The 57,671-nt window shown below is 59.9% G+C and carries 47 protein-coding genes and 1 pseudogene (1 of these 48 running past the window's edge); 16 read left to right on the forward strand and 32 right to left on the reverse strand.

The annotated features are described in order from the left end of the window. Positions 1-77 precede the first annotated feature (77 nt). A pseudogene (locus AC07V0_RS15845) lies at positions 78-479 on the reverse strand (DUF899 family protein); the annotation flags it as partial. Positions 480-680: 201 nt separating this feature from the next. Between AC07V0_RS15845 and AC07V0_RS15850 the strand changes: the two are divergent. Further along, on the forward strand, positions 681-1,073 hold the full coding sequence (locus AC07V0_RS15850) for a hypothetical protein (protein WP_018929896.1): 393 nt from the start codon (positions 681-683) through the stop codon (positions 1,071-1,073). 18 nt (positions 1,074-1,091) lie between these two features. On the opposite strand, the gene AC07V0_RS15855 is transcribed toward AC07V0_RS15850, so the two are convergent. From AC07V0_RS15855 to AC07V0_RS15865, 3 genes are all read right to left on the reverse strand, one after another. Then, positions 1,092-1,961: a DUF6279 family lipoprotein gene (locus AC07V0_RS15855; RefSeq protein WP_310398352.1), complete on the reverse strand. Its 870-nt coding sequence runs from the start codon at positions 1,959-1,961 to the stop codon at positions 1,092-1,094. Between the two features lie 77 nt (positions 1,962-2,038). Beyond that, positions 2,039-2,755, reverse strand: coding sequence for a TorF family putative porin (locus AC07V0_RS15860; RefSeq protein WP_086946453.1), 717 nt, complete (start codon positions 2,753-2,755; stop codon positions 2,039-2,041). Positions 2,756-2,964: 209 nt separating this feature from the next. Beyond that, complete coding sequence (locus AC07V0_RS15865) at positions 2,965-3,153, reverse strand: PFL_1563 family small protein (protein ID WP_017337097.1); 189 nt, start codon at positions 3,151-3,153, stop codon at positions 2,965-2,967. 351 nt (positions 3,154-3,504) lie between these two features. Between AC07V0_RS15865 and AC07V0_RS15870 the strand changes: the two genes are divergently transcribed. The 3 genes from AC07V0_RS15870 to AC07V0_RS15880 all read left to right on the forward strand — a co-directional run bounded on the left by AC07V0_RS15870 (position 3,505) and on the right by AC07V0_RS15880 (position 7,219). Then, a complete protein-coding gene (locus tag AC07V0_RS15870; RefSeq protein WP_007942143.1) occupies positions 3,505-4,341 on the forward strand; it encodes a CvfB family protein in 837 nt (278 codons plus the stop codon). Between the two features lie 334 nt (positions 4,342-4,675). Beyond that, a complete protein-coding gene (locus AC07V0_RS15875) occupies positions 4,676-6,121 on the forward strand; it encodes an NCS1 family nucleobase:cation symporter-1 (RefSeq protein WP_086946452.1) in 1,446 nt (481 codons plus the stop codon). Between the two features lie 165 nt (positions 6,122-6,286). Beyond that, positions 6,287-7,219, forward strand: a complete 933-nt coding sequence (locus AC07V0_RS15880) for a DMT family transporter (protein WP_064619614.1) — start codon at positions 6,287-6,289, stop codon at positions 7,217-7,219. Here the strand turns inward: AC07V0_RS15880 and AC07V0_RS15885 are convergent. Continuing rightward, on the reverse strand, positions 7,155-8,345 hold the full coding sequence (locus AC07V0_RS15885) for an MFS transporter (protein WP_086946451.1): 1,191 nt from the start codon (positions 8,343-8,345) through the stop codon (positions 7,155-7,157). The genes AC07V0_RS15880 and AC07V0_RS15885 overlap by 65 nt on opposite strands. A gap of 104 nt (positions 8,346-8,449) precedes the next feature. On the opposite strand from AC07V0_RS15885, the gene ptrR reads away from it, so the two are divergent. Together ptrR and AC07V0_RS15895 are read left to right on the forward strand one after the other, a co-directional pair. Continuing rightward, on the forward strand, positions 8,450-9,343 hold the full coding sequence (gene ptrR, locus AC07V0_RS15890) for a putrescine utilization regulator PtrR (protein WP_086946450.1): 894 nt from the start codon (positions 8,450-8,452) through the stop codon (positions 9,341-9,343). A 140-nt stretch (positions 9,344-9,483) separates the two neighbouring features. After that, positions 9,484-9,612, forward strand: coding sequence for a PA1414 family protein (locus tag AC07V0_RS15895; RefSeq protein ID WP_007914492.1), 129 nt, complete (start codon positions 9,484-9,486; stop codon positions 9,610-9,612). A 186-nt stretch (positions 9,613-9,798) separates the two neighbouring features. Here AC07V0_RS15895 and AC07V0_RS15900 read toward each other — a convergent pair whose 3' ends face one another. The 5 genes from AC07V0_RS15900 to speB all read right to left on the reverse strand — a co-directional run bounded on the left by AC07V0_RS15900 (position 9,799) and on the right by speB (position 14,853). Next, a complete protein-coding gene (locus AC07V0_RS15900; RefSeq protein ID WP_026345692.1) occupies positions 9,799-10,050 on the reverse strand; it encodes a phosphopantetheine-containing protein in 252 nt (83 codons plus the stop codon). 247 nt (positions 10,051-10,297) lie between these two features. Continuing rightward, the gene (locus AC07V0_RS15905) at positions 10,298-11,677 is read right to left on the reverse strand and encodes a sodium:solute symporter family protein (RefSeq protein WP_018929904.1); all 1,380 of its coding nucleotides are present in this window, start codon (positions 11,675-11,677) and stop codon (positions 10,298-10,300) included. Between the two features lie 227 nt (positions 11,678-11,904). Next, positions 11,905-13,416 (reverse strand): purine-cytosine permease family protein, encoded by a 1,512-nt coding sequence (locus tag AC07V0_RS15910; protein ID WP_064619606.1) that lies wholly within the window; start codon positions 13,414-13,416, stop codon positions 11,905-11,907. Between the two features lie 54 nt (positions 13,417-13,470). Next, positions 13,471-13,893 carry a YybH family protein gene (locus AC07V0_RS15915; RefSeq protein ID WP_018929906.1) on the reverse strand — a complete coding sequence of 141 codons (423 nt, stop codon included), beginning with the start codon at positions 13,891-13,893 and terminating at the stop codon, positions 13,471-13,473. A 9-nt stretch (positions 13,894-13,902) separates the two neighbouring features. Then, positions 13,903-14,853 carry an agmatinase gene (speB, locus tag AC07V0_RS15920; protein WP_019648049.1) on the reverse strand — a complete coding sequence of 317 codons (951 nt, stop codon included), beginning with the start codon at positions 14,851-14,853 and terminating at the stop codon, positions 13,903-13,905. Between the two features lie 357 nt (positions 14,854-15,210). Here speB and AC07V0_RS15925 point away from each other — a divergent pair, with 357 nt between their 5' ends. Further along, positions 15,211-16,104: a LysR family transcriptional regulator gene (locus tag AC07V0_RS15925; RefSeq protein WP_007938472.1), complete on the forward strand. Its 894-nt coding sequence runs from the start codon at positions 15,211-15,213 to the stop codon at positions 16,102-16,104. Between the two features lie 4 nt (positions 16,105-16,108). Next, on the forward strand, positions 16,109-16,702 hold the full coding sequence (locus AC07V0_RS15930; protein WP_086946388.1) for a tRNA-uridine aminocarboxypropyltransferase: 594 nt from the start codon (positions 16,109-16,111) through the stop codon (positions 16,700-16,702). Positions 16,703-16,854: 152 nt separating this feature from the next. On the opposite strand, the gene AC07V0_RS15935 is transcribed toward AC07V0_RS15930, so the two are convergent. The 3 genes from AC07V0_RS15935 to AC07V0_RS15945 form a co-directional block, all read right to left on the reverse strand. Continuing rightward, positions 16,855-18,219 (reverse strand): HlyD family type I secretion periplasmic adaptor subunit, encoded by a 1,365-nt coding sequence (locus AC07V0_RS15935; protein WP_086946386.1) that lies wholly within the window; start codon positions 18,217-18,219, stop codon positions 16,855-16,857. Positions 18,220-18,407: 188 nt separating this feature from the next. Continuing rightward, complete coding sequence (locus AC07V0_RS15940; protein WP_018929910.1) at positions 18,408-20,567, reverse strand: type I secretion system permease/ATPase; 2,160 nt, start codon at positions 20,565-20,567, stop codon at positions 18,408-18,410. A gap of 26 nt (positions 20,568-20,593) precedes the next feature. Further along, positions 20,594-21,952 (reverse strand): TolC family outer membrane protein, encoded by a 1,359-nt coding sequence (locus tag AC07V0_RS15945; protein WP_019648053.1) that lies wholly within the window; start codon positions 21,950-21,952, stop codon positions 20,594-20,596. 591 nt (positions 21,953-22,543) lie between these two features. Here AC07V0_RS15945 and AC07V0_RS15950 point away from each other — a divergent pair. Further along, on the forward strand, positions 22,544-29,683 hold the full coding sequence (locus AC07V0_RS15950; RefSeq protein ID WP_192351584.1) for a retention module-containing protein: 7,140 nt from the start codon (positions 22,544-22,546) through the stop codon (positions 29,681-29,683). A gap of 246 nt (positions 29,684-29,929) precedes the next feature. Here AC07V0_RS15950 and AC07V0_RS15955 read toward each other — a convergent pair whose 3' ends face one another. From AC07V0_RS15955 to AC07V0_RS15990, 8 genes are all read right to left on the reverse strand, one after another. Beyond that, on the reverse strand, positions 29,930-30,298 hold the full coding sequence (locus AC07V0_RS15955) for a DUF6124 family protein (RefSeq protein ID WP_086946384.1): 369 nt from the start codon (positions 30,296-30,298) through the stop codon (positions 29,930-29,932). 480 nt (positions 30,299-30,778) lie between these two features. Further along, positions 30,779-32,683, reverse strand: a complete 1,905-nt coding sequence (locus tag AC07V0_RS15960) for a hypothetical protein (protein WP_086946383.1) — start codon at positions 32,681-32,683, stop codon at positions 30,779-30,781. Positions 32,684-33,266: 583 nt separating this feature from the next. Beyond that, a complete protein-coding gene (locus AC07V0_RS15965; protein WP_086946382.1) occupies positions 33,267-33,635 on the reverse strand; it encodes a DUF6124 family protein in 369 nt (122 codons plus the stop codon). A 432-nt stretch (positions 33,636-34,067) separates the two neighbouring features. After that, entirely contained in the window at positions 34,068-37,094 is a 3,027-nt protein-coding gene (locus tag AC07V0_RS15970) for an Ig-like domain-containing protein (RefSeq protein WP_086946381.1), read from the reverse strand. A 139-nt stretch (positions 37,095-37,233) separates the two neighbouring features. Further along, positions 37,234-39,174 carry a cyclic di-GMP receptor LapD gene (gene lapD / locus AC07V0_RS15975; RefSeq protein WP_086946380.1) on the reverse strand — a complete coding sequence of 647 codons (1,941 nt, stop codon included), beginning with the start codon at positions 39,172-39,174 and terminating at the stop codon, positions 37,234-37,236. A 23-nt stretch (positions 39,175-39,197) separates the two neighbouring features. After that, positions 39,198-39,905, reverse strand: a complete 708-nt coding sequence (gene lapG / locus AC07V0_RS15980; protein WP_064619589.1) for a cysteine protease LapG — start codon at positions 39,903-39,905, stop codon at positions 39,198-39,200. Between the two features lie 253 nt (positions 39,906-40,158). Beyond that, positions 40,159-40,554 carry a YbaN family protein gene (locus AC07V0_RS15985; protein WP_018929918.1) on the reverse strand — a complete coding sequence of 132 codons (396 nt, stop codon included), beginning with the start codon at positions 40,552-40,554 and terminating at the stop codon, positions 40,159-40,161. A gap of 10 nt (positions 40,555-40,564) precedes the next feature. Then, a complete protein-coding gene (locus AC07V0_RS15990; RefSeq protein ID WP_007938492.1) occupies positions 40,565-41,152 on the reverse strand; it encodes a UPF0149 family protein in 588 nt (195 codons plus the stop codon). A gap of 284 nt (positions 41,153-41,436) precedes the next feature. Between AC07V0_RS15990 and recQ the strand changes: the two genes are divergently transcribed. From recQ to AC07V0_RS16010, 4 genes are all read left to right on the forward strand, one after another. Continuing rightward, positions 41,437-43,563, forward strand: a complete 2,127-nt coding sequence (recQ, locus tag AC07V0_RS15995) for a DNA helicase RecQ (RefSeq protein WP_086946379.1) — start codon at positions 41,437-41,439, stop codon at positions 43,561-43,563. A 119-nt stretch (positions 43,564-43,682) separates the two neighbouring features. Continuing rightward, positions 43,683-44,117 (forward strand): MarR family transcriptional regulator, encoded by a 435-nt coding sequence (locus AC07V0_RS16000; RefSeq protein ID WP_018929920.1) that lies wholly within the window; start codon positions 43,683-43,685, stop codon positions 44,115-44,117. A 128-nt stretch (positions 44,118-44,245) separates the two neighbouring features. After that, a complete protein-coding gene (locus AC07V0_RS16005) occupies positions 44,246-46,048 on the forward strand; it encodes a motility hub landmark protein FimV (RefSeq protein ID WP_086946378.1) in 1,803 nt (600 codons plus the stop codon). 141 nt (positions 46,049-46,189) lie between these two features. Continuing rightward, positions 46,190-46,477: an Rdx family protein gene (locus AC07V0_RS16010; protein ID WP_007895010.1), complete on the forward strand. Its 288-nt coding sequence runs from the start codon at positions 46,190-46,192 to the stop codon at positions 46,475-46,477. On the opposite strand, the gene AC07V0_RS16015 is transcribed toward AC07V0_RS16010, so the two are convergent. Together AC07V0_RS16015 and AC07V0_RS16020 are read right to left on the reverse strand one after the other, a co-directional pair. Continuing rightward, positions 46,471-47,364, reverse strand: coding sequence for a DMT family transporter (locus AC07V0_RS16015; protein ID WP_064619586.1), 894 nt, complete (start codon positions 47,362-47,364; stop codon positions 46,471-46,473). The two genes, AC07V0_RS16010 and AC07V0_RS16015, sit on opposite strands and share 7 nt — an antisense overlap. Positions 47,365-47,485: 121 nt before the next feature. Beyond that, a complete protein-coding gene (locus AC07V0_RS16020; RefSeq protein ID WP_495019692.1) occupies positions 47,486-48,244 on the reverse strand; it encodes a helix-turn-helix transcriptional regulator in 759 nt (252 codons plus the stop codon). Positions 48,245-48,393: 149 nt separating this feature from the next. On the opposite strand from AC07V0_RS16020, the gene AC07V0_RS16025 reads away from it, so the two are divergent. Next, positions 48,394-49,209 carry a UDP-2,3-diacylglucosamine diphosphatase gene (locus AC07V0_RS16025; protein WP_018929924.1) on the forward strand — a complete coding sequence of 272 codons (816 nt, stop codon included), beginning with the start codon at positions 48,394-48,396 and terminating at the stop codon, positions 49,207-49,209. A 19-nt stretch (positions 49,210-49,228) separates the two neighbouring features. Here the strand turns inward: AC07V0_RS16025 and AC07V0_RS16030 are convergent, their stop codons facing one another. After that, the gene (locus AC07V0_RS16030) at positions 49,229-49,819 is read right to left on the reverse strand and encodes an HD domain-containing protein (RefSeq protein WP_086946377.1); all 591 of its coding nucleotides are present in this window, start codon (positions 49,817-49,819) and stop codon (positions 49,229-49,231) included. Positions 49,820-49,920: 101 nt separating this feature from the next. Continuing rightward, entirely contained in the window at positions 49,921-50,232 is a 312-nt protein-coding gene (locus AC07V0_RS16035; protein WP_086946376.1) for an Mpo1-like protein, read from the reverse strand. Positions 50,233-50,388: 156 nt separating this feature from the next. Here AC07V0_RS16035 and AC07V0_RS16040 point away from each other — a divergent pair, with 156 nt between their 5' ends. Continuing rightward, positions 50,389-51,450 carry an AraC family transcriptional regulator gene (locus AC07V0_RS16040; protein ID WP_207238835.1) on the forward strand — a complete coding sequence of 354 codons (1,062 nt, stop codon included), beginning with the start codon at positions 50,389-50,391 and terminating at the stop codon, positions 51,448-51,450. On the opposite strand, the gene AC07V0_RS16045 is transcribed toward AC07V0_RS16040, so the two are convergent. Then, positions 51,407-52,861 carry a TrkH family potassium uptake protein gene (locus tag AC07V0_RS16045; RefSeq protein ID WP_018929928.1) on the reverse strand — a complete coding sequence of 485 codons (1,455 nt, stop codon included), beginning with the start codon at positions 52,859-52,861 and terminating at the stop codon, positions 51,407-51,409. The two genes, AC07V0_RS16040 and AC07V0_RS16045, sit on opposite strands and share 44 nt — an antisense overlap. 122 nt (positions 52,862-52,983) lie before the next feature. Here AC07V0_RS16045 and AC07V0_RS16050 point away from each other — a divergent pair, with 122 nt between their 5' ends. Continuing rightward, complete coding sequence (locus AC07V0_RS16050) at positions 52,984-53,550, forward strand: NAD(P)H nitroreductase (RefSeq protein WP_086946375.1); 567 nt, start codon at positions 52,984-52,986, stop codon at positions 53,548-53,550. 82 nt (positions 53,551-53,632) lie between these two features. Here AC07V0_RS16050 and AC07V0_RS16055 read toward each other — a convergent pair whose 3' ends face one another. The 6 genes from AC07V0_RS16055 to AC07V0_RS16080 all read right to left on the reverse strand — a co-directional run. After that, positions 53,633-54,973 (reverse strand): sensor histidine kinase, encoded by a 1,341-nt coding sequence (locus tag AC07V0_RS16055; RefSeq protein ID WP_018929930.1) that lies wholly within the window; start codon positions 54,971-54,973, stop codon positions 53,633-53,635. 239 nt (positions 54,974-55,212) lie between these two features. After that, on the reverse strand, positions 55,213-55,662 hold the full coding sequence (locus tag AC07V0_RS16060) for a hypothetical protein (protein ID WP_064619577.1): 450 nt from the start codon (positions 55,660-55,662) through the stop codon (positions 55,213-55,215). A 328-nt stretch (positions 55,663-55,990) separates the two neighbouring features. Further along, positions 55,991-56,668: a response regulator transcription factor gene (locus tag AC07V0_RS16065; protein WP_086946374.1), complete on the reverse strand. Its 678-nt coding sequence runs from the start codon at positions 56,666-56,668 to the stop codon at positions 55,991-55,993. 7 nt (positions 56,669-56,675) lie between these two features. Continuing rightward, positions 56,676-57,089, reverse strand: a complete 414-nt coding sequence (locus AC07V0_RS16070; protein WP_086946373.1) for a translation initiation factor 2 — start codon at positions 57,087-57,089, stop codon at positions 56,676-56,678. A 110-nt stretch (positions 57,090-57,199) separates the two neighbouring features. Next, entirely contained in the window at positions 57,200-57,499 is a 300-nt protein-coding gene (locus tag AC07V0_RS16075) for a YciI family protein (protein ID WP_019579534.1), read from the reverse strand. Between the two features lies 1 nt (position 57,500). Further along, positions 57,501-57,671 carry the end of a septation protein A gene (locus AC07V0_RS16080; protein WP_064619571.1) on the reverse strand. The gene runs 426 nt beyond the window's last position, so 171 of the gene's 597 nt are visible here — the last part of the coding sequence; the start codon falls outside the window, past its right edge — the gene reads right to left on this strand; it ends in the stop codon at positions 57,501-57,503.

Raw genomic sequence — 57,671 nt, forward strand, 5'->3', positions numbered from 1 at the left:
CGTGGAACTGCAAGCCTCGACCCCACAGCTAAACGCGCCGCCCACTTTTGACTAGGTGGGGTTTATGGAGCGCTTACATCGAATTTCCAGCCCATGCGCTGTTTGAACGGTTGGAATTCGGCGAACGGTGCGTGGGAAACCGCGACCACGGCGACGTCGTGGTGGGCCAGGTGTTGGTTGCCGCCGTCGATGTGGTCGGAGAGGAACGAGCAGCCTGGGCAGCCTTCGTCCCAGCCAGCGGCGAACATGAAGTGGTAGACGATCAACTGGCTGCGGCCGCCGAACAGGTCGGTCAGGCTCAGTTCGCCGTTGGAGCCCTGAAAGCGGTAGGGTTTGTCGATTTTTACCCAGGGCAGGGCGCGGCGTTCGGCGCTGAGTTTGTCTCGTTCTTTGGTGAAGGCTTTTTCGTGGGCCAGGTGTTGTTTGCGGGCGGCGAGCCATTCTTCCCGGGACACGACCGGATGAGTCTGAATGTTCATGCTGATTTCTCCTGCTTGCTGTGGCGAAAGTCGATCCGCGCAGAGGGGTAAACCGTCTTACACAGCCTAGTCGTTTGGCCTGCGCTCAAATCGACAGGCCGCCGGTCGGTTGGGGGAAAGAACTCGGCTGAACGGCTGCACTCCCTGTCGGTCACAACCTATGAAGGCCATTTCACTCGTGGGCACTGGAGGTTGATCAGGATGACGACTTATAACTGGGATTTGATCGAGCATTTACTGCACGAAGTGCAGAACAGTGCTGGCCGCAGTTTCACTCCACGGCCTTATGCCGAGCAGTATGCGGCGGCGAAAGCCTCCGCGGGCGAGCCGTTCGAGAATCTGGATCGCCTGAAAACGATGGCCGGTGAGTACGAAAAAATACTGCTGTTGCGGGGGTATATCGAGCCTCGGCCGGAGGATCAGGGTGGCAATGGCGAGAATTACATATTGACACCCCGGGGCTCGAGTTTGTTGAGCCTGATCGACAGCAGCATCCCGGGAAATGAGCATCCGCGCCAGGTGCTGGATGAGCAGGAAGATGCGCTGGATGAATTGACGTTTGATGAAGTGGCGTCGAAGGCTCAGATTGCGTGAAGCTTGCAGCTTTAGAACCTATCCTCGTTGCGCCGCTTTCAGGCATTTCAAATCAGTGAAGTCCTTGCGCATGTCTTCAATCTTATGCAGCAACCGTTGACGCTGAAACGGCGTGCTCTCGGCCATCAAGTCCACCAGCAATGCCCGAGCCTGGGCTTCGGTGTTGGCATAGGCCACACGGTAAGCGGGGGTCCATAAACTCTCGCGATCAACCAGAAGTGTCTCGATTTGCTGTGGGAATTGCGGACTCTGACGTTGCGCGACCGCCGCGCTGAATTGCTGTTGCCAATGGACGCGGTTGGCAATCCATTCTTTGTTCTGATCCCCCAGGGCGCTCGACCAAGCCATCACCCGTTGCTGTTGGGTTGGGCTGAGTGGTCCGAGCCAGGCATTCAGGCGTTTTTCCATGCGCTTGCTTCGCTCTTTGATCTGTTGCTCTAGAGGTGGTTTGAGGTATTCCTCCTGGCGTTTGCGCAGGTCCTTGGCGAAAGCGTCGTTCATTTCCGCGACTTGCTTGTCATCCAGCCCTTGCAACAGTTCGATGGCCGATGGGGTAATTTCCCGGGCGGTTTCGGCGATGGCTTGTTTGGCTTCCTGGGTACGGGCTTGCAGCTCGGCGTCGGTGATCTGGTTTGTCTCGATCATGGTCTGTAAACGATTCAGCCAGTCGAGGTAACCGGGTAATTGTGTGGTGCAGTGCCAGCGCAGGTGTTCCTTGAGCCGCTCGTTCAACCAGTCTTTTTGCTGGCGGTTCATGTCCAGGTAGTCGCTGAGCGTCCAGGGAATGATCACATCGAGGTTGCGGTAAGCCAGGCCCACGCGGGTGCATGCGGCGACGGCGAGGCTGAGCGTGAGGATGACGGTGATCTGTTTCAACCAATGCGACATGGCAAGCCCTTGCGAAGACCTGGTTTTTTATTGGGTTCTTTTATGTGAACGCAGGACGAGCCTGGCAGTTCAGCCGATTAATAGAAGGCGCGTACAGCCTTGAGAGTGACCAGGCCGTCGCATTCGCTATTGTGGCCGGAATAGGCGGAGCAATCGCTGCCGCTCAGGCTTGAGTCACTGTAGATCAAGTCCAGGTCGATACCCATGAACGGCCGGGACAATTTCACCGACCAGTCGGTAAAACTGCCTACATATCCACCGTCAACGGATACCGGCGTATTGAGCTGGTGAGTGGTGTATTTCAGGCTGACCCCGATGCCGAACGGCTGATTGCCACTTAGGTCGGCGAACAGGGTGCTGTTCTGTTTGTCCGGGTCGTTGCTGAAGGCAGCGCCGAAGCGGCTGCCCAGCAGGGTCAGGCCGCCGAACAACTCCTGGCTGTCGAGGGTATCCACTTTGGGATAGCTGTAATGGATCATGCCCACTTCGTAGCCGAGGGAGTGATCGAAGGGCTGTTTAAAGCCCATGTAGGAATCGACTTCAAGGTTGCTCGAAGGACTAAGCCCCATGCTGGGGGACCATTGGCCCACGTAGAAGCCGCTGTCGTGGCTCAGGTCGAGGCCACCGTGGAACGAGCCGGTCGTCGAGGGTTTGACCAGCCCTTGGGCCATGCTGCGGCTGGGGGTGGTGGCGAGTTTGAGATCGAAATCGCCCAATTCGCGCTGGAAGACTTGCGCATGGGCGACGGAACACCACAACAGGCTGGCGAGCAGGAGAAAAAGGGGCTTGAGCATGCGTCACTCCATGAGCTGCGAGGAGCAGGTGGTGAAAACCTGCTGAAACGCTTGATCCAGACACGTGCAAGCATACCGGCGAATGTTCGGCATCGAGGGCCGTTCGTCGATTGTTGAAATATTGATTTGTTTTATGGGGTATTGCTGAAGGGTTCCAGTCCAAGCGCTTCGAAGCTCAAAGCGCTTTGGGACCAGTTAAAGCGGGGGAATTACTTTTTGCCCAGCGTGATCTGCTTGGACGGGCCGAACGTCTGGCCGCTGACGCCTTTGGCAATTTGCTGGATCTCGCCACCGGACTTGAGGAACGCAGCGATCTGATTGTTGATCGATTCGCTGGTTTCAACGGCTGGAGCTGGCTTTGCTTTGCTGTTGGATGCTTTTACACGCATGGCGGCCATTAACCTGTAGAAATTAACTTGGCCAGGCATCGTACAGGAAATACTTGACAATTGCTTGGTAAATATCCTCCCGAAATACACACGGCAGGTGCGCGAATAATCGCAAGTTATTATTTGGAATAGTCCCCTAAGCTGCTGTTTTAACTAAAAACCTCAGTGGGGAAATAGTGCTTTTCGGATGGGCTGGCCACCGTCCAGACCACCCGAACGGCCTGACGAGCGGCCAAACACGCCCGCCAAACCCAGGGAAATTAGGGCCTTGCGTGGATTTTCTCGCGCCACCGGGCCGGCCCGCCGAACGCCGCCCGCAAAACCGGGTAGAATGCCGCCCACGCAATGAGGGTATTGGACATGGCTTTAGTCGGGCGTTACAACAGTTTGCAAGTGGTTAAACACACTAACTTCGGTTTATATCTGGACGGTGGCGCGGATGGCGAAATCCTTCTGCCTAATCGTTATATTCCCAAAGATATTCCCAGCGAAGATGAAGATTGGCTCAACGTTTTTATTTATCTGGACAGCGATGACAAACTTATCGCCACCACCGAAAAGCCGAAAGTTCAGGTCGGTGAATTCGCCAGTTTGAAAGTCGTTGAAGTCAACAGCATCGGCGTGTTCCTGGATTGGGGGTTGCCGAAGGATCTGCTGCTGCCGTATTCCGAAGAAAAGCGCCAGATGACTGCCGGCGAGTATGTCGTGGTGCACGTCTACCTCGACAAACACACCCGGCGCATCACCGCGACGGCACGTCTGGACCGTTATCTGGACAAGACCCCGGCCAACTACACCCCGGGCCAGGAAGTTGATTTGCTGGTAGCCGAAGCGACCGATATGGGCTTCAAGGCAATCATCAACAACAAGCACTGGGGCTTGATCCACAAGAACGAAATCTTCAAGTTCATGCGCGCCGGTAAAGAAGAGAAGGGCTTTATCAAAGAAGTCCGTGCCGACGGCAAGATCAGCTTGAGCCTGCAGCCGGTGGGCGAAGCCGCTGCCACCAGTCTGAACTCGAAGATTCTCGCCAAGTTGCGCGACAACAACGGCACCCTGCCAGTCAGCGACAAGAGCGACCCGACACTGATCAGCAGTATGTTCGGCGTCAGCAAGGGCAACTTCAAAAAGGCCATCGGTGCGTTGTACAAGAACGGCCAGATCGTCATTCACGCTGATCGTATCGAACTCAGCTGACCTGCACCGGCCCCGGTAGGCGCTACCGCAGGTTGTGATCAAAAAAGGATCCAGCCTACGGTAGCCTTCTGCGTAGCAGTCACCCATCTCTTTGTATACATAACGCCCTGCACCGTTTGCAGGCGCGGACGCCCTGTTCATGGGCATTATCACCCCCTCTACGACTTGAAAGCTGTGCTCTGAACAGGGTTGGAAGCCAGATTTGTCACACCTTTAGATCGTATGGCACGCATTCTGCGTAGCAACTCGTATACAAACCATGCCGGCTCCCGTACGCAGTGTGGTTGCTGCATCAATCCCGGGGGCCGCGCCTGTACTTTCGAGGAGCCCCGCGATGACCGAACGATTGCCCAATGGCTACAGCCCGCGCCTGTATAACCAGGACCTGGGGCCACTGCCGCAGACATGGAATTGGTACAACATCTTTGCCTTCTGGATGAGCGACGTGCACAGCGTCGGCGGCTATGTGTTCGCCGCCAGCTTGTTTGCGCTTGGGCTGGCCAGTTGGCAGGTGTTGATTGCCTTGCTCGGCGGGATTTGCATCGTGCAGTTGATCGCCAACCTGGTGGCCAGGCCGAGTCAGCAAGCCGCGGTGCCTTACCCGGTGATCTGCCGACTGGCGTTCGGGGTGTTCGGGGCGAATATTCCTGCGGTTATTCGCGGCCTGATTGCGGTGGCCTGGTACGGGATTCAAACGTACCTGGCGTCCAGTGCACTCATCATCGTCGTGCTGCGGTTTTTTCCTTCGATGGCGACCTACGCCGAACCGCACTTTGCCGGTTTGTCCTACCTCGGCTGGTTCGGTTTCCTCAGCCTGTGGTTCGTCCAGGCGCTGGTGTTCTGGACCGGCATGGAGTCGATCCGCCGCTTCATCGACTGGGCCGGCCCCGTGGTGTACGGCGTGATGTTCCTGCTCGCCGGCTGGATCGTCTGGCAGGCCGGCTGGAGCAATATCAGCTTCACCCTGGCGGAAAAGTCCTTGTCTGGCTGGGAAGCCTTCGGCCAGGTGATCGTGGCAACGGCATTGGTGGTGTCGTACTTTTCCGGTCCGACCCTGAACTTCGGTGATTTCAGTCGCTACTGCCGCAGCATGAATGACGTGCGTCGCGGCAATTTCTGGGGGCTGCCGGTAAACTTTCTGGCGTTCTCGCTGGTGACCGTGGTGATCGTTTCCGGCACCTTGCCGGTGTTCGGTGAAATGCTTCACGACCCTATCGCCACCGTGGCGCGCATCGACAACAGCGTGGCGGTGCTGCTCGGCGCCTTTGCCTTTGTCACCGCGACCATCGGCATCAACATCGTCGCCAACTTCGTGTCCCCGGCGTTCGACTTCGCCAACGTCGCCCCAAGCAAAATCAGTTGGCGTGCGGGTGGCATGATCGCCGCCGTGGCATCAATCTTCATCACCCCGTGGAACCTGTTCAACAACCCCGAAGTGATCCACTACACCCTCGATGTGCTGGCGGCGTTCATCGGCCCGCTGTTCGGGATTCTGTTGGTGGATTACTACCTGATCAAAAAACAGAAGATCGACGTCGATGCGCTGTTCAATGACGGCCCGAGCGGGCGTTATTACTACAGCGGCGGGATCAACTGGACGGCGGTCAAGGCGTTGATTCCTGCCACCCTGATGGGCGTTGCGATCACTTTCATCCCGGTGTTGCAGCCGATGGCCAACTTCGCCTGGTTCACCGGCTGCTTCCTCGGCGGCGTCCTGTACTTCGCACTGGCCAGGCGCGAGCAGGCACAGCAATCGGCGGCGCTGGTCATCGCTGGATGACGTACGTGGCGATTTAAAGGTCTTTTGCAGACACCTTTTTCTGTCCATCTGGTTAATAATCGACAGCATAATTTTTCGCCCCGGCACCCTCTGTTCAGCAGGAAGGCCGGGGCTTTGCTTTTACTGTCGAGTCACTGCCATGGATTGTGTTGTCGAGGTGTTCCGGTGAGCGCCACCCGGCGTAGCGCCGATGGGTTTGCCCTGCAAGTGATGGTCGGGCTGTGCCTGATCTGGGGTGTGCAACAGGTGATGATCAAATGGGCGGCGTCCGACATCGCGCCGGTCATGCAGGCGGCGGGGCGGTCGGGTATTTCCGCGTTGCTTGTAGGATTATTGATCTGCTGGAAGGGCGGTTGGGATCAGGTCGGGACTACCTGGCGCGGCGGCTTGCTGGCCGGCGCGTTGTTTGGCCTGGAGTTCTTCTTCATTGCCGAAGGTCTGCAACTGACTACGGCGGCGCATATGTCGGTATTTCTCTACACCGCGCCGATCTTTACCGCGTTGGGCGTGCATTGGTTGCTGCCGAGTGAGCGTTTAAGACCGGTGCAGTGGCTGGGGATTTTTCTGGCGTTCATTGGCATTGCCATTGCGTTTGCCGGTGGTGTGTCCTGGGACAATCTTGACCACCGCATGTTGATGGGCGATGCCCTGGGTGTGCTGGCCGGCGCGTCGTGGGGCGCGACCACCGTGGTGGTGCGCGCCTCGCGCCTGTCGGAAGCGCCGGTGACCCTGACGCTGTTTTATCAACTGATCGTCGGCTTCGTCGGCCTGCTGCTGATTGCGATCCTCAGTGGTCAGGTCACCCATGTCAGCCTGACCACGGTGGCGGTGGCCAGCGTGCTGTTTCAGGGATTGGTGGTGTCGTTCTTCAGCTACCTGACGTGGTTCTGGCTACTGCGCCGTTACCTGGCGGCGAACCTCGCGGTGTTTTCGTTCATGACGCCGTTGTTCGGCGTCACGTTCGGCGTGGTGCTGCTGGGTGAAGAGCTGAGCCTGAACTTTGTGATCGGCGCGGTACTGGTTTTGCTCGGGATCACTTTTGTGAGCGCAGAGCAGTGGGTGCGCCGTCGTTTGCGCAAAGCACTTGGGCAACCCTGATCGGGCGCAGCAACAAGCCTGCGGCAATGATAAAACCGCCGCCGGCGATCACCAGCGCGGGTTGCAAGCCACCGCTGAAATGGCTGCTCAACGCGGCTAGCAACGGCCCGCTGAGCTGACCCACGGCGAAGCACGCGGTCAGCAGCCCGGCATTGCGCTGGGTGGCGTGGGGCGCCAGTTCCCGGGAGCGCTGCATCACCAGTTGCATGCAGGCCAGGAATGGCCCGCCACACAGGATCACCCCCAGCGCCAGTCCGGCGCCGCTGCCCAACAGGCAAGCAAACACACCGGCGGCCTGTAGCCACAGCGTTGCCATCAGCCAATTTCGAGTAGCGTTCGGGGAGTGCCGACGCAGGCTCACCAACACGACCCCGGTCGCCGCCGCCAGACCAAAGCACGGCCAGAACAGATCGGCTTGCCATTGCCCATGGAACTGCGCGCTGGCCATTTGTGAGAGGAAAGTGGCCGGGATGATGTAGCCCAGACCGTACAACCCATAGATTACCGGTAAGCGTCCGACGCCTTGGGCGGCCGACTTGGTGGCAAGCGGTATCACCGTTGAAGTGGCGGCCGGCTGCGGCAGGAACGGCAGAATCGCCAGCAGCATCACCAGCCCGACAGCGGCATACACCAACCACAAGGTCGCGGACGTTTGCCCCAGCAGGTTCGAGCCCAAGGCCAACAACCCTGTCAGAAAAATCCCCAGACCCGGTCCGGCAAACACCAAGGCGCCGAGTCGCGGACGACCGGCCGCCGCTGCCAGCGGTTGGCTCAACGCGGTAATCATCACCAGCACCCAGGCACTGGCCACGCCCGTGCCGAAACGCAGCGCCAGATGCGCCCAGAACCCGTTGGCCCAGAACGAGGCCAGGGTCAGCAATACACACAACCACAAACCGCCGAGCAGGCGCCTGCGAACCTGATCGGGGCGACGGGCGAACATCGCATCCACCGCGCCGGCGAAGTAACCAAGGTAGTTGGCGGCAGCAATCAGACCAGCGGCAGTCAGGTCGATCTGACCTTCGCTGAGCAAGTGCGGCAGTTGTGGGGTGAGGGCGAAACGCCCGATGCCCATGGCCATCATCAGGGCGACAAAGCTGGCGGTTAAGCGAATCAGCGGGGACATGGTCTGAGTTCCGTTTCGAGGATCAATGACCGTCAGGCTAGGACTGATTGACTTTCTTTAAAAATGAATAATAGTGAGAAACTTGTTCTGATTTGGAGAATGGCGTGGAATTCAGCCAATTGCGGATCTTCCAAGCGGTGGCGGAAGAGGGCTCCATTACGCGAGCCGCCGAACGCCTGCATCGCGTGCCCTCCAACCTGTCGACCCGGCTTAAACAGCTCGAAGAGCAACTGGGTGTCGAATTGTTCGTACGCGAGCGTCAGCGTTTGCAGTTATCACCTGCGGGAAAAGTCCTGCTGGACTACACCACCAAGCTGTTCGCCTTGCATGACGAAGCTCACGCGGCGGTGCAGGGCGGGCAACCGGCCGGGGATTTCGTACTGGGCACCATGTACAGCACCGCCGCGATTCACTTGCCAGAGCTGTTGGCGCGTTATCACCGCCGCTACCCGGCGGTGAACCTGCAAGTGCAGTCGGGCCCCAGCGGTGAACTGCTCGAAGGGTTGCTCACCGGGCGCCTCGATGCGGCGCTGGTGGACGGCCCGCTGGAACTGGCCGGGCTCGACGGCGTGCCGTTGTGCGACGAACGGCTGGTGTTGATCAGCGAGGCCGATCATCCGCCGGTGCGCAGTGCGCTGGATGTCGAAGGGCGTTCGGTGTTCACGTTTCGCCAGGGCTGCTCCTACCGGATGCGCCTGGAAGCCTGGTTTGCCCATGACCATGCGGCTATGGGCCGAGCCATGGAGATCGAGTCTTATCCGGGAATGCTGGCCTGCGTGATTGCCGGCTCTGGCGTGGCGCTGATGTCGGAGTCGATGCTCGCCAGTCTGCCGGGGCGTGAAAGCGTGGCGGTGCACCCGTTGGCCGAGCCGTTTGCCAGCGCGACCACCTGGCTGATGTGGCGCAAAGGCATGGTCGGGGCCAACCTGAATGCATGGATCGAGCAGCAGCAGGCGGTGTATCCGTCGACCATGGTCCAGGCCCAGTCAATTTCTTGAACTAACGTCCAAGGATTTGGATCAATTCAGTAACAGATCATTGCGATCTTGAGCGAGCATTGCGTAGGACTTCGGACTATTATCAGTGCGAAGGGGCTACAGAACTTCGGCCGCTCGGCACGACCCTGAAGGGGGGCATCATGAAAGAGAAAATCCAAAACTGGCTGCATGACCTGGGTGTCGCACTCGGTTTGATTGAACCGCCTCTGCAACCGGTGCCAATTCGCACTGATGACGAACAACGTCGCCGCCAGCAGCGCCGTCGGTAAGTCTGGCAAATCACCTGTGGCGAGGGAGCTTGCTCCCGCTGGGGCGCGCAGCGGCCCCATTCATCGCCACTCAGGTGGGTCAGCTTGAGCGCGAGTGCAGCTTGCGATTGCTGCGCAATCGAGCGGGAGCAAGCTCCCTCGCCACAGAGGTTCGTTCGGCCCATCGGATGTATTTAGCAATCCGTTTCAATACCGCCCAATCTCAATCAAAAACCGGGTCAAGTCATTCGCCGTCCTGGCAGTCTTGAGAATCCGGTCTTCTTCGGCGGTAAACGCCGTCAACCCCAACTGATCCTCCAGGCGGAAGATCAGCTCTTCAATATCCTCTTTGTCCAAGCCCAACTGCATCAGGTTGGTGTTGTCGTCGAAGTCATCCTGGTTTTCCAGCAGGCGGCGGATGCGACGATGCACGGCGGCACGAACGGCGGCTCTTGTCATGAGGTCCTTCTTCGAGAACGTTATGAGGTCCCTGACGCTGAGTACAGCAGGCTTCAGGCGTGTCGGCGCTGCCACTCGTCAATCATCGAGCGCAGATACTCTCCGGAAGGCTACCGAAATGCGTTCGATCTTGAACCACTGATCGCGGCTGACGATCTTCATGGGCAAATTCCTTCAGGCGAAAAAAAACGGGTGTGGCAACCGACGCCACACCCGCCGAAGAAAGCATCAGGTCGTTATAGAAGTCTTAGGCAGCGCTCGCCACTACGGCCGGGCGACGGGACAGAAGGCTGACCACCACGAAACTCACCAGGCCCACGCCGAGGCTGTAGTAGATCGGAGTATTGGCGTCCATACCGTCCTTGATCATGAACAGCAGCGCAGTGGCAAAGCCCAGGCCCATGCTGGCGATGGCGCCGGCGGTGTTTGCGCGTTTCCAGAAGATCGCGCCGATCAGCGGGATCAGCATGCCGCCCACCAACAGGTTGTAAGCCAGGGTCAGCGCGCTGATCACGTCATGTACGACCAGAGCGATGCCGAGTACGACGATGCCGGTCAACAGAGTGAACAGGCGGTTCATGCCCAGGCTCGACTGTTTGCCTCCACGCAGTTTCGGCAGCAGGTCTTCGGTCAGTGTGGTGGCAGCGGCGAGCAGGCCGGCGCTGGCGGTGGACATCATGGCCGCCAGGGCCGCGGCGATCACCAGACCGCGGATACCGTCCGGCAGGGACAGTTTGACGATGGCGGCGAAAGCGTTGTTGACGTTGTCCAGGTCCGGGATCAGCACGTGAGCGGCCATGCCGATCAGGGCGCAGGCCAGGCCGTAAAGGATGCAGTAGAAGCCTGCGAAGGTACCGGCGACCTGAGCCACTTTGGCGCTCTTGACGGTGAACACACGCTGCCAGATGTCTTGGCCGATCAGGATCCCGAAGAAGTAGATCATGAAGTAGGTGATGATGGTGTCCCAGCCAATCGTGGTGAAGCTGAAGGCAGTGGCCGGCAGTTTCAACACCAATTCATCCCAGCCGCCAACGCGGTACAGGCAGATCGGCAACAGGATGAACATCAGGCCCACGGTCTTGATCACGAACTGGACGATGTCGGTCAAGGTCAGGGACCACATGCCGCCGATGGCCGAGTAGATCACCACCACGCCACCGCCGAGCAATACCGAGACCCAGAACGGCAGGCCGAACAGCACTTGCAGCACGGTGCCGATTGCCAGGATCGAAACTACGCCGATCATCAGCGCATACGCCAGCATGATCACCGCGCTCGCGGAGCGGGCCATCGGGTTGTAGCGTTTTTCCAGCACTTGGGTAACGGTGTAGATTTTCAGTTTCAGCAGCGGTTTGGCGAGGAACAGGTTCAGCGCCACGATCCCGCAGCCGAGTGCCGCGCACAGCCAGAAACCGGAGATGCCATGGACGTAGCCCAGGCGCACGGTGCCGACGGTGGACGCGCCGCCCAGAACGGTGGCGGCCATGGTGCCCATGTACATGCTCGGGCCGAGGTTGCGACCGGCGACCAAAAAGTCTTCGTTGGTCTTGGCCTTGCGCATGCCGTAATAGCCGAGCATCAGCATCGCGGCGGCGTAGATGAGTACGACGAATAAATCCAAAGCCATGATGGCGTGTCTCCGATTGTCTTTTTTATGGTGAGGCTGAATAGCAATATGGCCATGAGACCGCTTTTTGTGGCGAGGGAGCTTGCTCCCGCTGGGCTGCGAAGCATCCCCAAATCCTGCAACCAGGTTTCTTCTGGAGAACGCCATTAACCTGTTTTGCGACTGCTGCGCAGTCGAGCGGGAGCAAGCTCCCTCGCCACGGAAGTTCTGTTGACCACCGTGTTGAATCAGGCGGCTTGTCGCATCGCCGGTTTACCGAGCGAATCCGTGCCCTTGCTGCGTGCATCGTTGGGGCCGAACACCGTGGCCGATTCCGGGAACAGGCTCAGCAGCGTCAGGTACACCAGCGAAGCCAGGCCGAGGGTTACCGGCAGGCTGATGTCGATCCCGCCGGCCAGATTGCCGAGCGGCCCGACAAACTGCCCCGGCAGGTTCACGAAGCACAAACCGACCGCGGCACTCGGGATCCAGGCGCCCAGACCACGCCAGTTCCAGCCGTGGGTGAACCAGTAGCGGCCACCTTTTTCGCCACGGGTGAACACTTGCAGGTCATCCGGGCAGTAAAAGCCGCGACGCACCAGCAGGCCGATGATCATGATCACCATCCATGGGGTGGTGCAGGTGATGATCAGCACGGCGAAGGTCGACACGCTCTGCACCAGGTTCGCTGCAAAGCGCCCGATGAAGATGAAGGCAATCGACATCACGCCGATCAGCAGCGTCGCTTTAACCCGCGACAGGACCCGTGGAAACACACTGGACATGTCCAGCCCGGTGCCATACAGCGACGTGGTGCCGGTGGACATGCCGCCAATCACCGCAATCAGGCACACCGGCAGGAAGAACCAGCTCGGCGATACCGCCAGCAGGCCGCCGACGTAGTTGTTGGCCGCGATGTAGTCCGGTGCCTTGATCGCTACGATGGTGGCGGTGGCCAGGCCGAACAGGAACGGGATGAAGGTCGCGATCTGCGAGATCACCACGGCAGCCATGATCCGGCGCTTGGAGGTGTCACGCGGGATGTAGCGCGACCAGTCGCCGAGGAACGCCCCGAAGGAAATCGGGTTACTCATCGCCACCAGCGCAGCGCCGATGAAAGCCGCCCAGAAACCCGGTTGACCGAGGCTGACGCTGCCGGCGTAGTTCACATCGAAAGGACCGGCGAAGGCGAAGACGCCCAGCAGAAACAGCAGGCTGGCGCTCCACACGGCGATCTTGTTGACCCACAGCAGGAAGCGGAAGCCGTAGATGCACACCGTCAGCACCAGGATCGCGAACAGACCGTAGGCCAGGCCCAGGGTCAGGTCGGTTTCCGGCAGGCCGATCAGGCGTTTCGCACCACCGATCAACGCATCACCCGAACTCCATACCGAGAGCGAGAAGAAGGCGATAGCGGTCAACAGCGACAGGAACGAACCGACGATCCGCCCGTGCACGCCGAAGTGCGCACCGGACGACACGGCGTTGTTGGTGCCATTGAGTGGACCGAACAGGCCCATCGGCGCGAGGATCAGCGAGCCCAGCAACACGCCCAGCACAATCGCCCAGACGCCCGCCTGAAAAGACAGGCCGAACAGTACCGGGAAACTGCCGAGCACGGCGGTGGCGAAGGTGTTGGAACCGCCGAAGATCATCCGGAACAAGTCCGTCGGGCCTGCGGTGCGTTCGTTGTCCGGGATCTGCTCGACCCCGTAGGTTTCAATTTGCGTAAGGCTTTGGTCTTTGTTGTTGTTATTCATGATCTGCTCCGATCATAAAGGCGCGCTCATCGTGCGTGAGCGTCACCTGTTTGGCTAAGGGGGTGGCAGCCCTTCCGGCATTGCGGACAAATGTTCGTGGCAGGCCAGCCATAGGCCTTGTTGTTCTTGGCCAGACGCCTGTTTCTTGAAAACAATCGTCTCGCGTTCCTGGCTGAAGTGTTGCTCCCCTTGCATGCGCAGCTCGGTGGCTACGTCATGGATGAAAATCGCCACGTCACCCTGCAGGCTGACGAAGGCGTTGCTCGAGGTGCACGACAGCACCTCGAAGCCGTCCTCGGCACGCCAGCTGTCCCACAACGCCTGGTAGGCATCGCGCGACAGCAGGGGCTGCTCGAGGGTGTAGAACACGAAGCTGGCGTCGATGCTGAATGCGCCGAAGTAGGCTTCGCGATCGTTTCGGGCAAAGGCCGACACCAGTTCGGCGGCGGCATTGAGTACCTGATCACGTTCGTTCATGACCGATCCTCAGCGATGGACCACGCCTGGCAGTACGCAGAGCATTTCGTACAAAAGGTTGGCGCCCAGCAGCGAGGTGTTGCCGGTGGTGTCGTACGCTGGCGAGACTTCTACCAAATCGCAGCCAACCAGGTCGAGGCCTTGGCAGCCGCGCACGATTTCAATCGCCTGAATGGTCGTCAGACCGCCGATTTCCGGGGTGCCGGTGCCAGGTGCCCAGGCCGGATCGATGCCGTCGATATCGAAACTCAGGTACACCGGACCGTCGCCGACTTTCGCGCGAACTTCGGCCATCAGCGGCGCCAGGGATTTGTGCCAGCATTCTTCAGCCTGAACCACACGGAAGCCTTGATTGCGGCTCCAGTTGAAGTCATCAGCGGTGTAGCCCTGAGCCCGCAGGCCAATTTGCACTACACGGTCGCAATCCAGAAGACCTTCTTCTACCGCGCGACGGAAGGTGGTGCCGTGGGCGATTTTCTCGCCGAACATGTGATCGTTCACGTCCGCGTGAGCGTCGATGTGCACCAGGCCGACCTTGCCGTGCTTTTTATGGATGGCACGCAGGATCGGCAGGGTGATGGTGTGGTCGCCGCCCAGCGTCAGGGGGATCACATCGTGTTCGAGGATATTGTCGTAGGCCTCTTCGATGATCCGCACGGCGTCCAGCAGGTTGAAGGTGTTGATCGCCACGTCACCGATGTCGGCAACCGACAGCGAGTCGAACGGCGCAGCGCCGGTGGCCATGTTGTACGGACGGATCATTACCGATTCAGCGCGGATTTCACGCGGCCCGAAACGGGTGCCGGGGCGCAGGGACGTGCCGATGTCCAGCGGGATGCCGATAAAGGCAGCGTCCAGGCCGGCAGCGGATGGCAAATGGGGGAGTCGCAGCATGGTGGCGATGCCGCCGAAGCGCGGCATTTCATTGCCGCCCAGTGGTTGGTGAAGAATCTTGTCCACGGGTAAGGCCTCATCGTCGTTGTTTTATTTATGCAGGTAAGCCGCTCGGGGAGAGACGGGCACCGCTGTGGGCCGATTCTGCGAAATGCAGTGGCCGGGAAGAATCGCTACGGGCAAATACTTAGTTCAGATTTTTCTAAACTAATGGCGGGCGGGAAGATAGACTCCCCACCATGCACCGAACCCTTGTGGCGAGGGAGCTTGCTCCCGCTGGGCTGCGAAGCGGCCCCAAAACCATTAAGCCCGGTTGCATCGGGCAGACCGCATGAGTCGGGTTTACGACTGCTTCGCAGCCGAGCGGGAGCAAGCCCCCTCGCCACAAAAGCAACATGCACTACCTTGCAATGGAGCCCCCCCATGGCCAACGCTTTACCCGACCTGAAACTATTGCGCATCTTCGTCAGCGTGGTCCGCCATCAGGGGTTCGCCAACGCCCAGCACGAGCTCAATCTCTCGACGTCGGCCATCAGCACTTATATGAGCCAGCTCGAAGCGGCCCTCGGCCTGGTGCTCTGCCATCGTGGTCGCGGCGGTTTCAGCCTGACCAGCAAGGGCGAGCTGTTCCATCAGGAAACCCTGCGTCTGTTGGCCGAACTCGAAGGTTTCGAACAATACGCCGCCGCCCTCAAAGGCGAATTGCGCGGCACGTTGAACCTGGGGGTGATCGATTCCACCGTCAGCGACAAGGCCTTGCCGTTCGCCGAAGCCATCGGCGCCTACAGCCAGGAACACCCGGCGGTGCACTTGCATCTCTCGGTCATGAGCCCCTACGAACTGCAACTCGGCGTGCAGGACAACCGCCTCGACCTGGCCATCGGTGCCTTTTCCACGCGCATGAGCGGTCTGGTCTACATGCCGCTCTACCGCGAACAGCACTGGCTGTATTGCAGCAGCCGTCATCCGCTGTTCAACGAGCGGCGCATCCCCGAACAGGTCATCACCCAACAACGCATGGTCGGTCGCGGCTATTGGAGCCAGGCCGAACTGGCGCGTCATGGTTTCAAGCACAGCGCGGCGACCGTGGAAAGTATGGAGGCCCAGCTGATTCTGGTGCTGTCCGGCGCCTACATCGGTTACCTGCCGGAGCACTACGCCCAGGCCTGGGCCGACAAGGGGGATTTGCGCGTGCTGCTGCCGGCGACGTTCGGTTATCAGGCGCCATTCTCGATGATCGTGCGCCGTGGCCGTAGCCGCGAACCGCTGATCCAGACCTTCCGTGATTTGCTCAAAGCACAGCTCAATCAGGCTTAAGAAAATGTCCAGAATCCAGTGCCCGCGCTGCCTGCGTCCGCAAACCCATTGTCTGTGCCCACTGATCCCAAGCCTGGATAGCCGCACGCGGGTGTTGCTGTTGCAGCATCCGAGTGAAGTGAACCATGCATTGAACACCGCACGATTGGCTGCGTTGGGACTCAAGAATGCCGAGTTGATCGTGGGCGAGGTGTTCGAGGATTTGCCGGCGTTGTTGAATCAACCGGGCTATCAGGCGCGGCTGTTGTTTCCCGGTGAAGATGCGCAGCCGATGCAGGCGTACACCGCGAGTGATAAGCCGCTGCTGCTGGTGGTTCCGGACGGTACCTGGCGCAAGGCGCGCAAGATGCTGCACCTCAATCCGTTGCTGGCGGCGTTGCCGAGAGTGACATTGGCCGAGGGCGGGGTGTCGCGTTATCGCTTGCGCAAGGCACCTGGGCCTGGGGCGTTGTCGACGGTGGAGGCGATTGTGCAGGCGTTGCAGACCCTTGAAGCGCCGACCACTTTCGAACCGTTATTGAAACCGTTCGAGGCGTTGATCGAGGGGCAGATTGCGGCGATGGGGGAGGAGACCTATCAGAAGAATCACGGCCGGTGATGACTTGTGGCGAGGGAGCTTGCTCCCGCTGGGCTGCGCAGCAGCCCCAAAACCATTCAGCCTGTGTGTCAGGGAAATCATGCTGACAGGTTTTGGGAGCGCTTCGCACTCCAGCGGGAGCAAGCTCCCTCGCCACAGGGACAGCGTGAGACTTAGCGTTCGCGCATCGCCTCGGTCCGTGCCTTCAACACCGGTTTAAGCAGGTAATCCAGCACGCTTTTCTCCCCGGTAATAATGTCCACCGTCGCCACCATCCCCGGAATGATCAGTAGCGGTTTCACGTCCCCGCCCAGGTGATTCTTGTCGGTCCTGACCTGAATCAGATAGAAACTGTTGCCCTTGTCATCGGTGATGGTGTCCGCCCCGATCAACTCAAGCCTGGCACTCAACCCCCCATAAATCGTGTAGTCATAAGCGCTGAACTTGACCATGGCTTTCTGGCCCGGGTGCAGGAACGCCACGTCTTGAGGGCGGACCTTGGCTTCGATCAGCAGGTTGTCCTCCACGGGCACGATTTCCACCATGTCGCTGCCCGGCTGGACCACGCCGCCGATGGTATTGACCTTCAGCACTTTGATGATGCCGTGAACCGGCGACACCACCGTGGTGCGTGTCACCCGGTCGTCGATGGCAATGCTCGTGGCGGTGATTTTCGACAGGTCGGTGCGTTTCTCATTCAGCTCTTTCGCCGCGTCCGAGCGGAAGGATTGTTCGGACTCGTCGATCTTGCTTTTGATCTCATTGATCGCTGATTCCGCCCGGGGAATCGCCAGGGTCGTGGCGTTCAGCGAGCCGCGGATTTCCACCGCGCTGCGTTTGAGCCGCAGGATTTCCACCGGCGACACCGCCCCGGTGCCCACCAGCGGCGCCGACATGTTCATCTCTTGTTGCAGCAGCGCCAGGCTGGAACTGAACTGCCCCTGTTTGGAACGGAACTCCGCCAGCTCCTGGGTTTTTTGCCGAAGTTGTTCAGTCAGCGTGCGTTGTTCGCTGGCCAGTCGGCGCTGGCGTTGTTCATACAGCGAGCGTTCGTCCTCGGCCACTTGCGGCGCCTTGGCGATGACTTCCGGGGACAGCTTGAACGGCCGGCTTTCCGCTTCGGCAGACAATCGTTCGACCTGCGCGATCAAGGCATAGCGGTCCGCTTCGCTTTCGCCCTTGTTCGACAGGAATCGCGTGTCATCCAGGCGCAGCAAGGTGTCGCCCTTGTTCACCATTTGCCCTTCGCGAACGAAAATCTCGGTGACGATGCCGCCTTCCAGGTTCTGGATCACCTGTATCTTGCTCGACGGAATCGCCTTGCCTTCGCCCATGGTGACTTCCTGCAACACGGCGAATTTGGCCCAGACCAGCGCGCTGATCAGCAGCGCCGCCGCCAGCCACACGGTGATCCGCGACCAGCGCGGTGAATCCTGCAACGAGGCGCCGGCGGTTTCCGGCATGAACTCGCTCTCGGCACTTTTGCTGAAACTGCCGAAGTAGCTTCGGGCCGCTGAATCCGGTGTTTGAGCAGACATGGGACGATACCCGTCAGTTAAGAGAAGTAATGCCGAACAAAAAACTGTGGCGAGGGAGCTTGCTCCCGTTCGGCGGCGAAGCCGTCGCAAAAGTCCAGCTGACACAACGAGGTGAATGGGGCTGCTGCGCAACCCAGCGGGAGCAAGCTCCCTCGCCACAGGTATGTATTGGCATCGAGTGGGCGCTCCTAAACCGTTGCAGAGCCGACGCGGCCCTTGCGCAATGCATCGATCACCGCTTCTTTCGGGCCGTCGGCGACGATCCGCCCGTTGTCCAGCACCACCAGCCGATCCACCAGGCTGAGCATCGAGGAGCGGTGGGTCACCAGCAGCACGGTTTTGCCCTGGACCCAGCCGTGGAGTTTCTGCCGCAGAAGGTCTTCGCTGCTGTTGTCCATGGCGCTGGTCGGTTCGTCGAGCAGCATGATTGGCGGATCAAGCAACAAGGCCCGCGCCAGCAACACCGCTTGCCGTTGCCCACCCGACAGCAATTGACCGCGCTCGCCCACTGGCCGATCAAACCCTTGTGGATGCTGACGCGCCAGTTCAGTCACGCCGGTCAGCTCAGCGACTTCAAGCATCCGGGCATCGCTGACATAACGGGCGCCGAGGGTCAGGTTGTCGCGCAGGCTGCCGGCCAACAAGGGCAGGTCGTGGGCGACGTAGCCGATCTGTTGACGCAGGTCGGCGACGTCCAGTTGCCGCAGGTCCAGGCCATCGAGCAGCAACTGGCCTTCTTCCGGCGCGTAGAAACCCATCACCAGCCGCGCCAAGGTGCTTTTGCCCGAGCCGCTACGGCCGATGATGCCGATCCGCTCGCCCGGTTTCATGCTGAAGCTGACGTTGGCCAGGGCCGGCGCGTTCTGGCCGTTGTAGTGGAACGTTACGCCGCAGACGTCCAGGGCGCCTTGCAGTTGCGTGCGCTCCAGTGGCCGCTGCCTGGCGTCGCGCTCTTGCGGCAACGACATCAGCGAATCGGTGCTTTTCATGGTCAGTTGCGCTTGCTGGTAACGGGTAATCAACCCGGCGATCTGCCCCAGCGGCGCGAGCACGCGGCTGCCGAGCATATAGCTTGCCACCAGCGCACCGACGCTGAGGTTGCCGGCGATGATGCTATAGACCCCGGCGACGATGGTCGCCATGCCGGAGAACTGCTGAATGAACAGCGTGCCGTTGGTGGCCAGCGCGGAGAGGTTGCGCGCATGGCTGTCGAGGCGGGTGAGGGCGCCGTGGGTGCTTTCCCATTTGTGCTGGCGCTCGCTTTCAGCGCTGCAGGCCTTGAGGGTTTCCAGGCCGCCGAGGGTTTCGATCAGCAGGGCCTGGCGTTCGGCACCGAGGCTCAGACTCTTCTGCACGGTGTCGCGCAGGCGCGCCTGAATCACCATGGCGAAGAGGATCGTGATGGGGAAGGCCAGCAGTGGAATCACCACCAGCCAGCCGCCGAGCAGGCCGATCACCACCAGCATCAGCACAGCGAAGGGCATGTCGATCAGGCTGGTCAGCGTGACGGCGGTGAGAAACTCCCGCAGGCCCTGGAAGTCATGAATGCTCTGGGCGAAACCACCGATGGTTGCGGGTCGCGCTTTCATCGCCATGCCGGTGATGCGTTCGAACAGGGTCGCTGAAAGAATCACGTCGGTTTTCTTCCCGGCAGTGTCCAGCAAGTGCGCACGAACCACCCGCAGCACCAACTCAAAACCGGTGCCGATCAGCAGGCCGATCGACAGCACCCACAAGGTTGAAGTGGCCTGGTTCGGCACCACCCGGTCGTAGGTCTGCATTACGAACAGCGGCACCATCAGGCCCAGCAGGTTGATCAGGAAACTTGCCAGAATCGCATCGCTGTACAGCCATTTCGACAGCTTCAGCGTGTCGCGAAACCACGCCTCGACCCGCGGCACCAGCGGCGCGCGCAAGTCTTCGAGTTCATGCCGTGGCCGGGCGAACAAGGCCTGGCCGCTGTAGTTGGCGGCCAGCTCGTCCGTGCTGACCCACTGTTCTCCGCCGTCGGCTTCGCTGGGCAGAATCAGCGCCTGACCATCGTCGCCCCAACGGCGCAAGACCGCGCAGCGGCCATGGTTGAGGATCAGCATCACCGGCAGGTTGAGCGCAGAAATATCCGCCAGTTCACGGCGCAGCACCCGCGCCTGCAAACTGGCCCGGGCCGCTGCGCGGGGCAGCAGGTCCAGGCTCAAGCGTTGGTGTGCCATTGGCAGCCCGGCACTCAGGCTGGCACGACTGACCGTCGCGCCGTGGAGTTTGCAGAGAATCAACAGGCCGTCCAGAAGCGGATCATCGAAACTAAGACGCGGATCGACACCCGTGTTGCCGGTTTCCATGCTGGTCACATTGATCGCTCCTACACGGCGTTACTTCATTTGAGTTCAGGCAAGCGCGCTTCGTTTTTCACTTCGGTGGCGGCGATCGCATCGGCGGGCAGCACCACCCGTTGCTTGCTCAACAACTGGCCCATGTTCGCCAGCACGCGGTACATCGAGAACTCCTCGGTGTAGCGCACTTCGGTGTAGCGGCGGTTGGCGTTGTAGAGCTCGTTTTCACTGTCGAGCAAGTCGAGCAGAGTCCGTTGGCCGAGACCGAACTGATCCTGATACGCCGCCCGTACTCGGGTGGTGGTTTCGGCGTATTCACGGGCGGTCGGGGTTTGTTTCTTGGCGTTTTGCATGGCGTTCCAGGCCAGGTGGATGTTCTCGTTGAGCTGGCGCAATGCGTTGTTGCGGATGTCCATCGCCTGGTTGATCTGATGCGCATCGGAGGCCAACCGGGCCTTGTCGCTGCCGCCACGGAACAGGTTGTAGTTCATCACCACGCCCACTCGCCATTCGTTGTCGTGGCCTTGATCGCCCTGCACATTGTTATTGGCGCCCACCGCTGCTTCGGCGTCGAAGCGTGGGTAGAACGGCGACTTGGCGACTTCGTACTGGCTCTCGGCCGATTGCACATCAGCCTGGGCGGATTTCAGGTACGGGTTGTTTTCCACCATGCTCTGCTGGGCTTCGGGCAGGGTGGCGGGCAGTTCGCCGCGGGTCGACGGCGGCGCTTCGAGTTCATCGGGCATGCGCCCCACGACGCTGTAGAAATTCGCTTCGGCATCGGCCAGATCGACTTCGGCGGTGTCGAGGTTGTTTTGCGCCAGTGCCCGGCGAGCGGTGGACTGGTCGGCGTCGGCGTTGCTGCCGATCCCACGCTGGGTACGCAGGCCGATCTGATCGTTGACCCGCATGTGCGCTTGTAGATTGTTCTTGGCCAGGGTCACCAGTTCGCGGCGCTTGAGCACTTCGAGGTACACCTCGATGGTGCGCAGGGCCAGGTCCTGGGCGGTGCCTTGAGCGTAATAGGCCCGCGAGTTGGACACGCCTTTGGTGCGCGCGACCTCGTTGGCGGTGTTGAAACCATCAAACAGCATTTGCCGCAGGCGCAGTTCCGACTGGGTGTAGGTGAGGATTTCGGTGTTGTGATTGCCTCGCGACCGGGTGGTGGTGTTATCGCTGTAGCCGCGACCATAGGCGGCGTTCAAATCCACCGATGGATAAAAGCCCCCTTTAGCGACTTTAATCTGCTCGTCGGCCGAGAGCCGGGCATCGACCCGAGACGCCAGTTCCGGGTGGGTCGCAATGGTGCTCTGGATCGCCTCGGTCAATGACATCGCCTGAGCCTGAGAAGCGCAGGCCATGGCCAGCAGAATCGCACTGCAAAGGGGGGTTAAAACGCGCATGGGTGCATCTCCCTGATTCCTGATGGTGCTTAGCGGTCGCCATTTTTTTGACGATATTTTTAGATGAAACCGTTTCATGCCTGTAACAACAGAGCTAAGAACATCCTGAAGCGTAGCTAAGAAAAATTTTTCATAAGGGCTATGCCAAAAAAAACTTATGCGGCCTGAAAAATCCAGCACATTGTTCAATGCGAAAGCCTTTGTTTTATTGGCTTTCTGGAACATCAACAGGGTTTTGGAAAGTTCCATTCACTTTTCGACACAGGGCGAAGAAGTGCTGGAGGGGAGGAGAGCGAGACGGTTTAGAGGCGACATTTTTTTGTCACTCGAGTGATTCAGAACCGTTACGCATGCGTTTGCAGGCCGGTCGTTTTGGAAGTGGGTCCCGATGCCATTGATTGCAGAGGGTTTTATCCCGATCCCAAGACACCCCCCTCGCGAGCGACACGCCTGGCGAGAGTGTCGGGAGGCAGCGGTTTACTTCAGGTAAACGCTTTCCGGCACGCGGGTCTCGGGCAACCTGCTTGAACCATGAGCACGTTTCTTCGCGCAAACAGGATGCCGACAGCAGTTGGCAGCGGAGGAATGCACATGGCAACGCTCATCGGTATCGTCAGTAAGGTCATCGGTCAGGTGTATGCAGTGGCGGGTGATGGCACTCGACGGGCACTGATCGAGGGCGATCGGCTGTTTGCCGGCGAGCAGCTGGTCACCGGGGCTGAAGGGGCGGTGGCGGTGCATATGCAAAATGGCCAGGAGCTGACGCTGGGGCGTGACAGCAGCCTGCAAATGAATGCCCAGTTACTGGCGCACCAGGTGCCGCATGTGGAGACCACTGATGCGGTAACGCCGAGCCAGGCGCAACTGACCGATGTCGAGCAACTGCAAAAAGCCATTGCCGCCGGTGCCGACCCGACCCAGACCGCTGAGGCCACCGCCGCCGGACCGGGCGCAACGGGCGCGCCCGGTGGTGCGCTGGGTGGTGGCCACAGTTTTGTGCTGTTGGAGGAAGTGGGCGGGCGGGTCGATCCCACGATTGGTTTCCCCACCGCCGGCTTCAACGGTATTCCCGAATTCCCCCTGGAACGCCGGGACGCTGCGCCGGACAACGGCGATAAAGGCATCGTTACGCCGTTTGCCGCGAACGTGCCGAATCACCCGGTCATCCTCACCGGCCTGTCGGTGGCGGGCGGTGAACTGACCCTCAATGAAGCCAACCTGGCGGACGGGTCGGCCAGCAACCCGGGGGCACTGACCCAGCACAGTACGTTCACAGTGTCTGCGCCCGACGGGCTGAGCAGCCTGAGCATCGGCGGGATCAGCGTGATCAGTGGCGGGGTGCCCATCGGTTTTCCGCAGTCGATCACCACTCAACTGGGCAACACCCTGACGATCACCGGCTACAACCCGGCCACCGGCGTGGTCAGTTACAGCTACACCCTGGTCGGCAACGAAACCCATTCCGCCGGTGACGGCACCAACAATCTCAGTGAACAATTCACTGTGGTTGCGAACGACAGCAACGGCGATACCGCCACCGGTTCGCTGGACGTCAATATCACCGACGATGTGCCCAAGGCCATCGACGACAGCAACGCCCATACCGCGTCGGAAACCCTGCTGACCCTGACCGGCAGCGTGCTGCCCAACGACGTCCAGGGCGCCGACCGCATTGCCACCGGCCCCGACAGCGGGCCGATCATCGGCGGCACTTTCACCGGGACGTTCGGTACCTTGGTACTCAATGCCAACGGCACCTACACCTACACCCTGAACACCAACGATGCCGATTTCAAAGCCTTGCACGGCGGTGGCAACGGCACCGAAAATTTCGTCTACACCCTTACCGATTCCGATGGCGATACCAGCACCGCGACGCTGGTGCTGAACATCCATAACAACGACGACCTGGTGACGCTCGATGGCCTGAACGTCAACGGCGGCGAACTGACCGTCTACGAAAAAAACCTCAGCGACGGCAGCAGCCCTGATGCATCGGCGCTGACCCAGAGCGGCACATTCACCATTACTGCGCTGGATGGCGTGCAAACCCTCAGCGTCGGCGGAATCAATGTGGTGGTTGGCGGTGTATCGGCGGGTTTCCCGCAATCAATCGTCACGCCGCTGGGCAGTACGCTGACCATTAGCGGCTACGACAGCGCGACCGGCGTGGTCAGCTACAGCTACACCCTCGTCGACAACGAAATGCATCCGAATGCCAACGGCGCCAACAGTCTCTCCGAGCAGTTTGCGGTCACCGTGGTGGACGACAACGGCACCACCGCGACTGGCAGTCTTGATGTGAACATCGTCGATGACCTGCCTCATGCCGTGGACGACAGCAACGCCAATACGGCATCGGAAACCCTGCTGACCCTGACCGGCAGCGTGCTGCCCAATGACGTCCAGGGCGCCGACCGCATTGCCACCGGCCCCGACAGCGGGCCGATCATCGGCGGCACTTTCACCGGGACGTTCGGTACCTTGGTACTCAATGCCAACGGCACGTACACCTACACCCTGAACACCAGCGACGCCGATTTCAAAGCCCTGCACGGCGGTGGCAACGGCACCGAAAATTTCGTCTACACCCTTACCGATTCCGATGGCGATACCAGCACCGCGACGCTGGTGCTGAACATCCATAACAACGACGACCTGGTGACGCTCGATGGCCTGAACGTCAACGGCGGCGAACTGACCGTCTACGAAAAAAACCTCAGCGACGGCAGCAGCCCCAACACACCGGCGCTGACCCAGAGCGGCACCTTCACCGTCACCGCGCTCGACGGTTTGCAAACCCTGACGGTGGGCGGCATCGCGGTGGTCACCGGTGGCGTGGCCGCAGGCTTCCCGCAGTCGATCGTCACTCCGCTTGGCAGCACGCTGACCGTCACCGGTTACGACAGCGCGACCGGCGTGGTCAGCTACAGCTATACCCTGGTGGATAACGAAACCCACCCGAACGCCAACGGCACCAACAGCATCACCGAGAACCTCAACGTCGTCGCCACTGACGTCGACGGCAGCACGGCGTTGGGCCAGATCAACGTCAACATCGTCGATGACTTGCCCACCGCCAACCCGGACCACGCCTCAGTGGCCGAGGGCGCGACGGTCTCGGGCAACGTGCTGGGCAACGACATCGGCGGCGCCGACGGGCCGGCACTCGGTGGCGCGGTGGTCGGCGTACGCGCCGGCAGCGACACCTCGACTTCAGCCATCGGTGGCTTGAACAGTCAAATCAACGGCACCTATGGCTACCTGACCCTGGATGCCAACGGCGATGCGGTCTATCACAGCAATCCAAATGCCGTGAACGGCCCTGGTGCGACCGACGTGTTCACTTACACCGTGCGCGATGCCGACGGTGATGAAAGCACCACCACCATTACCATCGACGTGGCCAACTGCACCCTCGTGGCTGCCACCGACACCGATGTGACGGTTAATGAAAAAGCGCTGGACCTGACCAAGGACGGGCAGGACCTGGCGGCGGGCACGGTCGTCGGCAGCGAGCCTGGCAACACCGGCGAAACCGCCTCGGGCACGCTGGTGGGTTCAGTCACCGGCACCAGCGACACCATTACGTACAGCCTGGTCGGCAGCGCCAACGGAACCTACGGGCAAATCCTGCTCAACCCGGACGGCAGCTACACCTACACCCTGACCTCGCCCCCCACGACCACCCCTCACGCCAACGACGGTGCGAACACCCTGAGCGAAAGCTTCACCTATCAGGCCACCGATTCTCTGGGCAACAGCGTCACCGGCAGCATCGTGATCAACATCGTCGATGACGTGCCAACCGCTCATGCCGATGTCGTCTCAGTGGCGGAAGGCGGCACGGTCAGCGGCAATGTGTTGGGCAATGATGTGCTCGGTGCTGACGGCCCGGCCTTGGGTGGCGCGGTGGTTGGCGTGCGCGCCGGCGGCGATACCTCGACTTCGGCCATCGGTGGCTTGAACACGCACATTACCGGCACTTACGGCTATCTCACCCTGGATGCCAACGGCAACGCCGTGTACCACAGCAATCCGAACTCGGTCGGTGAACCGGGCGCCACGGACGTGTTCACCTACACCGTGCGCGATGGCGACGGCGATGAAAGCACCACGACCATCACCATCGACATCTCCAACTGTTCCCTCGTGGTGGCCCCCGATAACGACGTGACCGTTTACGAAAAGGCGTTGGATCTGACCAAGGACGGCCAGGACCTGGCGGCGGGCACCGTCATCGGCAGCGAGCCTGACAACACCGGTGAAACTGCCTCGGGCACGTTGGTCGGTTCAATCACGGGCGGCACTGGTGCAATCACTTACGCTCTGGTCGGCAGCGCCACCGGCACCTATGGGCAAATCCTGCTCAACCCGGACGGCTCCTACACCTACACCCTGACCTCGGCACCCACCACCACGCCGCACGCCAACGACGGACCGAACACCCTGAGCGAGAGCTTCACCTACCAGGCCACCGACTCTGTGGGCAACAGCGTCACCAGTACCATCGTGATCAACATCGTCGATGACGTGCCGACGGCCCATTGCGATTCGGTTTCGGTGGTGGAGGGCGGCACGGTCAGCGGCAATGTGCTGGACAACGATGTGCTCGGCGCTGATGGCCCGGCCTTGGGTGGGGCAGTGGTCGGCGTGCGTGCCGGCAGCGACACCTCGACCTCGGCCATCGGTGACTTGAACACGCAAATCAACGGCGCTTACGGCTACCTGATCCTGGATGCCAGCGGCAATGCGGTGTACCACAGCAACCCGAATTCGGTCGGCGAAGCGGGCGCCACGGACACCTTCACCTACACCGTGCGCGATGCCGACGGCGATGAAAGCACCGCCACGATCACTGTTGACGTCTCCAACAACTGCCTCGTAGCCGCCACCGATACCGATGTGACCGTCTACGAAAAAGCGTTGGATCTGACCAAGGACGGCCAGGACCTGGCGGCGGGCAGCGTCACCGGCAGCGAGCCCGGCAACACCGGTGAAACCGGCTCAGGTACGTTGGCAGGCTCGGTCTCTGGCGCCACGGGTGCGATCACCTACACCCTGGTCGGCAGCGCCACCGGCACCTACGGGCAGATCCTGCTCAATCCCGACGGTTCCTACACGTACACTTTGACCTCGGCGCCGAAAACTTCGCCCAACGCCAACGACGGCGCGAACACCCTGAACGAAAGCTTCACCTACCAAGCCACCGATGCCATCGGCAACAGCACCACCGGCACCCTTGTGGTCAGCATCGTCGATGACGTGCCTCACGCCGTCGCCTCGGACCGTTCGGTGCCGGCGGTGCAGATCGACTCCAACCTGATGCTGGTGATCGATGTATCCGGGAGCATGGACGACCCCTCCGGCGTATCGGGCCTGTCGCGGCTGGACCTGGCCAAGCAGGCGATCAGCGCGCTGCTCGACAAGTACGACAATCTGGGTGACGTGAAGGTACAGATCGTCACCTTCAGCAGCAGCGCCACCGACCAGACGTCGATCTGGGTCGATGTGGCGACGGCCAAGTCGATCATCGCTACGCTGACGGCAGGTGGCGGCACCAACTACGACGCGGCCGTGGCAACCATGGAAACCGCATTCGACACCTCGGGCAAACTCATCGGGGCGCAGAACGTCGGCTACTTCTTCTCCGATGGCAAACCCAACGAAGGCGACATCGGCACTGCGGACGAGATCGCGCTCAAAGCCTTCCTCGACGCCAATGGCATCAAGAACTACGCCATCGGCCTGGGCAGCGGCGTCAATAACGCCAGCCTCGATCCGGTGGCCTATGACGGCAGCACGCGCACCGACACCAACGCTGTGGTGGTGACCGACCTCAACCAACTCAACTCGGTACTTTCGGGCACCGTGCAAGGTGCGCCGGTCACCGGTTCGTTGCTGGGCGAGGGCGGTACATTTGGCGCCGATGGCGGTTTCATCAAAACCCTCACGGTCGACGGCACCACCTATACCTACGACCCGAAAGCCAACAGCAATCAGGGTTCGCTGAACTTCAGCGGCGGCGCCAACCACGGCACCTTCAACACCGTCGACAACACCCTGAGCATCGCCACCAACAACAGCGGCACGCTGCTGGTGAACCTCGACACCGGCGAGTACACCTACACCTCGCAGAAAACCACGGCCGTGCAGATCACCGAAAACATCGGCTTCACCGCCAGCGACAACGACGGCGACCTCACCAGTTCGACCCTGACAGTCAACGTGATTCCGAATTCGCCACCGGTGGCAGTCGATGATCACATCATCACCAACGTGCTGTCGGGCAGTATCGTGGTGCCGGGCGAGCTGCTATTGGCCAACGACACCGACCCCAACGGTGATGCGCTCACGGCATCGCCGACTACCTTCAACACGGGTTGGACGGCCAAGGGAGCGGACTTTACCGGCACCAACTCGAGCTTCAGTTTCACCGGCAATAACGTCCAGGCCGTGACCATCGCCCGCAGTGCATTCGTCGCCAACGCTGCCGCCATGACCGCCATGCTGGTGGTCAGCGGGGCCTTGGGGGCGGTCAGCACCAACAATACCAACGATGAGGACCGCATCACCGTCAACCTCAAACAGGGCGAGACCCTCAACCTGGACCACAACCTGGCGGCCGGCCACATCACCATGGAGTACTCGGTCAATGGCGGCGCTTACATGGCTCTCGCCGATGGCCAGACCATCACCGCCACGGCGGACGGCACGTACCAGATCCACATCACCAACATCGACGACGGGGGACCTGGCAACAGCGGGAAGGGGGCGGAAAACTATCAACTGACCATGACCGTCAACTACGCCGGAGCCCAAGACTCCACGCCAGACTTCCACGGCACCTACACCGCGAGCGACAACCACGGCGGCAGCGACAGTGCGGCAGTCGACATCACCTATCAGGCCGGCCATACACTGACCGGCACCTCGGGCGATGACGTGTTGATCGCGGGCACCGGCAACAACATTATCAATGCGGGTGACGGCAACGATGTGCTCACCGCAGGCTCAGGCAATAACGAGATGCATGGCGGCGCCGGCAACGATCTGCTGTTCAGCGGGCCGGGCAACGATTGGCTCGACGGCGGCACCGGTAACGACACCGTGAACTACGCCCATGCCACCGCCGGCGTGACTGTCGACCTCAGCCTGCTCACCGCGCAAAACACCGTTGGCGCAGGCACCGACACCCTGACCGGCATCGAAAACCTCACGGGCTCGAACTTCAACGACAGCCTCACGGGCGACAACAACGGCAACATCATCAACGGCGGTCTGGGTAACGATGTGCTCAACGGCGGAGGCGGCGACGACTTCCTGATCGGCGGCCTGGGCGACAACACCCTCACCGGCGGCAGCGGCGCCGACACCTTCCAGTGGCTTAAAGGCAACAGCGGCCACGACGTCATCACCGACTTCACCCCGGGCACCGACAAACTCGACCTGTCGCAACTGCTGCAAGGCGAGAACGGCACTGCGGCATCGCTGGATGACTACCTGCACTTCAAAGTCACCGGCAGCGGCGCGACCCTGGTCACCAGCATCGACATCAGCGCCATGGCCGGCGCCACGCCGAGCCAGACCATCGACCTGGCCGGTGTGAACCTGGCCAGTCACTACGGCGTCACCCCCGGAGCGAATGGTGTGATTGCCGGCGGTCACGATACCGCGACCATTATCAACGGCATGTTGAACGACCATTCGTTGAAGGTGGATACCGTGTGATCTGAAACGAAACGACAAAACCCGCCATTCCCGGTGAAAGGGGATGGCGGGTTTTTTGTTGGTTGCGGATTTATCTACCGGCCCTGTGCCCGGATACACCTCATGTGGCGAGGGGGCTTGCCCCCGTTCGGCTGCGCAGCAGTCGTAAAACCTGTACATGCAGTTTGCCAGACAGACAGTGATTGCAGGTTTTGGGGGCCGCTTCGCAGCCCAACGGGGGCAAGCCCCCTCGCCACAGGGATCAGGTCATAGGGCAGGGTCAGCCTTCAGTTCCAGACTGTCCAGCGCCCGACTCACCGCCAGTTCACCAAACATGATGAGCTGCGCGACGCCCAGTATCGTATTGCGCTGCGGCCCCTCCAGAAACCCGGCGCAGTCACTGGCGATCACCTTGGCCGAGGCAAAGGACTCGCAGGCATTGGCCAGTAGCTCTTCGATGTTGATGTCCGGGGCAACGGTGTAAATCGTGCTCGGCTTGCGTGGGGGCTTGGGGTCGGACGGTTTGAGGTAGTAATCGAGGGCGCGCTCGGCGGCTTCGTTGAGTTTTTTGGAGTCCGGGGTTTCGTAGGGGGAAACGTCGTCGGTTTCGGGTGGGTTGGGTGTGATTTTGAACATGGTGAAACTCCTACAGGAAATGGAGCCACCAAGACCTGTCGCTAAACAGGTAAGGGTGGCGGCTGCACGCAGGTTAGCGAACCGGGTGTAGGCGCCCGGCAGACCCGAAGGTCTCCCGCGCACAGCCGCCATGACATCAATCGCAGACATGAACAATCTGCAAGAGAGTTTGGAGCGCTGTTGCGCCTACAAAGGTTCGGGTCGCTAAACCCGATCGCTGATTTGTCAGCGACCGGGAAACAATAGAACCCGACCCTTAGGCGCACAAGCCGGCGGATTCTGGCGCAGTCGTAGGCAACGACGCAAGGATGTGTAGCCTGAGTGAGTGTCTGGAGATGTTTTTTAAACATCGTTGTTTATTTCTCATTCAGGCTTAGGAGAGGCAGGGCTGATAAATAATGGCGTGCCCTTTCTCCGAGTCGCTCATTTTTTCGTCCTCTGTTTATATTGTTCGCACCAGTGGTCGCGAGTTTCGGATATTTATTTGCGACCCATGGTGAAGTGATCAAAGGTAATTAAATCCCAGACGCTTGTAATGATCTCTACATACCAAATGTCATTGTCTGAAGTAGAGAAGAATACACGGTGGGGGCCGGGACTATTGGCAAGGTACTGATAAGATAGTCTTGTTTTGTCTTTTCTTAAGAAATTAACCAGTATTCCGTTGCTTTGGACGAATCTGTAGTAAAACTCGACAGAGGAGTAGCCCCAGTTGAACTCGAGTTGCATGTATTGGCTCGTGCCACTGGCGTTTGTATGCATCTCTAGAACTTGTGCAGCGCTTTGGTTATGCACGGGAGGGTAAGGGCCAGTGAGAATGGTGTTTATTGAGTTTATACCCATAATGCCATTTCCTCCGAGAAAGCGAATGGTCATGCTAGGCAGTGATATGGTCTGGCCAAGTGATATAAAGCGTGAGTAGTGGCTATCGAAATTTTCCGACAAAATAGGCTGGATGTTCTTGGCTGTATAGATTAAAGAGCGCGGGAAGATAATCGTTATGGGCTTTTGCCCCTTGAAGTTGGCTTTGACTTCTATATGGAGGGTTGAACCATCCTGTAGCAATAACAGTTGCGCACGTGACAGTGTTCTGGTGAATCCGTTAATCTCTTCCGCAGGTGTCAAGGAACCTCCTGTCACTACGGGAATAACAAGGGATGCTCCATTGCTTCCGATTCCGATGACCCTTACGTCGATAAGATAATTTCCACCCTTAAGCGGCCATGGAATTTTAGTGATGGTGGCATCACCGTCGAATTCATTGATATCCAAGGTCCGCGCACTATCAGCCTGATCGATGATGGGAGCTCCCAAACGAACATCACCGTCGACGATCCGTTCAATCGTCAGTGCCAACGGCGACGATGTCCCTACCGGCTTCCCATCGCGAATCAACTCCCAATACAATTCGACATCGCGCCCCATCCACTCCAATAGAAGCTCGAAAGTTAATCTGAAGTTTGCCCTTTTGTTTTGATTGAATAGCTGCGCAGGAAACGTTTTGTCGCCTGCGATCGGATTCTTGATCATTAGACGCGCTCGATCATTCAACCCCGCTGTCAGGAATTCAATTCGAACCGTTGCTCCATTTGAGTGAGTCAACACATCAATGGGGCTTTTCGCCGGGGCTACCAAAGTTGGTGGGTTCAGATCGAGACGGCCGAGATGTATGTCCAGGCGCCTCTCCGGGGATTTGACCCGGTTGCCCAACTGGTCGACGACATAGAACTCGACCACAGCACTCGGGTTGTCGCCCGCCTTCTGGAACATGTCGGTGAACAGTGTATGGGTGATCGGCGCCGTGCCGTCGGGGACGTCGAACCGGTCCTGGGTGTCGCCCAACAGAAATTCGATGCGGTCATAGTTGCGCCGATTGGCATAGGTGAACCCGAACTCCACCCCTTGCGCTGCCCGTGCGGCGCTGACGCCGTCCTTGAGCACGTCGGCCGGGATCAGCAGATTCAGGTTGTCCGCAGACCGCAGGTGGTACAGCACCAGCAGATCCCGAGAGGGTTCACTGTTCCCGCTGACACGGGTGACCACGTAATGCAACCGATTGACGCCCTGGATCAGGTACCCGTGCGGCAGGTACAGACGCTGGCGCAGTTGTTCCTCTCCGGGTTTGACGGTCTGGCCTGCTCCTGGGACGAGATTGCCGTTGCAATACAAATCCACGCGATCATCGACCGCCATGATCCAGGAGCGCAGCTGCAACTCCTCCCAGTAATCAACCAGGCATTCAAGGCCTTGGGCCTGGCCGTCATAAAGGGCTTTGGGAATACCGCCGTCAGCGATGCCGGCGGGTCTTATCGGGGATACCCAGCCCGGGATGATTATGGGAAACAGCGTAAACAGCTTCGTTAGCTCGGCGGACTGGATATCCATCAAATTCTCCGGGGGAGGCGACAAGTTTCAAGTCCACTCGGGACGAGTACTCATCACACCGCAGGGAAAACAGATTGGCTACTATCAGATCTGACAGGTATATGTGGATTTAAGACGAACGGTCATATCAGTTACATCGGCATCGGCTGCCTGACCAACCGTTTACGGGCGGGTGGTTGTGGGGGGCCACGATACAGCGACCATCATCAACGGCATGCGTGAGCTGAAACGACAAAACCTGCCATCCCTGTTGAAGGAATGGCGGTTTTTTTTGCCGGTGAGATCGTTTTCGCGAGCAGGCTCGCTCTCACACATTCGATCTTCAGTGAACACAAAACAGGCGAACAACCCGGAGCGACTGTGGGAACGAGTTTGCTTGCGAAGAGGCCCGAAAGACCACCATAAAACTTGCAGCCTGAAGGGCTTTTGTGGCGAGGGAGCTTGCTCCCGCTGGGCTGCGAAGCGGCCCCAAAACCATTCGACCCAATTGCATCAGGTAGACCGCATGTACAGGGTTTACGACTGCTGCGCAGCCGAGCGGGAGCAAGCTCCCTCGCCACAGGGGGCAGCGTTTGACCTCAGGTTACAGGGCCGGGTCAGCCTTCAGTTCCAGACTGTCCAGCGCCCGACTCACCGCCAGTTCACCAAACATGATGAGCTGCGCGACGCCCAATATCGTATTGCTCTGCGGCCCCTCCAGAAAACCGGCACAGTCACTGGCGATCACCTTGGCCGAGGCAAAGGACTCGCAGGCATTGGCCAGTAGCTCTTCGATGTCGATGTCCGGGGCAACGGTGTAAATCGTGCTCGGCTTGCGTGGGGGCTTGGGGGCGGACGGTTTGAGGTAGTAATCGAGGGCGCGCTCGGCGGCTTCGTTGAGTTTTTTGGAGTCCGGGGTTTCGTAGGGGGAAACGTCGTCGGTTTCGGGTGGGTTGGGTGTGATTTTGAACATGTTGAAGCTCCTTGATTAATGGAGCTGTCACTGCTCGCTGCGAAACGAGGGAGGTGGCAGCTGTACGCAGGTTCGCAGACCGGGAATCAAGGAACCCGGCAGACCCGAAGATCTCCCGCGCACAGCCGCCATAACGCAATCCAGTTGACGAAAAGAAGCGCCAACTGAAAGGGAACGGTGGCGCAGTGCGCCTTGATTGACCCGGGCTGCGAAACCCGATCAATGATTCGTCAGCGACCGCGAAACGATAGAACCCGCCCCCAAAGCGCACAAGCCGGCGGATTCTGGCGCAGTCGTAGGCAACGGCGCAAGGATGTGTAGCCTGAGTGAGTGTCTGGAGATGTCTTTTAAGCATCGCTGTTTATTTCTCACTCAGGTGTTGGAGTAGAGGCAGGGCAGATGAACAAATGTCCCCTTTTCCTCGTTTCTCTCTCAATAAGGTCTGGCGCACCACGGGTTCCAGACCACATGCGGGGGCGCATTCCCGGGAACTATTCCGGGACCGTTGCCATTGCCATGTTGGTAGATGAGCGAATAGCCCGGGGGGCACCCTCTGGAGTCGAGCATCCAGTTAACTGAATTGCCCAGAATCCAGGTGTGTGAAGGTCCATAGACCAGCACTATAAGTGACCACAGATCAGACAGTGGCATGGAGCCCGGAACAGAGATCATCCAGTTGACAGAATTGGTCAACGTCATGGCCACTCCAGCGGATGCCGCGACAAAAACGTTCTTCACGTCCACATAGTAGGTAAGGGTGCTGAATCGATCCTGTGCGGTGATGTACGCGCCGCCGTTACGAAGACCGGTGACCTTTCCATTTGCATCGACCGAGACCTGAGCCGGATTGCTGGAGGTGTAGCGGATCGGGGGGACTCCATAGGATGCGGGACGATTTTCGGTATTGCCCGGGAAATCAGGCCCCACTTTCTGCCACCCCATCTCAATCCTGAGTCCGTGCAGGTTCATAGTGGTTTGGTTAACTTGCAGCGGTCGGCGCAGGGTGAAAGATCGTTCGTGTGATGTCAGGTTATCGCCGTACTTCGCTCGTAACCGGATTGTGTTCAGCGCGTCATACTTGGCAACCTTCACGGGCTCCGAAAAATCGCCGTTAGCGTCTGTCGTTACCGTCGCCTCCACCACGCCATTCACCAGAATCTCGACTTGCTCCTGGATGCTTGCATGCCCGTGTACGGTGATAGTGGTGGCAATCGTAGTGTCGCCTTGTGGAATATCACGACCCTGCGGGTCTTTCAGCGCATCGATATGCGGCTGTAGTTCAATCAGCGAATCGACGATATACGCTTGCCCGGGAAATGCTACGGCCGTTTCCCTGTCAGGCTCTCGGTTCACATTCACCTGGAAGAAGATGTGTAAGGTGGTTTCATCTTTCAGATTGCGAAGCCAGTCGAGCGGCAATGCCAGTCTCAGGCCCCTCTCGGTACCCGTCAGTTCGCCTTTAAGGGCTTCATGCCGAACCACTTCACCTTGGGTGTTGGTTCCTTCAAACATCAGGTATTGAGGTTGTCCTGAACGTTGCCCCGGCCACTCATCCACTACCAGTTCATTGGCAGCCGTCAGTTTTTTTACTTCCACAATCCCGGATACTCCGCTGATCCGGGGCGTCGGAAGCCGACTGTCTTCGGGGGCGATCGGGGCGATCACAATTTCCACAGCCGGGGATGAAGCGGCTTTTTTCCCGTTGCGCCTCAAGTTCCAGCGCAGTTGTATCGTCTTTCCCTGGTTGGCAACAAGAAACCGAGGGTCGAGCACCCAGTTGGCGCGTTTGTTTTGGTTCAAAGGAATAAGCGAGAACAGTGGCGAGTCGTTTGGCGCCTTGATGTGTATCAGTCTCGCCCGGTCTTCCTTTATCGCCGCGAGGAATTCGGCCCTTATCGTCCGCTCCCCGTCCAAGGGGTGAATCGGCTGGGGGACTCCTACCAGAAACGGCAGCTCGAGGACGATGTCTTTCTCATCCCCAATCTTTAAACCCAGCAGATCGGAAACCACCTCGACTTTACCCGGGTTGGTGATTTTGCATTGCAGCGTCAATGGGGCACCGGCGTAAGGGGCTATGTATTTGGTTGGCACCTGGAAGATGAGCGGCAGCGTCGGGTCGGTGACGATCAGTTGGAAAATAAACAGGATCGCAATACCGTCCGAGTCAATGGTTTGCCAACATAATTCGGCCTTCGCGCCCGCTTTCATGGGCCAATACGTGGCGAACTCCACCTTCGCCAAGGTCGTATCCGCTGGCAGGGTATCGTTGCTCTCCAGCGGCTCGACCATCGGCAGGCCCAATGGCAGGGACGTACCGGTGATGGTGATACCCGCGTGTTTCGATGGTTGAGGGTTGCCTGTTCTGACCACTTGATAGAACGCCTGCGCCGAGCCTCGGATCAGGTTGCGAACCCACTCATTGGGAACCTCGAAGACCACGGTTCTGGTCGCGGCAGTCAGCGTCCTGCTGAAGGTGTGGGTGGCCAGGTCGCCACCATTCGTGATCCCTTCAAATGTCAGTTCGAGCAGTTCATCTTTTGCAAACACACCGGTGACCAGTATCCGCAGGGTACCGCCCACGAGCCAATCGTGATGAACCACATCGTCGGGATCGGCCTGTTCAAAAATCGGTGCGGTCAGCAGCACTATCCCTGGCTTGAAAACCAGGATCAGCGAATCCGACCAGCCGCTCGAATTCTTCACGACATCGAACACTTCCCAGCGCACGATCACCGTATTGCCAGGCGGCAAACTGGCGAGCATTTCAGGTGTCAATTCAAAGACCACGTCACCCAACGCAGTGACGGTGGACTCGAGGAGCAGCGTTCCAAAGGCAAGGACGACCACATCACCGATTTGCTGGTTGTAATACGCCAGCACGGTCACGAACATGCCTTCATCGACCACGGTTTTATCAATGACGGATTCCGAAGCGACGGGCAGCTTGAGGCCCTGGTTGAAGGGTTTACCGCCGTCTGTGTCCGGTTCACCCGGCGCCGGGTATTTATAAAACAGCGGCACAGGTGGCGATTGTTCGGTGTCGTTTCCGCTCACACGCTCAACTTCGAACCAGAATTGCTTGTTCTCCGATAGCAGCGGTGCAAACCTGGCTTCCATGTCTGTGGCGGAAATATAGAAAGGAATGTTTTTCGCGTTGCCTTCGGCATCGAAGTGGGCTTCGGTGACGGAAAATTCAGCGACGGGAGCGTTTTTTGTTTCGATGTAAACCGTGATGTAGTCGCCGATGGCCATGTTCAGATAGGCCAGGATGTAAACCAGTAAACCGTCTCGGTCGCCGTGCACCATGTTGATGTTGATCCCCAACGCACCGTCGCTCTGCGGTTTGTAGCCCGGCGGGTAGGGCGGGTCTACGGCCAGCACGCCGATGCCGCGATCGGGCGGGAATACAACGACTTGTCCATTGGAGGCGAGGTCAGCGTTTGTCAGGGGGCTGTTCATGAATGCATACCTTCCATAGAGGCGCCCGGCTGCCCGATTGGGCGGCACCGATACGGAAGGATTAGATAATCGGCGTGAGTGTTTGCCTACTGTCAGATCTGACAGGTGCGCACAGGTTTTAGACGAGTGGTCATACCGCTCACATCGGCTCCGGTGGCCCGATCAACCGCCCCATCACCCCAAATAGCCCCAACTCCCGGATCACCTCCAGTTCCCCTTTGGTCTCGACCATTTCCGCAATCAACGGCAGATCAATGCTGTTGGTCGCCCGGTATATCGCATCGATAAACAACCGCTTGTCACTCTGCTGATCGATACCCCGAATGTACGCCCCATCGATTTTCAAGTACGCCAACCCCAGCTGCGTCAGGTTGCCGATCTGGCTGAAGCTGCCGCCGAAATGCTGCAAACCGATGCGGTAACCGGTGTTGAGCAGGCTGTGGCTCAGGTGTTGCAGTTCTTTGGGGGGCGGCAGTTGGCGTTCGTCGATTTCCAGGGTCAGCAGAGGCGCCAGTTCCGGCAATGATTCGAGTATGTCGCAGATCAGTTTCAGCTGGGTCTGGTCGCGCAGGGTGCTGCCGGACAGGCTCAGCGCGAGCGGCCAGCGGTTGGCGGCGAGGTATTCGAGGGTGGTTTCGAGCATCGCCAGATCGAACCGCGCCGACCAGCCGAGGCGTTCGATCCACGGCAGGAAATGCCCGGCGGCAACGGCCTCGCCCTGCGGGTCGAGCAAGCGCGCGAGGACTTTGTGGTGCAGCACCTGACTGGTGTCGGCGCATTGCACCACCGGTTGGAAATACAACTGCATCTTGCCTTCGGTCAGCGCATCGTCGATCCAGTTGCGCCAATCATGCTGAGAATGATTCGGCGCAGTATCGACCTGGGCCTGGTATATCCATGGCCGCTCGGGATGTTGCCGGGCCTGGGTCAGCGCTTGGTCGAGGCGCAGCAGCACATCATTTGCCGGTTCGCCCGGGTGGTAGGCGACGATGCCCAGGTGCGCCACGGGCATGCAGTCGCTGGCGCCGGTCAGGCGCAGGTTTTCCAGGGTGGCGCTGATTTCGGAGGCCAGGCGCGCGGCCCCCCTACTGTCCAGACCCGGCGTCAGCAAGCTGAATTCGCCACCGCGATTGCGCGCCGCGAGCCAGGTACGACGTTCTGCAGGTTGCGTCAGGCGCTTGAGCAACTCGCCGACGGCGCTGATCAGGGCATCGGTGCGCTGGCCACCCAGGCGTTGATTGAGGCCGATCAGGTCGTTGATCCGCAGCATCAGCAAATGACCGTCGCGGCTTTGCTCGGAATCCAGTAATTGGTCGGCCAGTTGTTCATCCAGCAAGCGCCGGTTGGCCAGGCCCGTAAGGTTGTCCTGATAGGATTCGGAGCGCAGTTTTTCGCTGCGCGCGGCCTCTTCGGCGAACAGCGCTTTGAGTTTTTCGACCATCTGGTTCATGGCCAGCACCACGCGTTTGAGCTCCGGCGTGCGCGGCAATTTTGGCAAGCTGCGGAACTCGCGTTTACTGATGGCTTCCGCCTGTTTGACCATGTTGTCGAGCGGGCGCAATTGCCGGCGTAATAGCCAGCCTCCGAACACGGCGCTGAGTAATCCGCAAATCAGCAGCCAGATCAGGCTGCCGAGGGAGCTGTCCCAGAGTTTGGCCAGGGCGAACTGCGGGTTGCTCAGCACTTCGACCCGGGCTGCCTGGTCCCAGCCACGCGTGACCAGTGCATCGCCACCTTGTGGGCGCAGGTTCACCAGACTGACGAACCAGCCGGGTACACCCTCGATTTGCGCTGGTACGCTGCGCTCCACCAGCACTTGTTCATTCTCGATGCTGATGACCCGGATGCTGCTGAAATAGCCACTGTCGAAAATCGAGCTGACCATCAATTCGATCATCGCCGGGTCGTCGATCTGCGCGGTCAACGACAGGCCCAGCGCCGTGGCGGCGTCCTGGGCGTGGGAGCGCAACTGACTGAGCATCTGTTCACGGGAGCTTTCCAGGCTGACAAAAAAACTGCCGCTGAAGGCCACCAGCAAGAACAGGCAAATGGCGAGGAACAACTGTTTGCGCAGTGACATGAAAACACTCCTTGCAGTGGCGGCTAGCCTTCGCCCACGGCGAACCCTTCGATTTGCATCTTTTTCAATACGTCTTGCCAGCGCGACAGTTTTTTCGAGTCGCTGCTGCGTTTACCACCATTGGCTCCCGGCAAGTACAGGCCTTCGGCGTTGAAGGCGTACACCGGCAGCAAGTCTTTGCGTTGGGAGGCGGGGCGGATCTCGTCGATCAGGTTGTCCAGCACCAGCGGATCGGCCGTGGGGCTGCTGTAGAAGGTCAACACCATGTGCGCCTGGTTCTGGGTCAGGGCCTTGACGTAGGTGATGCGTAGTTTTTCGCTGGGAATCCCGAGGTGACGCAGGCTGAAGTATTTCGCCAGGGCGAAGTCTTCGCAGTCGCCTGCGGCTTTGATCAAGGACTCCACGGGCGTGGCCCAGTAATCGGTCTGATGCCAGATGCGCGTGTCATCCTGAAAACTCAGTCGCTGATTGAAGAAGTGATTGACCGCGTTCAGTTGTTCGCGCTCAGGCTGGTTGCGTTCGCTTTGCAGCATTTGGCTCCAGGCCTCGATCCGTCCCTGTGCCTCGCCAAGGGGGCCGTAGCGTTTTTCGGCCGTTTGCAGAACCTGCGCAAAATCCCAGTCGGCCCAGGCACTGCCCAACCCGGCCAGTAGAAAACTCGCCAGCAGCAGCCATCCGCCGAACCGAAGTCGGAGCGTTGACCATCCTGGACTACGCGGACTGCGGGGCATGTCTGGCTGCTCGGGTGCAGATGTCTGAAGTCTAGGCGGTGTTTACGGGGCGGTCGGGTAGGTCGTCGGACGAAAGGATGTCGGCGGGTTGTTTCCTGTGGCGAGGGAGCTTGCTCCCGTTCGGCTGCGCAGCAGTCGCCAAACCGATCAATGAGGTGTGTCAGGAGAAGGCGGGTTGCAGGTTTTGGGGCTGCTTCGCAACCCAGCGGGAGCAAGCTCCCTCGCCACAAAAGCCTCGAGCCATCGATAGGAATCAGGGTTTATGCAGGGTTTTCTGCTTGAGGATATAAACCGTCACCAGCACCGCACTGGTCAGCATGAACCCGCGCGCCCACGGCAGGGGCACCAGGTAGCAGGAGAACAGGATGCTCGTCCACATCAACCCGATGGTGTAGACCTTGCCCTTGAGCGGAATGCCGTTGCCGTCCAGATAGTCGCGAATCCAGGGTCCAAGCCGTGGATGTTCAACCAGCCAGTGATAGAAACGCGGCGAACTGCGGGCGAAGCAGGCTGCCGCCAACAGCAGGAACGGTGTGGTGGGCAGCACCGGCAGGAAAATCCCGATTACCCCCAGCGCTACGCTCAGCCAGCCGATGGCCAGCAGCACGTAGCGCAACATCAGGGGGCGGTTGCCTATGGGGTTGTCCATAGGCAAAACCTTAGTGGTGACGTGGCTTGAGGATCGCCGGTTTTTCGTCTGGCGCGTTGCACAGCAAGTACAGCGCGGTCAGGGCTTCCGGGATTTGCACGATCATGTCGTCCATCAGGTTGGCGTCGGCCGCGATGTCGGAGAACTCAGGCTGTTCGTCGAACAGACCCGAACCGACCATGATCGGCAGCAGCATTTCACTGACTTCGTCTTCGGCAGTTTCGAACCAGGCGGCTTCGCGCAGGAACACGCCTTCCATGAAACCGATGCACCAGCCACGCAGGTCGGAATCGTCCGGGTCATCGCCCAGGTCGAGGTCGCATGGCAGCTCGAACTCTTCGTCGGACGCCAGTTGGCGGGCGATGTGAGCCTTGAGCAGCACCAGGGTGGATTCGATCGCTTCACGCTCGGTGTCGTCGGCGTAATGCGGCTCTTCGGCGAACAGCGCGTCGATCCACTCACGGTCGGGAACGCTTTCGGAGCAGATCGACAGCGCAGTGAGGTAGCCGTGGGCGGCCACGTAGTCCAGCGCCTCGTCATGCAGCTCGTCGGCGTCGAGGAAGACTTGCAGGCGGGTTAGTTGCTCAGCGAAGGACATTAAAGGGCTACCTTGGGGAATATACGATGCGGGAATTCTAGGCCTTCTTGAGCGCTCAGGCCAGCCGCGCGGCATATTTGCTCCCGCGGTTGGCTTGTGTGCGTCTTATCAGCGGCGCCCTTTGCAAGGGAGGGCTCGGGTATACTCGCGCGTTTTGTGATGCCCTGCTGGCGTCACGGCTGAAATATGCTGCGTCATGCAATGCGCACTTACGATTTGTTTGTGCAGCTTTCGTGGTTCTGAACCAGCCTTGCAGGGATGTTTCGGTGATTTTTGGAGTTTTTATGCTCGAACAGGCTCAACGCGTCCTCAAGGACATCTTCGGCTACGACAGTTTCCGTGGCCGTCAGGGTGCAATCATTGAGCGCGTGGCCAGTGGCGGCGACGCCCTGGTGCTGATGCCTACCGGGGGCGGCAAGTCCTTGTGCTTCCAGGTGCCGGCGCTGCTGCGCGAAGGCCTGGCGGTGGTGGTGTCGCCGCTGATCGCGCTGATGGACGATCAGGTCGCCACCCTCGAAGAGCTGGGCGTCGCCGCGGCGTCGTTGAACTCCACCCTGAGCGCCGAGCAGCAGCGTGATCTTGCTGCACGGATCAAGCGCGGCGAGGTGAAAATGCTCTACCTGGCGCCCGAACGCCTGGTGCAGCCACGGATGCTGGCCTTCCTGCAAAGCCTCGAAATCGCCCTGTTCGCCATCGACGAAGCGCACTGCGTGTCCCAATGGGGCCACGACTTCCGTCGCGAATACCTGCAACTGGGCCAGTTGGCGGAATTGTTCCCCAACGTCCCGCGCATCGCCCTGACCGCCACCGCCGACAAGCGCACCCGGGAAGAAATCGTCGATCGTCTGCATTTGCAGGATGCCGAGCGTTTCCTGTCGAGTTTCGACCGCCCGAATATTTTCTATCGCATCGTGCCCAAGGAGCAGCCGCGCAAGCAGTTGCTGACGTTCCTCGCCGAGCGGCGCAGCGATGCCGGTATCGTCTACTGCCTGTCGCGCAAAAAGGTCGACGAAGTGGCGGTGTTCCTCAGTGAGCAAGGCTTCCCGGCGCTGCCGTACCACGCCGGTCTGGCCAACGAAACCCGGGCGCATCACCAAAAACGCTTCCTCAACGAGGAAGGCCTGATCATGGTCGCCACCGTGGCGTTCGGCATGGGCATCGACAAGCCCAACGTGCGTTTTGTGGCTCACCTCGACTTGCCGAAGTCCCTTGAGGCGTATTACCAGGAAACCGGTCGCGGCGGTCGTGACGGTCTGCCGGCGGATGCCTGGATGGCGTACGGCCTGCAAGACGTGGTGATGCTCAAGCAGATGCTGCAAAACTCCGAAGGCGACGAACGCCACAAGCGTCTGGAGCAGCACAAACTCGACGCCATGCTCTCGCTCTGTGAGGAAACCCGCTGCCGCCGCCAGACCCTGCTGGCGTACTTCGACGAAGACATGCCCGAGCCCTGCGGCCACTGCGACAACTGTGTCGACGGCGTGCAGACCTGGGACGCCACCGAGCCGGCCCGCCAGGCGTTGTCGGCGATCTACCGCACCGGTCAGCGTTATGGCGTCGGCCATCTGGTGGACGTGTTGCTGGGCAAGGACAACGAAAAGGTCCGCAGTTTCGGTCATCAGCATTTGTCGGTATACGGCGTAGGCAAAGCGCTGGGCGAAAGTGAATGGCGCTCCTTGTTCCGACAACTTGTTGCTCGCGGTCTGGCGGACATCGACCTCGAAGGCTACGGCGGGCTGCGCCTGAGCGATACCTGCCGGCCGCTGCTCAAGGGCGAAGTGACCCTGGAACTGCGCCGCGACCTCAAGCCGCAAACCACCGCCAAAAGCAGTAAGAGCCAGGCGAGCCAACTGGTCCGCTTCGAGGAGCGCGAACAGTGGGAAGCCCTGCGTGCCTTGCGCCGCAAACTGGCCGAAGAACATGGCGTGCCGCCGTATGTCATCTTCCCCGATTCGACGTTGCTGGAAATGCTCCGCAGCCAGCCGACCTCGCTGGCGGAAATGGCCACGGTCAGCGGTGTCGGCGCGCGCAAACTGGAACGTTACGGCGAGGCTTTCCTCGAAGTGCTCGGCGGTCAGGTCGAGGCGCCGAAAGTGGTGGCCGATGTGCGCCACGAGTTGATCACGCTGGCCCGGGCCGGCATGACACCGCTGCAGATCGCCGGTCAGCTGCAATGCTCGGAAAAGAACGTCTACACGATGCTCGCCGAGGCCATCGGCAAGCAGCAGCTGTCACTGGAACAGGCGCTGGACCTGCCTGAAGAGTTGATGGGCGAAGTTCAGGACGCCTTCCTCGACGGCGAAGGCGAGTTGCCGCCGGTGGCGGAGATCGCCGCGTTGTTCGCAGGACGGGTGCCGGAAGGCGTTTTGTATTGCGTTCGTGCGGCGCTGCAGTCGGAATTCGAAATTTGAATGACCTGTCGCGCAGATGTAACGATTCAGTACAGAGCAAACCTTGCCTATAGCCAAAGGTCATGCTTAGCTGACTAATAATTAGTTTTTCTCTATTTCAGTCTAACCATGAGTGTTTTATGCCGTTAACCGATCAACACCGCTTTGGCATGCAACTGGCCCAGATGTCTCGGGGCTGGCGTGCCGAACTGGACCGCCGACTGGCTGGCCTGGGCCTGTCCCAGGCGCGCTGGCTGGTGCTGCTGCACCTGGCGCGTTTCGATGATGCTCCCACCCAGCGTGAACTGGCGCAAAGCGTCGGCGTCGAAGGGCCTACCCTGGCTCGACTGCTCGATAGCCTGGAAAGTCAGGGCCTGGTGCAACGCCAATCGGTGCTGGAAGACCGTCGGGCGAAAAAAATCGTCCTCTGTGCCCCGGCCCGCCCCTTGATCGAACAAATTGAAACCATTGCCACGCAACTGCGCCACGAATTGTTCGAAGGCGTTGATGAGGCGGATTTGAAGGTCTGCATGCGTGTCCACGCGCACATCCTGGGCAACCTGGAAAAATCTTGAGGCACAACCACGCGTCGGACTTTTGAGATACCCCGTTGGGCAGACTATAAAGAACTACTAGGCAATATCGTGTTCGTACCGGATGTGCGAATGCATACAGGTTGGTTCTGGTTATCTAAGGGATGCTCATGCTCGAGAGTTGGCACGTTGTATTGCGGTGTTGCACCCGGCTGCTGCTGGTCGGTGGTGCCGTCACTTACTCGGCATTGGCCCCCGCGCTAGGCTTGGGTGAGATCACCCAGCATTCGGCGTTGAATCAGCCATTCAGCGCCGATATCGCCCTGGTGGACGTTGGGGGGCTGGAGGAGGGCGAGCTGTCGGTCAGCCTGGCGACGGCGGAAGAATTCAGCCGCGCCGGTGTCGAGCGGGTGTTCTTCCTCAATAACCTGAAGTTCACGCCGATCCTGCGGGGCAACCGCAACCTGATCCGGGTGACGTCCAGTAAGCCGGTCAAGGAACCCTTTCTGAATTTTCTGGTGCAGCTCAATCAGCCCAATGGGCGTTTGCTGCGCGAGTACACCGTGCTGATCGATCCGCCGGGTTCACCTGGGATTGTTCCCGTCAACGACGACCCCGCGCCGAGCCCTCAGGATTCCGCGTTCCCGTCTGTTGAACCGGCTGTTGCACCGCCACCTGCGGTGAATAGTTCGGCACCCAAGCCTGATGTCGATAAATCAGCCGCTACGCCGGCGAGTGATCCTGTTGCCGAACAACTGGCCACCAGCGTGCTGCAAAACCAGCAGCTGCAAAAGACCATCGATGAACTCAATGCGAAGCTGCAGGCGCAGGACGAGCAGATCGCCGTTCAGAAAAAACAGGTGTCTGAGCTGCAAACCCAACTGACGGAAGTCAAACAGGCGTCGGCGGCGCCTGCCGCACCCGAGGTGCCGGCGCCGGTTCCGGTGGTTGTCGAGACGTCCGAAGCATCCCATTGGCCGCTGATCATCGGGTTGCTGTTGTTGGTGGCCCTGGTGTCGCTCGCAGTGTTCATTCGCCGTCAACGACAGCAGGTTCAGGCCTTACCCGAGCTGCTACCCGTGCAGCCGTCGCGTCATGAACCGGTGCTCAGCCGCACGGCAGAACCGGCCAGGCCAGCCGCCCAGGCGCGATCGGTGGCCGGCTCGGCGGATGAGACTGTCGCAGGCGACGTGCTGGAGGGGGTTAGTATCTACCTCGCCTATGGCCGATTGTCCGAGGCAGCCGGACTGTTGCGAGAGGCGTTGGTCAAGGAACCCCAGCGCACCGACCTGGCCGTGCAGCTGCTGGAGGTTCTTGGTAACCAGGGTGACGTGCAAGCGTATGACGCGCAGGAAAGTAGCCTGCGTGACGCCGGGTTTGACACACAGCAACTTCAGGACATCCGCAACCGCCATCCGAAACTGATCGATGCCGTGCCGGTGACCACCGCGGTGGCAGTGGCTCCGTCCACGCCTGCAATCCCAGCGGCACCGAGCGATGAGTTTCAGCTGAACCTCGACGACCTGTCGATGGATGCGAACTGGGACCTGATCAGCCCCTTCGACAACTCACCGCCCAGCGCCAAACCATCGAATGAGCCATCACCGGCAGACGAGCCCGGGTTCACTTCGAATCTGCATGTGTTGCCCGATGTCTTCGAAATACCCGACGAGCCGACGCTGGATGAGCCCGAGCTTGAATGGGTCGCCGAACCTGACTCGCAATCTCTGGACGAGACCTTTCTCAACGAATTCAGCGATCCCGGCCAGCCGCTGGAGCTTGAACCGCTGAATGCTGAGTTGATGGATCTTGAACCGGTCGAGCCGAGCAGCGCCGGCAAACTCGAACAGGCCCAGACCTGCATTGACGACGGCGACCTGGACAGCGCCATCGAGCTGCTGAACGAGTTGCTCAAGGAAGGCGACGAGCCACTGAAGGAGACGGCCCGAACGCTGTTGGCGGGTATTCGATAACACCCCTCCCCGTGTAGGAGCGAGGTTTGCCCGCGAAAGGGACGGCGCGGCTTATCAGAATGACCGCATTATCGTTCTTCGCGGGCAAGCCTCGCTCCTACAGGGGAGGCGGCTCCCTCAGGCAGAGGAGTTTTGCCAATCATGACCGCACGTAAACCGGAAATCGTCATCACCTACTGCACGCAATGCCAATGGCTGTTGCGCGCCGCCTGGCTGGCCCAGGAACTGCTCAGCACCTTCGGCGACGACCTGGGCAAAGTATCCCTGGTGCCCGGCACCGGCGGGGTGTTCCACATTTTCTGCGACGATGTGCAGCTCTGGGAACGCAAGGCCGACGGCGGTTTCCCCGAGGCCAAGGTGCTCAAGCAGCGGGTCCGCGATCAGATCGATCCGGACCGCGACCTGGGCCACAACGACCGCACTCAGTGAGACGGCGCTTGCGCGGCAACGGTCTTGTGGCTTGAACCGCCGGACAACCGGCTGGAAACCACGATGGCCACGATGATCAACGCGCCGCCGATCAGCATGCGCAGCGTCGGGTTTTCATCGAACAACAACCAGGCCAGGGTGATGCCGTAAACCGGCTCCAGGGCAAACACCACTGACGCGGTCCGGGCCTTGATCACTGCCAGGCTGGCGACGAACAGGCTGTGAGCGACGCCGGTGCAGAACACCCCGAGCAGGCCAATCCACAGCCAGTCGATGGCGCGTACTTCGCTCAACTGCGGCATCGCCACCGGCAGCAGGCAGATCGCAACCACTACGTTCTGACACAGCGCCGCCTGCACCGGCGGGATTCGCCCGGAGCTGGCGCGGTTGGTCAGGGACAGCAGGGAGAACAGCAGGCCGGAGGCCACTGCCCACAACAGGCCGGTGGTGGCGCCGCTGGCCAGATCGAAGTCCGGTGTGACCAGTACCAAACCGATGCTGACCAGCACCACCAGCAAGATTTCATTGGCGCGGATGCGCTCGCGGAAAATCAGCCCTTCGAGGATCACGGTAAACGCCGGGAAACTGGCAAAGCCCAGGGTCGCGATCGCCACCCCGGCCACCTTCACCGCAATGAAGAAACTCACCCAGTGCCCGGTCAGCAGCAAGCCGCTGAGCAACAGGCGGCGCCAGTCCACGGCGTCGAGTGTTTGCCAACGGGTATTACTGGCGAACCGGGCGAAAAACGCCAGGGCGAGGACGGCAAACGCGGCACGACCGAACACGATGATCGCCGGTGAGGCGGCGGCAAGTTTGCCGAACACGCCGGTCAGGCCGAACATCAGTGCACCGATATGCAGAGCGCCAAGGGCGGTACGGGGAGTCATTGCAGTCCTTGAATAACGTATCGAATCTGGCCGACGACACCGTCGACCTGTGTAGGAGCAGCCTTCGGCAACTCCTACACAATGAACGATGTGCTTGCGGGTGTCTGTCGCCAGACTCGCGTTATTTGTCGCCAGCCTCGCGGCGCAATTTACCGGGTGAGGCGCCGAATTCACGCAGCACTGCTGCGGCGAATGCGCTCTGGGAGCTGTAGCCGACCCGACACGCGATCTCGCCAATGGGTAGCGCCGAATCGCGTAACAAGCGCACGGCGATGTGCAGCCGGCGACTGCGGATGTAGTCCATCGGCGTTTGCCCGCATTCCGCCACGAACCGCGCGTGCAAGCGAGCGCTGGACAGGCCGGCAATACGCGCCAGGTCGGCGACTTGCAGTGGATAGGCCGCGTATTGATCGATGTGAGCATTGAGCGCCGCATACGGTAGACGCCGACCGCCGACCGTGTCGGGCTTGGCGTTGTTGAGGCTGGCCAGCAGCAACACCGCGCCTTGTTGGGCGATCAGCGGATCGCTGATCGGGCTGCCCGCCAGCCAGCTCACCAATTGGCTTTGCCCGGCGTCCAGCGACAGGCGCCCGGCATTGTCGAGCAAGCGGCGGCTGGCCTTGGCGTGGTCCCCCAGCGACTGAGACACCCACTGATCGCTCGGCACATCCAGCACCAGGCAACGGCTGCCATGGGCACTGTCGCAGGCATGATGCGCCCCGGACGGCACCACCACGAAACTCTGCTGAACCACCTGACTGCCAAGCCCCTCGACCTCGAAATCCAGTGCACCCGACAGCCCGAATACCAGTTGCGCGTGGTCGTGGCTGTGGACGATCAGGTCGTGGGTGTATTGGCGCAGGGTGAGGATCGGTCTCATCGCAGGTCTCGTGGCGATATTGATGAGTGAAGCCGCCAGTCTACACCGAGGCCCTGCGTTCGCGCGTTGTCACAGGACTGACTTGCGATTGTCATGGGCAATTAACCCGACCGGCGCAAGCTTGCCAAAACTTGTCCAGAGGGTTGCCCATGACCAGCGCCGAGCTCGCCAAACCCAGCCGTAAGCAACGTGTGCGGACCTTATGGATTTCCGACGTGCATTTGGGCACACGGGACTGCCAGGCCGAACACCTGTCTCAGTTTCTCAAGGGCTACCATGCCGACAGGATTTACCTGGTCGGTGACATCATCGACGGCTGGAAGCTGCGCAGCGGCATGTATTGGCCCCAGGCGCACACCAATGTGATTCGTCGCCTGTTGACCATGAGCAAGCGCGGCACGGAAGTGATCTACGTCACCGGCAACCATGACGAATTCCTGCGCCGTTATTCGAAACTGATGCTGGGCAATATCCAGCTGGTGGACGAAGCCGTGCACGTGACCGCCGATGGTCGTCATCTGCTGGTGATTCATGGCGATCAGTTCGACGTGATTACTCGCTATCACCGCTGGCTGGCGTTCCTCGGCGACTCGGCCTACGAATTTACCCTGACCCTCAACCGCTGGCTCAACCATTGGCGGGCCCGTTATGGCTACGGCTATTGGTCGTTGTCGGCGTACCTCAAGCACAAGGTCAAGACCGCCGTCAGTTTCATCAGCGATTTTGAGGAAGCCATTGCCCACGAATGCGTCAAACGCGAGTTGCATGGCGTGGTGTGTGGGCACATTCACCATGCCGAAATTCGCAAGGTTGGCGAGGTGGACTACCTCAATTGCGGGGATTGGGTGGAATCGTGCACGGCGCTGATCGAGCATTGGGACGGCTCGATCGAGTTGTACCGGTTGGCCGATGCCCAAGCGCGGGAGGCGGAATTGAAGGCAATTAAAGTCGCAGAGCCGGCTTAAAAGCAAAGTCAAAAGATCTTCAGGCCGGCGCTTGTTCTTCCATCGCCGCCTTGTAGATCGAATGCTTCGGCTGCGCAAACAACCGCTCCATCATCGGTTCGAAAAAGCTCAGCGGCAGCGTGTCGTATGCCGGGTCAAACGCCGCCGCGTCGTACCGGGCGCAAAATTCGATGGTCGCCTGATACTGCGGATGAGCGCTGAATTGCTCGCGCAAATGCCGGTCCATGCCCAGGTGATGGAAGAAGTAATAGCCCTGGAAAATCCCGTGTTTCTCCACCATCCACAGGTTCTCGGCACTGACGAACGGCTTGAGAATCGCCGCGGCGATGTCCGGGTGGTTGTAGGACCCCAGTGTATCGCCGATGTCATGGAGCAAAGCGCAGACCACGTACTCTTCGTCGCGGCCATCGCGCCAGGCGCGGCTGGCGGTTTGCAGCGAGTGGGTCAGGCGATCCACCGGGAATCCGCCGAAATCACCTTCCAGTAACTTCAAATGCGCCACGATCCTTGTAGGCAATTGCCGGGCATAGGCGCTGAAGTCTGTGGCGATGATCGCCCAGTCTTCCTGCGTGCCGTCCTGCATGTGGGTAAAACGGGCGCGGGCATTCATCGGCTATCCTCTTGTTCTTATCGAAAGGGATGTTTGGAGTGTAGGGCTTGGATCCAGAGCGCTGCACTGGCTGCACAGGACGCTTTTGTGGCCAAAGGAGCCTAGAACGGCACGCGACCTACAATCATGTCGCGGTACATGACGAAATCGCCGAGCAGGCTGTAAAGAGGATGCTGAAAGGTTGCAGGACGATTCTTCTCGAAGAAGAAATGCCCGACCCAGGCGAAGCTGTAACCGGCCAGCGGCAGGGCCAGCAACAGCCACCATGCGCCTTTGGCGATGGTCAGCGCCAGAATGACAATAACCAGCGTGGTGCCGACAAAGTGCAGTCGTCGACAAGTGCTATTGCGGTGTTCGCTGAGGTAATACGGGTAAAACGCAGCGAAGCTGTTGAAACGTTTGATGTTTTCCACGACTGCGATCTCTGTGGTGTGTGCAGGCAACAAGTTGCGCTGCGGGTAGCCTATTTAAGTCTAGAGTGATCATAGGCATCAGCCAGTGACAATAGGCGCCACTTTAGTATCCTTGGGCATTGGGTCGTGGCATGCGGCCATCACGTAGTAAACGCCATGAGCGAACGAACGACTTCTGCAAGCTGGGCGATGGGGATTGTCAAAGCACTGGAAATGGACGGCCTGGATTGCCGGGTTTTGTTCAAGCAGCTAGGGCTCGACTATGCGGCACTGGATGATCCGGATGCGCGCTTCCCGCAAGATTCCATGACGCGGCTCTGGCAGCGCGCGGTCGAGTTGTCCGGCAACCCGGCGATCGGCCTGAACATGGGCAAGGTGGTGCGACCGGCGTCCCTGCACGTTGCCGGTTATGCCTTGATGTCCAGTCGAACCCTGGCCGAAGGCTTTCAACGTCTGGTGCGTTATCAGCGAATCATCGCCGAAAGTGCCGATCTGAGTTTTCGCATACTGGACGAGGGTTATGCACTGATTCTGACGGTGCATGGCGACCACTTGCCGCCGACCCGACAAAGCGCTGAAGCATCGATGGCCTGTGCCCTGGCGTTTTGCGGGTGGCTGACCGGGAGCGCGCTGCATCCGCGCAAAGTGCTGCTGCAGGGCGATCAACCCGCCGACCTCGAACCGTATAAGCAAGCCTTCCACGCGCCGATGATGTTCAATGCGCCCTATGATGCCTTGATTTTCGAGCGCGCTGACCTGGAGGCACCGTTGCCCACCGCCAACGAGGCCATGGCGTTGCTGCACGATCGCTTTGCCGGTGAATACCTGGCGCGGTTTGCCGAGAGCCGCGTGACCCACAATGCGCGGCAGGTGTTGTGCCGCTTGCTGCCCCAGGGCGAACCCAAGCGCGATGCGGTAGCGCAGGCGCTGCACCTGTCGCAACGCACCTTGCAGCGACGCTTGCAGGAAGAGGGCACGAGTTTTCAGACGTTGCTGGATGACACGCGGCGTGAACTGGCCGAGCAATACCTGGCGCGACCGAGCATGACGCTGCTGGAAATTGCCTACCTGCTGGGGTTTGCCGATCCGAGCAACTTCTTCCGCGCTTTCCGACGCTGGTTCGACACCACCCCCGGCGAATACCGGGCGCGGCTGACGGAAGCGCTCAAGCCGGTCAGTGACGCCAGAACGCAGGGATACACAGAACAAACACCGTAATGATCTCCAGCCGACCCAACAGCATGCCGAACGAGAGAATCCACTTCGCGGCATCCGGCAGGCTGGCGAAGTTACCCGCCGGGCCAATGGTTTCGCCCAACCCCGGGCCGACGCCGGACACCGTGCTGGCCGCACCGGTAAGGGCGGTCATCCAGTCCACGCCGAGCAGCGACAGCAGTAGAGCGATCACGCAAATGGTGATGGCGAAAAAGAACGAAAAGGTCAGGATCGAACGTACGATTTCTTCGTCGAGACGGTGGCCGTTGTACTTCTGCTTGATCACCGCGCGTGGGTGAATCAACTGGTTAAGGTTGGCCTTGAGCAGAATGTAGGCCACCTGGAAGCGGAAAATCTTGATCCCGCCAGCGGTCGAACCCGAGCAGCCGCCAACAAACCCCAGGTAAAAGAACAGCATCAGCGAGAAGTTGCCCCAGAGGCTGTAGTCCCCCAGTGCAAAACCTGTCGTCGTCACCACCGAAGTGACGTTCAGCGCCACATGCCGCAAGGCGTCCAGCCAGTGCAACTGGGTGGTCCACCAGTACCAGGTGCCGAGCACCAGCCAGGTCACCAGCAACATGCCGAGCAAGCCTTGCACCTGTTCATCCTTGATCAGCGCCCGACGGTTACCGCGTAACGTGGCGACATACAAGGTGAACGGCAAGGCGCCGAGAATCATGATGACGATCGCGACCCAATGCACCGCAGGCTCCGGCCATTTGGCCAAAGACTGGTCGGAGGTGGAAAACCCGCCGGTGGAAATCGCCGACATCGCGTGGTTGATCGCATCGAACGGGCTCATCCCGGCCCACCAGAACGCCAGGCTGCCGAAAATGGTGATGCCGACGTAGGTCGCAACGATCAAGCGCGCCACCATGTGCGAACGGGGCATGACCTTTTCGGAACGGTCTGACGACTCGGTCTGAAACAGCCGCATGCCACCGATGCGCAGCAATGGCAGAATCGCGACCGCCATGCCGATAAAGCCGATCCCGCCGATCCAGTGCAGCAAGGAGCGCCATATCAGGATGCCGGGGGACATGGTGTCCAGGCCCGTGAGCACCGTCGAGCCGGTGGCGGTGATGCCGGACATGCTTTCGAAGAATGAGTCGGTGTAGCTGATGTTCTGGGTCAGCAGGAACGGCAGGGCGGCGAAGATGCACACCACCAGCCAGCTGCTGACGGTCAGCAGGTACATGTCTCGCGGGCGCAGATGGATGTGTTCGGGGCGCCCCGGAATCACCAGGGCCAGGCCGGCGACAAAGGTAATCATGCTGGCCCAGAGGAATGACGGCAGGTCGCTGGTGCGCTCGAAGATCACCAGGGTAGCCATGGGCACGGCCATGGAAATGGCCAGCGTGATCAGGAAGATGCCGATGATGAAACCAATGATCCGTAAGGTCGGCAACGCCATGAAGTCCGCTCGGGCTGAAGTAGGGAAGGGCGCCATTCTACCTGCGGGGCAGGGCATGTAAACCGACAGCCCTGTGCCGGATACCGCTAGAATAGGCAGACATTTTTTTCAGGAGGTGGCCGATGCAGGCTCTCGACGCTTTGCTCAACCGTGTTTCCGTTCCACGACTGCTCGATCCGGCGCCCACTGCCGAGCAACGCGAAGTGCTGTTTGCCGCCGCGATGCGTGCGCCAGACCACGGCCATTTGCAGCCTTGGCGCTTCCTGACAGTCGAAGGCGCGGCGCGCGAGCAAATGGGCGAGTTGCTGGCCGAAGCGGCGAAACTGCAAGACAGCGAGGTGTCAGAAGCCGCGCTGGACAAGGCCCGTAACGGCCCGCTGCGTGCACCGCTGGTGGTTGTGGTGATCGCGCGTTTGCAGGATCACGTCAAATACCCGAAATCCGAACAATTGTTGGCGGCAGGCTGCGCGGCTCACGGGATTTTGCTGGCCGCTTACGCGCAAGGCATTGGCGCGGTATGGCGCACCGGTGAGCTGGCCTATTCGCCGCATGTAGCCAAGGGGTTGGGTTTGGCCGAAGGGGAAGAGGTGATTGCGTTCCTTTATCTCGGTACGCCGCAGAAAGAACCGCGTGTGGCGGAGAAGGTTGATCTGGCCGAGTTTGTCAGCGCCTGGTCCGGTAAGGCCTGAAGATCAAAAGATCGCAGTCTCGTTGCACTTGTAGGAGCTGTCGAGTGAAACGAGGCTGCGATCTTTTTGCATCACCCCCGATTTACGGCTGCACCACCGCCCCCGGCACCAACGGCAATTCCAGGCTGGCAATAAACCCGCCTCCAGGATGATTGGCCAGCACCAGACTGCCGCCATGGCGTTCCGCCGCACGGCGTGCGATAGCCAGCCCCAAGCCATGCCCGGCCGTTGTCTGCCCCGGTGCCCGATAGAACGGCTCCCCCAACTGATTCAAATGATCAGCCTCTACACCGGGGCCGTGATCGCGCACGCTGACCACAATCCTGTCGCCCTGACGCGACGCTTGCATTTCGATTGGTTGCCCGACCGGGTTAAAGCGTTGGGCATTGCGCAGCAGGTTGTCCACGGCGCGCTCGATCATGGTCGGCCAACCCCTGAGGTTCAGTTGCGGCTCGGCCTCAAGGCGCACGTTCTGCTCCGGCGAACTTAGCTGAGCATCCTTTTGCAGGGTATTGAGCAGTGCATTGAGATCCACTTCTTCGGCACTGGCGTTGTCGGCATCGACCCGCGCCAACACCAGGATTTCGCTGATCAGTGCTTCCAGTCGATCACATTCACGGGTCAGGCGCGGCCAGAGTTTTTCCCGCTCCTGGGGATTGGCCCGCTCGGCCAGTGCCAGCGCAATGCGCAGTCGGGCCAAGGGCGAACGCAACTCGTGGGACACATCGCGCAGCAATTGCCGCTGACTGCCGATCAGGCTTTGCAGACGCGCGCCCATGCGATTGAAGTCGTTGGCCAGCACACCGAATTCATCGCGGCGGTTAGCCAGTTGCGCCAGGCTGTTTTGCTGATACGTCGTCTGCCCCAACTCATGCACTGCGCCACGTAAACGGCTCAGCGGTCGGGTGATGGAAAAGGTCACCAACAGGCTGAACAGGGTCAGTACCACCAGGGCGATACCCAGCGCACTCAACGGCCAGAGCAGGCTCTCACGGTGCCAGGCGTCCAGTTCCGGGTGGGGAATGCGATAGATCAGCAGGTAGGTGTCGCCCGTCTTGGCGCTGGTGTATTCATCGGTCAGGCGTCGCCACGGCAGGCGCCGATCATCGTTTTGCTGCCGTGCTTCGAAGGCGGCTGCACGCCGAGGGAAGGTGCCGCGTACCACCGGGTCTCCTGCCTCGTTGAGCACCTGAACGTCGATGTGATATTGGCGCTTGCGCTGCTCCAGGATGTCCTGGGCGGCTTCCTCGCCTTGGCTTTCGTAGGTTTGCGTCCACTGTTCGGCCAGGGTGTTGAGGCCCGGGTGGCGACTGAGAATCCACGCGTCCTGGTTGAGCATGTGTCCCAGCAAAATGGAAAGCCCTGCAACCAGAGCGATGGCCAGCCAGAAGCTGGCCAGGATACGCCAGAACAATGAGCGCACAGAAAATCCTCGAACAAGCTCAAATCAATGTGTGGCGAGGGGGCTTGTCGGAACGCCGCATCGCCCCGTTCGGCTGCGAAGCAGTCGTAAACCCGTTACATACGGTTTAACTTTGAAATACCGGGGCCGCTTCGCGCCCCAACGGGAGCAAGCTCCCTCGCCACAAAGGCTCGCTCCCACAACGAACTGAGAGGCATCAGGCCCAACGGTGATTAGCCATTGGGTCCGGGGTTAACGCATTATTGCGCCTTTTGCGCTTGCTGCGCTTTCCAGGCCTTGAACTCGGCCCATTCGGCGCGACGCTCAGCTTGTTTCTTCTGGATCTCGTCGAATTGCTTCTGTTGATCCGGTTTCAGCAGGGCGCGAACGTCGGCTTCGGCTTTCTTGTGCTTGGCCTCCATCTCGTCTTTCAGGGCTTTCTGGTCGGCCGGCGAGAGTTTTTCCAGGTACTTGTCGACCAGTTGCTGACGCTCGTGCATCTGCTCGCCCATGATTTTGCGGATCTGCTCGCGCTGTTCGCGGCTCAGGTCCAGTTGGCTGTAAGGGCCTCTGCCGTGCATGCCGTGCATCTGACCGCTGTGGCGTGAGCCGTCCATGTGATCACCCATCGGGCCTGTGCCTTCAGGCATGGCCATGGCAACGGTCGGCAGGGCGGCAGCAAACATCAGAGCGATAAGAGTCTTGCGCATGGTGTATCTCCTTGTCTCGTTCCCGGTACGTTCCGGATGTGTGCAGATTACGCAGATCAAGGTCAACGGCGGTCAGCGGAGCGTAAAGCTTGGGTAAAGACGGTTTTCTGCTTTGCTGACAATTCCAACACTTCGCCGATATTTCTCTGACGAAACCTGGCCTTCGTAGCAGCTGTCGAGCCTGCGAGGCTGCGTTCGGCTGCGCAGCAGTCGTAAAATCTGTTTGCACGCTCTTTCAGATACACCGCATCAGGCGGATCACGACTGCTTCGCAGCCGAACGCAGCCTCGCTGGGGCTCGACAGCTGCTACGAAGGGGCGTGTCAGGTTCAGAGGCTGTAGTAGTAACCGCGACTGCGCAGGGCCACGATGCGTGGGCGGCCGTCGGGGTGTGGGCCGATTTTTTTGCGCAGGTTGCTGACGTGCATGTCCAGGCTGCGGTCGTACAGGGTCAGTTTGCGACCGAGGGCGATTTGCGCCAGTTCCTGTTTATCCAGCGGTTCGCCGGGCTGCTTGAGCAGGGCTTCGAGCAGTCGGCTTTCGGAAACGGTGAGGGTGAATTCCTGTTCATCGATGCTGACCACCCCGCGCACCGGGCTGAAGCACAGGTCGCCCAGCTCGAGCTGGCTGGAGACCGCCGTCGGATGACTGCGGCGCAACACCGCGCGCAGGCGGGCGGTCAGTTCCCGTGGGTCGCACGGCTTGGCCAGGTAATCGTCGGCGCCCAGTTCCAGGCCGAGGATGCGGTCCAGCGGTTCGCCACGGGCCGACAACATCAGCACCGGCAAATCCGGATGGTCGCTGCGCAGTTGCTTTAGCAGTTCCAGGCCGCTGCCGTCCGGCAGCATCACGTCCAGCACCACGGCCGCCGGAGACGTTTCGGCCAACGCGTGACGGGCGCTCTGGCCATCGTGGCAGGCGCGAACCTGAAAGCCTTCCTGGCTCAGCCAACTGCTCAGGAGCTCACACAGCTCCTGGTCATCATCAATTAGTAACAGCTCGCTCATGACTCACTCAATTTAGCCATTGCCTACGTTTTCTGGTGGCACCACTGGCGAAGATACCGCAGAGCAGGGCCAATAGCGCTACTGCCGCCCCAATAACGAACCACTGCTGCTGATCGGTCAGCAGGCGCGGTAGCGGGCTGCTGGCCAGGGTTTCCTTGAGTTGCAGCTTCAGGCGCTGATTCTCCTGGCGCAACCGGCTCAGCTGGGCGCTTTCGCGCTCGCCATCGGTGGTTTGCAATTGTTTGCTCAGTGTTTCTCGTTGCAGCTCGCTTTCTTTCAAGCGCTGCTGCAACTCGGTGATCTGGCTACCGGCGCTCAAGGACAGCGGCGTCGAATTACCGCCATTGGCGCTTTCTTCACCATGGGCTGGCGCCATGATCGACAACGTCACCAACATCAGACACAACGGACCTTTGCGCATCGCAACTCCTGATTCCAATACGAGTATTGGGCAGGTTGTCGGCCGGTAAACGAGAATAATGAGCGATTGAACGTGCGATGAATCGATAAGATTCACCGCACGCGAGAACTTTACGGCAGGACTTGCTTGAACGGCTTGACCAGAACATTGGCGTAGACGCCTGCGGCAACGTACGGATCGGCGTCGGCCCAGGCCTTGGCGGCGCTCAGGGACTCGAATTCGGCGACGATCAGGCTGCCAGTGAAACCGGCTGCGCCCGGATCATTGCTGTCGACCGCCGGGTGTGGACCGGCCAATACGATACGACCTTCGCCCTTGAGCACTTGCAGACGCTCAAGGTGCGCAGGCCGTGCGGCCAGTCGGGCTTCCAGGGAGTTGGCAACGTCTGTGGCAATGATTGCGTAAAGCATGTCAGTCCTCGGTTTTTGGCGTTGTGGTGTCGGCGTCGTGCAGGTGGCGGGACAGGTAGATGCCCTGGCCGACCAGGAACAGCAAAGTCATGCCCAGGCTGCCGAAGACCTTGAAGTCTACCCAGTAGCTCTGGAACGTGAACGCGACGAACAGGTTGGCGGCACCGCAAAA

The sequence above is a fragment of the Pseudomonas sp. GW821-FHT01E10 genome (genome assembly GCF_059422365.1).

Coding starts and splice junctions, on each gene's coding strand:
- AC07V0_RS15850 (WP_018929896.1), top strand. CDS start 681: ATGACGACTTATAACTGGGATTTGATCGAGCATTTACTGCACGAAGTG.
- AC07V0_RS15855 (WP_310398352.1), bottom strand. CDS start 1,961: ATGTCGCATTGGTTGAAACAGATCACCGTCATCCTCACGCTCAGCCTC.
- AC07V0_RS15860 (WP_086946453.1), bottom strand. CDS start 2,755: ATGCTCAAGCCCCTTTTTCTCCTGCTCGCCAGCCTGTTGTGGTGTTCC.
- AC07V0_RS15865 (WP_017337097.1), bottom strand. CDS start 3,153: ATGGCCGCCATGCGTGTAAAAGCATCCAACAGCAAAGCAAAGCCAGCT.
- AC07V0_RS15870 (WP_007942143.1), top strand. CDS start 3,505: ATGGCTTTAGTCGGGCGTTACAACAGTTTGCAAGTGGTTAAACACACT.
- AC07V0_RS15875 (WP_086946452.1), top strand. CDS start 4,676: ATGACCGAACGATTGCCCAATGGCTACAGCCCGCGCCTGTATAACCAG.
- AC07V0_RS15885 (WP_086946451.1), bottom strand. CDS start 8,345: ATGTCCCCGCTGATTCGCTTAACCGCCAGCTTTGTCGCCCTGATGATG.
- AC07V0_RS15895 (WP_007914492.1), top strand. CDS start 9,484: ATGAAAGAGAAAATCCAAAACTGGCTGCATGACCTGGGTGTCGCACTC.
- AC07V0_RS15900 (WP_026345692.1), bottom strand. CDS start 10,050: ATGACAAGAGCCGCCGTTCGTGCCGCCGTGCATCGTCGCATCCGCCGC.
- AC07V0_RS15905 (WP_018929904.1), bottom strand. CDS start 11,677: ATGGCTTTGGATTTATTCGTCGTACTCATCTACGCCGCCGCGATGCTG.
- AC07V0_RS15910 (WP_064619606.1), bottom strand. CDS start 13,416: ATGAATAACAACAACAAAGACCAAAGCCTTACGCAAATTGAAACCTAC.
- AC07V0_RS15915 (WP_018929906.1), bottom strand. CDS start 13,893: ATGAACGAACGTGATCAGGTACTCAATGCCGCCGCCGAACTGGTGTCG.
- AC07V0_RS15925 (WP_007938472.1), top strand. CDS start 15,211: ATGGCCAACGCTTTACCCGACCTGAAACTATTGCGCATCTTCGTCAGC.
- AC07V0_RS15930 (WP_086946388.1), top strand. CDS start 16,109: ATGTCCAGAATCCAGTGCCCGCGCTGCCTGCGTCCGCAAACCCATTGT.
- AC07V0_RS15935 (WP_086946386.1), bottom strand. CDS start 18,219: ATGTCTGCTCAAACACCGGATTCAGCGGCCCGAAGCTACTTCGGCAGT.
- AC07V0_RS15945 (WP_019648053.1), bottom strand. CDS start 21,952: ATGCGCGTTTTAACCCCCCTTTGCAGTGCGATTCTGCTGGCCATGGCC.
- AC07V0_RS15950 (WP_192351584.1), top strand. CDS start 22,544: ATGGCAACGCTCATCGGTATCGTCAGTAAGGTCATCGGTCAGGTGTAT.
- AC07V0_RS15955 (WP_086946384.1), bottom strand. CDS start 30,298: ATGTTCAAAATCACACCCAACCCACCCGAAACCGACGACGTTTCCCCC.
- AC07V0_RS15960 (WP_086946383.1), bottom strand. CDS start 32,683: ATGGATATCCAGTCCGCCGAGCTAACGAAGCTGTTTACGCTGTTTCCC.
- AC07V0_RS15965 (WP_086946382.1), bottom strand. CDS start 33,635: ATGTTCAAAATCACACCCAACCCACCCGAAACCGACGACGTTTCCCCC.
- AC07V0_RS15970 (WP_086946381.1), bottom strand. CDS start 37,094: ATGAACAGCCCCCTGACAAACGCTGACCTCGCCTCCAATGGACAAGTC.
- lapD (WP_086946380.1), bottom strand. CDS start 39,174: ATGTCACTGCGCAAACAGTTGTTCCTCGCCATTTGCCTGTTCTTGCTG.
- lapG (WP_064619589.1), bottom strand. CDS start 39,905: ATGCCCCGCAGTCCGCGTAGTCCAGGATGGTCAACGCTCCGACTTCGG.
- AC07V0_RS15985 (WP_018929918.1), bottom strand. CDS start 40,554: ATGGACAACCCCATAGGCAACCGCCCCCTGATGTTGCGCTACGTGCTG.
- AC07V0_RS15990 (WP_007938492.1), bottom strand. CDS start 41,152: ATGTCCTTCGCTGAGCAACTAACCCGCCTGCAAGTCTTCCTCGACGCC.
- recQ (WP_086946379.1), top strand. CDS start 41,437: ATGCTCGAACAGGCTCAACGCGTCCTCAAGGACATCTTCGGCTACGAC.
- AC07V0_RS16000 (WP_018929920.1), top strand. CDS start 43,683: ATGCCGTTAACCGATCAACACCGCTTTGGCATGCAACTGGCCCAGATG.
- AC07V0_RS16005 (WP_086946378.1), top strand. CDS start 44,246: ATGCTCGAGAGTTGGCACGTTGTATTGCGGTGTTGCACCCGGCTGCTG.
- AC07V0_RS16010 (WP_007895010.1), top strand. CDS start 46,190: ATGACCGCACGTAAACCGGAAATCGTCATCACCTACTGCACGCAATGC.
- AC07V0_RS16015 (WP_064619586.1), bottom strand. CDS start 47,364: ATGACTCCCCGTACCGCCCTTGGCGCTCTGCATATCGGTGCACTGATG.
- AC07V0_RS16020 (WP_495019692.1), bottom strand. CDS start 48,244: ATGAGACCGATCCTCACCCTGCGCCAATACACCCACGACCTGATCGTC.
- AC07V0_RS16025 (WP_018929924.1), top strand. CDS start 48,394: ATGACCAGCGCCGAGCTCGCCAAACCCAGCCGTAAGCAACGTGTGCGG.
- AC07V0_RS16030 (WP_086946377.1), bottom strand. CDS start 49,819: ATGAATGCCCGCGCCCGTTTTACCCACATGCAGGACGGCACGCAGGAA.
- AC07V0_RS16040 (WP_207238835.1), top strand. CDS start 50,389: ATGAGCGAACGAACGACTTCTGCAAGCTGGGCGATGGGGATTGTCAAA.
- AC07V0_RS16045 (WP_018929928.1), bottom strand. CDS start 52,861: ATGGCGTTGCCGACCTTACGGATCATTGGTTTCATCATCGGCATCTTC.
- AC07V0_RS16050 (WP_086946375.1), top strand. CDS start 52,984: ATGCAGGCTCTCGACGCTTTGCTCAACCGTGTTTCCGTTCCACGACTG.
- AC07V0_RS16060 (WP_064619577.1), bottom strand. CDS start 55,662: ATGCGCAAGACTCTTATCGCTCTGATGTTTGCTGCCGCCCTGCCGACC.
- AC07V0_RS16065 (WP_086946374.1), bottom strand. CDS start 56,668: ATGAGCGAGCTGTTACTAATTGATGATGACCAGGAGCTGTGTGAGCTC.
- AC07V0_RS16070 (WP_086946373.1), bottom strand. CDS start 57,089: ATGCGCAAAGGTCCGTTGTGTCTGATGTTGGTGACGTTGTCGATCATG.
- AC07V0_RS16075 (WP_019579534.1), bottom strand. CDS start 57,499: ATGCTTTACGCAATCATTGCCACAGACGTTGCCAACTCCCTGGAAGCC.